The 57,671-nt window shown below is 69.4% G+C and carries 40 protein-coding genes, 1 tRNA gene and 1 pseudogene (2 of these 42 only partly in view); 18 read left to right on the forward strand and 24 right to left on the reverse strand.

Features of this window, described 5'->3' with window-relative positions:
• The 3 genes from NR810_RS19105 to NR810_RS19115 all read right to left on the reverse strand — a co-directional run.
• Positions 1 to 650: the 5' portion of a serine hydrolase domain-containing protein gene (locus tag NR810_RS19105; RefSeq protein ID WP_257454285.1), read on the reverse strand. The gene continues 526 nt to the left of window position 1, outside the view; only the first 650 of its 1,176 coding nucleotides appear in the window; the start codon lies at positions 648 to 650; its stop codon lies off the left edge, out of view.
• Positions 647 to 1,558 (reverse strand): S66 peptidase family protein, encoded by a 912-nt coding sequence (locus NR810_RS19110; protein WP_257454286.1) that lies wholly within the window; start codon positions 1,556 to 1,558, stop codon positions 647 to 649. The genes NR810_RS19105 and NR810_RS19110 overlap by 4 nt, the downstream gene beginning before the upstream one ends.
• Positions 1,559 to 1,677: 119 nt before the next feature.
• Entirely contained in the window at positions 1,678 to 2,817 is a 1,140-nt protein-coding gene (locus NR810_RS19115) for an RsmB/NOP family class I SAM-dependent RNA methyltransferase (RefSeq protein WP_407653799.1), read from the reverse strand.
• A 198-nt stretch (positions 2,818 to 3,015) separates the two neighbouring features.
• Between NR810_RS19115 and NR810_RS19120 the strand changes: the two genes are divergently transcribed.
• Together NR810_RS19120 and NR810_RS52605 are read left to right on the forward strand one after the other, a co-directional pair.
• A tRNA-Asn gene (locus NR810_RS19120) sits at positions 3,016 to 3,088 on the forward strand.
• 104 nt (positions 3,089 to 3,192) lie between these two features.
• Positions 3,193 to 3,834 carry a site-specific integrase gene (locus tag NR810_RS52605; RefSeq protein WP_257454288.1) on the forward strand — a complete coding sequence of 214 codons (642 nt, stop codon included), beginning with the start codon at positions 3,193 to 3,195 and terminating at the stop codon, positions 3,832 to 3,834.
• Here the strand turns inward: NR810_RS52605 and NR810_RS19130 are convergent.
• The 3 genes from NR810_RS19130 to NR810_RS19135 form a co-directional block, all read right to left on the reverse strand.
• Entirely contained in the window at positions 3,831 to 4,565 is a 735-nt protein-coding gene (locus tag NR810_RS19130) for a GNAT family N-acetyltransferase (RefSeq protein ID WP_257454289.1), read from the reverse strand. The genes NR810_RS52605 and NR810_RS19130 overlap by 4 nt on opposite strands.
• A 253-nt stretch (positions 4,566 to 4,818) precedes the next feature.
• On the reverse strand, positions 4,819 to 4,938 hold the full coding sequence (locus NR810_RS52820) for a DUF2283 domain-containing protein (protein ID WP_407653803.1): 120 nt from the start codon (positions 4,936 to 4,938) through the stop codon (positions 4,819 to 4,821).
• Positions 4,939 to 5,065: 127 nt separating this feature from the next.
• On the reverse strand, positions 5,066 to 5,266 hold the full coding sequence (locus tag NR810_RS19135; protein WP_257454291.1) for a hypothetical protein: 201 nt from the start codon (positions 5,264 to 5,266) through the stop codon (positions 5,066 to 5,068).
• A gap of 26 nt (positions 5,267 to 5,292) precedes the next feature.
• Here NR810_RS19135 and NR810_RS19140 point away from each other — a divergent pair.
• Positions 5,293 to 5,838 (forward strand): annotated as a pseudogene (locus NR810_RS19140) (IS3 family transposase); the annotation flags it as partial.
• 120 nt (positions 5,839 to 5,958) lie between these two features.
• Here NR810_RS19140 and NR810_RS19145 read toward each other — a convergent pair.
• Both NR810_RS19145 and NR810_RS19150 read right to left on the reverse strand, forming a co-directional pair.
• Positions 5,959 to 6,900, reverse strand: a complete 942-nt coding sequence (locus NR810_RS19145) for a hypothetical protein (RefSeq protein ID WP_257454293.1) — start codon at positions 6,898 to 6,900, stop codon at positions 5,959 to 5,961.
• Between the two features lie 499 nt (positions 6,901 to 7,399).
• Positions 7,400 to 8,329 carry a Ppx/GppA phosphatase family protein gene (locus NR810_RS19150; RefSeq protein ID WP_257454711.1) on the reverse strand — a complete coding sequence of 310 codons (930 nt, stop codon included), beginning with the start codon at positions 8,327 to 8,329 and terminating at the stop codon, positions 7,400 to 7,402.
• Between the two features lie 101 nt (positions 8,330 to 8,430).
• On the opposite strand from NR810_RS19150, the gene NR810_RS19155 reads away from it, so the two are divergent.
• The 3 genes from NR810_RS19155 (at position 8,431) to NR810_RS19165 (ending at position 11,072) form a co-directional block, all read left to right on the forward strand.
• On the forward strand, positions 8,431 to 8,976 hold the full coding sequence (locus NR810_RS19155; RefSeq protein ID WP_257454296.1) for an RNA polymerase sigma factor: 546 nt from the start codon (positions 8,431 to 8,433) through the stop codon (positions 8,974 to 8,976).
• Between the two features lie 184 nt (positions 8,977 to 9,160).
• On the forward strand, positions 9,161 to 10,123 hold the full coding sequence (locus NR810_RS19160; protein WP_257454298.1) for a cation diffusion facilitator family transporter: 963 nt from the start codon (positions 9,161 to 9,163) through the stop codon (positions 10,121 to 10,123).
• A 100-nt stretch (positions 10,124 to 10,223) separates the two neighbouring features.
• On the forward strand, positions 10,224 to 11,072 hold the full coding sequence (locus tag NR810_RS19165) for a peptidoglycan recognition protein family protein (RefSeq protein ID WP_257454300.1): 849 nt from the start codon (positions 10,224 to 10,226) through the stop codon (positions 11,070 to 11,072).
• Positions 11,073 to 11,376: 304 nt separating this feature from the next.
• On the opposite strand, the gene NR810_RS19170 is transcribed toward NR810_RS19165, so the two are convergent.
• From NR810_RS19170 to NR810_RS19185, 4 genes are all read right to left on the reverse strand, one after another.
• The gene (locus NR810_RS19170; protein WP_257454301.1) at positions 11,377 to 11,727 is read right to left on the reverse strand and encodes a DUF2019 domain-containing protein; all 351 of its coding nucleotides are present in this window, start codon (positions 11,725 to 11,727) and stop codon (positions 11,377 to 11,379) included.
• The gene (sitA5, locus tag NR810_RS19175) at positions 11,727 to 13,022 is read right to left on the reverse strand and encodes a SitA5 family polymorphic toxin (protein ID WP_257454303.1); all 1,296 of its coding nucleotides are present in this window, start codon (positions 13,020 to 13,022) and stop codon (positions 11,727 to 11,729) included. The genes NR810_RS19170 and sitA5 overlap by 1 nt, the downstream gene beginning before the upstream one ends.
• A gap of 246 nt (positions 13,023 to 13,268) precedes the next feature.
• Positions 13,269 to 13,493: a DUF2283 domain-containing protein gene (locus NR810_RS19180; protein ID WP_257454305.1), complete on the reverse strand. Its 225-nt coding sequence runs from the start codon at positions 13,491 to 13,493 to the stop codon at positions 13,269 to 13,271.
• 20 nt (positions 13,494 to 13,513) lie between these two features.
• Complete coding sequence (locus NR810_RS19185; protein ID WP_257454307.1) at positions 13,514 to 13,948, reverse strand: tetratricopeptide repeat protein; 435 nt, start codon at positions 13,946 to 13,948, stop codon at positions 13,514 to 13,516.
• Positions 13,949 to 14,140: 192 nt separating this feature from the next.
• On the opposite strand from NR810_RS19185, the gene NR810_RS19190 reads away from it, so the two are divergent.
• On the forward strand, positions 14,141 to 14,458 hold the full coding sequence (locus tag NR810_RS19190; RefSeq protein ID WP_257454308.1) for a hypothetical protein: 318 nt from the start codon (positions 14,141 to 14,143) through the stop codon (positions 14,456 to 14,458).
• A gap of 115 nt (positions 14,459 to 14,573) precedes the next feature.
• Here the strand turns inward: NR810_RS19190 and NR810_RS19195 are convergent, their stop codons facing one another.
• Positions 14,574 to 15,497, reverse strand: coding sequence for a DUF2381 family protein (locus NR810_RS19195; protein ID WP_257454309.1), 924 nt, complete (start codon positions 15,495 to 15,497; stop codon positions 14,574 to 14,576).
• A 119-nt stretch (positions 15,498 to 15,616) separates the two neighbouring features.
• Positions 15,617 to 17,506, reverse strand: coding sequence for a serine/threonine protein kinase (locus NR810_RS19200; RefSeq protein ID WP_257454311.1), 1,890 nt, complete (start codon positions 17,504 to 17,506; stop codon positions 15,617 to 15,619).
• A 346-nt stretch (positions 17,507 to 17,852) separates the two neighbouring features.
• Here NR810_RS19200 and NR810_RS19205 point away from each other — a divergent pair, with 346 nt between their 5' ends.
• Positions 17,853 to 17,975 carry a hypothetical protein gene (locus NR810_RS19205; RefSeq protein WP_257454312.1) on the forward strand — a complete coding sequence of 41 codons (123 nt, stop codon included), beginning with the start codon at positions 17,853 to 17,855 and terminating at the stop codon, positions 17,973 to 17,975.
• Between the two features lie 30 nt (positions 17,976 to 18,005).
• On the opposite strand, the gene NR810_RS19210 is transcribed toward NR810_RS19205, so the two are convergent.
• Together NR810_RS19210 and NR810_RS19215 are read right to left on the reverse strand one after the other, a co-directional pair.
• A complete protein-coding gene (locus tag NR810_RS19210) occupies positions 18,006 to 18,380 on the reverse strand; it encodes a hypothetical protein (protein ID WP_257454315.1) in 375 nt (124 codons plus the stop codon).
• 32 nt (positions 18,381 to 18,412) lie between these two features.
• On the reverse strand, positions 18,413 to 19,021 hold the full coding sequence (locus NR810_RS19215; RefSeq protein ID WP_257454316.1) for a hypothetical protein: 609 nt from the start codon (positions 19,019 to 19,021) through the stop codon (positions 18,413 to 18,415).
• A gap of 862 nt (positions 19,022 to 19,883) precedes the next feature.
• On the opposite strand from NR810_RS19215, the gene NR810_RS19220 reads away from it, so the two are divergent.
• Positions 19,884 to 21,089, forward strand: a complete 1,206-nt coding sequence (locus tag NR810_RS19220) for a DUF3500 domain-containing protein (RefSeq protein WP_257454318.1) — start codon at positions 19,884 to 19,886, stop codon at positions 21,087 to 21,089.
• A gap of 20 nt (positions 21,090 to 21,109) precedes the next feature.
• Positions 21,110 to 22,366 carry a HupE/UreJ family protein gene (locus tag NR810_RS19225; protein WP_257454321.1) on the forward strand — a complete coding sequence of 419 codons (1,257 nt, stop codon included), beginning with the start codon at positions 21,110 to 21,112 and terminating at the stop codon, positions 22,364 to 22,366.
• 62 nt (positions 22,367 to 22,428) lie between these two features.
• On the opposite strand, the gene NR810_RS19230 is transcribed toward NR810_RS19225, so the two are convergent.
• Positions 22,429 to 23,577 (reverse strand): bestrophin family protein, encoded by a 1,149-nt coding sequence (locus NR810_RS19230; RefSeq protein ID WP_257454323.1) that lies wholly within the window; start codon positions 23,575 to 23,577, stop codon positions 22,429 to 22,431.
• Between the two features lie 181 nt (positions 23,578 to 23,758).
• On the opposite strand from NR810_RS19230, the gene NR810_RS19235 reads away from it, so the two are divergent.
• The gene (locus NR810_RS19235) at positions 23,759 to 25,024 is read left to right on the forward strand and encodes a TCR/Tet family MFS transporter (protein WP_257454325.1); all 1,266 of its coding nucleotides are present in this window, start codon (positions 23,759 to 23,761) and stop codon (positions 25,022 to 25,024) included.
• Positions 25,021 to 26,397 carry a cupin-like domain-containing protein gene (locus tag NR810_RS19240; RefSeq protein WP_257454327.1) on the forward strand — a complete coding sequence of 459 codons (1,377 nt, stop codon included), beginning with the start codon at positions 25,021 to 25,023 and terminating at the stop codon, positions 26,395 to 26,397. The genes NR810_RS19235 and NR810_RS19240 overlap by 4 nt, the downstream gene beginning before the upstream one ends.
• Before the next feature lie 3 nt (positions 26,398 to 26,400).
• Here the strand turns inward: NR810_RS19240 and NR810_RS19245 are convergent, their stop codons facing one another.
• The gene (locus NR810_RS19245) at positions 26,401 to 27,717 is read right to left on the reverse strand and encodes a metallopeptidase TldD-related protein (RefSeq protein ID WP_257454329.1); all 1,317 of its coding nucleotides are present in this window, start codon (positions 27,715 to 27,717) and stop codon (positions 26,401 to 26,403) included.
• Positions 27,718 to 27,853: 136 nt separating this feature from the next.
• On the opposite strand from NR810_RS19245, the gene NR810_RS19250 reads away from it, so the two are divergent.
• The gene (locus tag NR810_RS19250) at positions 27,854 to 29,131 is read left to right on the forward strand and encodes a TldD/PmbA family protein (protein ID WP_257454331.1); all 1,278 of its coding nucleotides are present in this window, start codon (positions 27,854 to 27,856) and stop codon (positions 29,129 to 29,131) included.
• 7 nt (positions 29,132 to 29,138) lie between these two features.
• Here NR810_RS19250 and NR810_RS19255 read toward each other — a convergent pair whose 3' ends face one another.
• From NR810_RS19255 to NR810_RS19270, 4 genes are all read right to left on the reverse strand, one after another.
• On the reverse strand, positions 29,139 to 30,233 hold the full coding sequence (locus NR810_RS19255) for a hypothetical protein (protein WP_257454332.1): 1,095 nt from the start codon (positions 30,231 to 30,233) through the stop codon (positions 29,139 to 29,141).
• 20 nt (positions 30,234 to 30,253) lie between these two features.
• On the reverse strand, positions 30,254 to 32,149 hold the full coding sequence (locus NR810_RS19260; RefSeq protein WP_257454334.1) for a hypothetical protein: 1,896 nt from the start codon (positions 32,147 to 32,149) through the stop codon (positions 30,254 to 30,256).
• Positions 32,150 to 32,298: 149 nt separating this feature from the next.
• Positions 32,299 to 33,306: an aromatic ring-hydroxylating oxygenase subunit alpha gene (locus NR810_RS19265; RefSeq protein WP_257454335.1), complete on the reverse strand. Its 1,008-nt coding sequence runs from the start codon at positions 33,304 to 33,306 to the stop codon at positions 32,299 to 32,301.
• Positions 33,307 to 33,321: 15 nt separating this feature from the next.
• Complete coding sequence (locus tag NR810_RS19270) at positions 33,322 to 33,501, reverse strand: Xan family putative trans-acting RiPP leader peptide (protein WP_257454337.1); 180 nt, start codon at positions 33,499 to 33,501, stop codon at positions 33,322 to 33,324.
• A 129-nt stretch (positions 33,502 to 33,630) separates the two neighbouring features.
• Between NR810_RS19270 and NR810_RS19275 the strand changes: the two genes are divergently transcribed.
• Genes NR810_RS19275 through NR810_RS19295 form a run of 5 tightly spaced genes read left to right on the forward strand, consistent with a single transcriptional unit; the run spans position 33,631 to position 55,576 of the window.
• A complete protein-coding gene (locus tag NR810_RS19275; RefSeq protein WP_257454339.1) occupies positions 33,631 to 34,824 on the forward strand; it encodes a cupin-like domain-containing protein in 1,194 nt (397 codons plus the stop codon).
• 34 nt (positions 34,825 to 34,858) lie between these two features.
• On the forward strand, positions 34,859 to 36,766 hold the full coding sequence (locus tag NR810_RS19280; RefSeq protein WP_257454341.1) for a hypothetical protein: 1,908 nt from the start codon (positions 34,859 to 34,861) through the stop codon (positions 36,764 to 36,766).
• Positions 36,767 to 36,816: 50 nt separating this feature from the next.
• A complete protein-coding gene (locus tag NR810_RS19285) occupies positions 36,817 to 38,127 on the forward strand; it encodes a cupin-like domain-containing protein (protein ID WP_257454342.1) in 1,311 nt (436 codons plus the stop codon).
• Between the two features lie 11 nt (positions 38,128 to 38,138).
• Positions 38,139 to 38,765, forward strand: a complete 627-nt coding sequence (locus NR810_RS19290) for a hypothetical protein (protein WP_257454345.1) — start codon at positions 38,139 to 38,141, stop codon at positions 38,763 to 38,765.
• The gene (locus NR810_RS19295) at positions 38,762 to 55,576 is read left to right on the forward strand and encodes a non-ribosomal peptide synthetase (RefSeq protein ID WP_257454347.1); all 16,815 of its coding nucleotides are present in this window, start codon (positions 38,762 to 38,764) and stop codon (positions 55,574 to 55,576) included. Before NR810_RS19290 ends, NR810_RS19295 begins: the two co-directional genes overlap by 4 nt.
• 19 nt (positions 55,577 to 55,595) lie before the next feature.
• Here the strand turns inward: NR810_RS19295 and NR810_RS19300 are convergent, their stop codons facing one another.
• Positions 55,596 to 56,384 carry an outer membrane lipoprotein-sorting protein gene (locus tag NR810_RS19300; protein ID WP_257454349.1) on the reverse strand — a complete coding sequence of 263 codons (789 nt, stop codon included), beginning with the start codon at positions 56,382 to 56,384 and terminating at the stop codon, positions 55,596 to 55,598.
• Positions 56,384 to 57,671, reverse strand: the 3' portion of a protein-coding gene (locus NR810_RS19305) for an ABC transporter permease (RefSeq protein ID WP_257454351.1). 11 nt of this gene lie beyond the right edge of the window; 1,288 of the gene's 1,299 nt are visible here — the last part of the coding sequence; its start codon lies off the right edge, out of view; its stop codon occupies positions 56,384 to 56,386. The genes NR810_RS19300 and NR810_RS19305 overlap by 1 nt, the downstream gene beginning before the upstream one ends.

The following is a 57,671-nucleotide window of genomic DNA, read 5'->3' on the forward strand; positions in this document are numbered from 1 at the left end:
GGCCGGGTGGCGCCGGTGGGGGCGACGCGGCCATCGGTGGGGAAGTCGGTGAGCCGGTGGAAGCGCGCGGAGAGGCCCAGGGGCTCGGCGACATGGCGCGAGAAGAGGACGTCCAGGGACGCGCCCCCCACCCGGGCGAGGATCTCCCCCAGGAGGATGAAGCCCACGTCGCTGTAGGCGGTCCCGGTGCGGGGAGCGATCGCGAGCGGGGTGCGCGCGGCGGCCTGGATGACCTGCTCGCGGACGCGGGCGCGGGTGGCCGAGGGACACGAGGGCTCGAGGAGCTCGGGGGTGGAGGAGAGCGCCTCGGCGAAGAAGGGCACGAAGGGCGGCAGGCCGGAGCGGTGGTAGAGCAGGTCCGCCACCGTGGCGCCCGAGTCCCCCACGGGCGAGCCCGGGAAGAAGCGGGCCACCGGAGTCTCCGGCCCTACCTTCCCCTCGGTCCAGAAGCGCAGGAAGAGCGAGGTGGTGCAGAGCACCTTGGTGACGGAGGCCAGGTCGAAGCGGGTATCACCGGTGACGTTGCCGGCCACGCCGCCGAAGACCTGGACGCCCCGGTGCATCACCACGGCCTGGGCGGCCGGGAAGATGCCGAGCGTGACGGCCTCCTCGAGGGCGCTCTGGAGATTGGCGATGGGGTGACTGCTCATGCCTGCACCGCTCCTTCGAGGAAGGTGAGGCGCGCGGCGCCGGCATCCAACCGCACCTGGGTGCCGAGCGCGATGGGGTAGTTGGGGATGTCGTGGCCGACGGGGAAACCGGCGGCACAGGGCAGGCCCGTCTCCTCGGCGAGCGAGCGGAGCACGTCGGCGCTGCCGTAGGGGGCGGACTTCTCGTCGCAATCGGTGAAGTCGCCGAGCACGATGCCGCGCACCCGCGAGAAGACGCCCGCGAGCCGCAGGTGCGTCCACATGCGGTCGAGCCGGTAGGGGCGCTCGCCCACGTCCTCGAGGAAGAGGACGGCCCCATCGAGCGAGGGCATGTAGGGCGTCCCCAGCAGACGGGAGAGCACGGAGAGGTTGCCACCGAGGAGCGGGCCCTCGACGACACCGGGCACGTAGGAAGCCTTGCCCTCGAGGGGCGGCGGGGGCTCGGGGGATTCGAGGAGCCGGAAGAGATACTCCTGGACCTCGGGAGGCTGCTTGCCCAGGTGGGTGAGGACGGGCCCGTGGATGGTGACGCGGCCGAGCCCCTGGAGCGGCAGGTGGACGGCGGTGATGTCCGAGAACCCCACGAGCGCGGTGGGCGCGGTGTCCGCGAGCGGGAGCGACGGCAGGAGGCGCATGGCCCCATAACCGCCACGAGCACAGAAGACGGCGCGGGCGTCACGATCGGTGAGGGCGTGGGCCAGCTCCTCGGCACGACGGACATCGGAGCCGGCGAGATAGCGCCAGGCCTCGAAGAGATCGGGCCGATGGACAGGCGAATAACGCTGTCCGATGACACCGAGGCCGACCTCGAAGCTGGGACGATCGAAGGGCCCAGCGGGGGCGACGACATGAACGGTGTCGCCAGGACGAAGCGGGAGGGGCTTGAGCCAACGCACGGGCGCCTTCATAGCACCCGGGGAGCGGGTGTCCGCGTGCTTCGAGCAGGACGTGTCCGAGTGACAACCTCCCCTCTCCCCCCGGGAGAGGGCCAGGGTGAGGGTGCCTGCCCCCTTGGGTTCCAACCCCCCTACCCGTCCCCGCGCTCCAACACGGCGGCGAAGAACCCATCGGTCCCGTGCAGATGGGGCGCACAGAACAAAAATCCATCCCGGACACACGAGGGGTCCAACCAGCCGGCCCCGGGAGGCACGAGGCGGAACTCGGGGGCCTCGCGGAGGAACCCAAGAACCACCGCCTCGTTCTCCGCGCGATTGACGGTGCAGGTCGCGTAGACCAACCGTCCCCCGGGGCGCACGAGCCGGCGCGCGCGCAGGAGGATGTCATGTTGCTCCCGAGGCAACACGGACAGGGACGAGGGCTCGAGACGGAACCGCAGATCCGGCCCGCGACGCAGGGAGCCCAGCTCCGAGCACGGGGCATCCACGAGCACCCGGTCGGCGAGCACCCCCTCTGGAGGGGCCCGGAGCACCTGGACGATCGACAGACCCGCCCGGGCGGAGCGTTGCAGGAGCCGATCGAGCCGCTCGGCATCCGGGTCATACGCGAGGAGCCGGCCGCGGTTCTCCATGTCAGCACCGAGCTGAAGCGTCTTGCCCCCGGCCCCGGCGCACAGGTCGAGCACGGTCTCCCCGGGCCGGGCCTCGACGAGGAGGCCGAGGAGCTGACTGCCCTCGTCCTGCACTTCGAAGAGACCCTCGCGCAGGGAAGTGAGCCCGTAGAGGTTGGGCCTGGGGCCCACGACGTGGAGCGCGAGGGAGCTGAGCGAACCGGGCCGGGTCTCGACACCCTCGGAGCGCAGCCGGTGCTCCAGGGCTTCACGATTGGTCCGGAATCGATTCACCCGGAGCGTGATGGGGCCTGGGACATTGAGGTGGGCGCAGAAGTCCCCGGCGGAGGAGCCGAGCTCCCGGGAGAAGTGCTCGGCGAGCCAGTCCGGCAGCGAGTACCGAAGGGCGAGCGACGGAGGCTCCTCTGAGACGAGGTCCAGGGGCGCCGGGACTCCGGCGAGCCGGGCGGCCTCTCCGGCCGAGACACCGGCGAGCCCATGCAGGAAGGCGAAGAGGAGAGCGGGAGCGGGAGCGTCCGGGTTGCCCAGGAGGAAACCGAGCCGACGCCGCCACAGGCCGACGTTGAAGACGACCTCGGCAAGGGCCTGACGCTGCTCGCGGGAGAGGTTCCGGTGGGCGCGGAGGGTGCGATCGAGCACGCGCTCCGCGGCGGCGCCCGAGAGGACCTGGGAGAGGGCCTCGGTGGCGATGGGGGCCAGTGCGTCGAGCGCCGACCAGGGAACCGAGCGAAGTCGTGAGAGCGGGTCAAAACGGGATGTTGACAGGACAGGCTCCGTTCTTTAGAAAGCACCTCGTTGTCGCGGCGGGCACCAACAGCCGACGCGCAGCGGACATATTCCCCGATAGCTCAGCCGGTAGAGCGGGTGACTGTTAATCACTAGGTCCGAGGTTCGAGTCCTCGTCGGGGAGCTGAAGAAGGGCGTCAGGTGAAAACTTGGCGCCCTTTTTCTTTTGCCCTCCCCTGTCTCTGGGCACAACGCGGGCAGCCTTCGAAACCGACCCGGACCACCTGGGTGACGAAGCAGCGGGATCGGCTCGTGTTCCTCAAGCGCGTCTACTCCTGGTTGTGCAAGGTGAAGCACATCCTCTCGGTGGCCGAGGATCCGACCTTCGGGCGGCTCACCGTGCCCCAGGCCAGGCCCGAGCAGTGGAAGCGGACCAAGGTGATTCCTCGGGAGCACTACCTCCTCGCCCGCGAGCACCTCGCGCCTCACTGGCGTGACGGGATGAACGTGCAGGCGGGCACCGGCTGGCACGTCTCCGAGCTGGTGCGCTTCGCCAAGATGGGCAGCGTGGAGCCGTACCGGGGAGAGGCCGAGGGCATCGCGGGCGTGCTGGTGTGTCCGCAGACCAAGAGCGGCGAGCCCTTGCGCACCGCCGTGTCCGCCGAGGTGCTGGAGGCCGGGAAGCGGCTGTTGGCGCGGGGCTCGTTCAGCTTCGAGAAGTACACCCTGGCCATCAAGGGGGCCTGCACGGCGGCGGGCATCCCGCCCTTCACCCCGGGACGGTTTCGGCACTCCGTCGCCACCTGGGCCATCGAGAAGGGAGCGGACCCAGCCTCCGTGGCAGCCTTCCTCAACCACAAGAGCCCGAGCACCACGCGACGCTTCTACGCGACACATGCCGTCCCGACGAAGATTCCCACTCTCGCCTAAGTAGCGGGCAAGAACAGGCTGTCGATGCTGAAGGCGAAGGAATCGCCTTTGACGCCTAAAGCCTCGGCCTCGTCGTATTTCGCCTTGTCCCGGTAGACGAGCGCACCTTCGACCTCGATTTCGACCACGGGATCGCCGACGGATGCGCCCCGCCATCCGCGATTGAAGAACGTTACGCGCTCGGCAAGCGCGATCTTCCCGCCGTGCAGGCGGACAGCTCGGGGCGAAACCTCCATGAGCGGCTCGACGCCATCTTCCCAATTCGTCCGCTCGGGAAAGAACCGGATGGTGACAGCAATTTCTTGAGCGTCACCCGGCAGATCGAACGTCTTCTCGATGACCTTGAATGCGTAATTATCGGCGTAGAGCTCGAAGCCCATGGCCTGCCAGAAGCGGATGGATGTCCTCGGCGCGCATTCAATCTCCAGTACGCAGAGATCACACCGCTTGGCTTCCTCCAGCCAGAACTCCGCGAGCTGCCGCCCCACACCGTGCCGTCGCCACTCCTCCCGAACAGCCAGGATGTCAGGGCCGCGTGTGCCGCCCAGGATGAAGGCCACCGCCTTGTCCTCGGATGGCTCTACAGCCACGTAGAGTTCGCCGTTCTGATGGGCGCCGCTCACAATGTTGCGGTTGCAGTGGAAGCAGCCATCCACACCTCTCGCATCTTCGTCGCTGAGCCAGCGCAGGATTTCCGAAAGGTCCGCATCCGTCGATTCCCTGATTCGCATCCACGCTCCAATCAAGCTTCGGTTACATACCCGTCGGCAGCATGCCATCGACTGGGCGGAACATGCTCGCCTGTTCCCATTGTCGGCATCGACACCAGTAGGCCCTCCTGCTGCACTTAGATTCACAGGAGAATCCACCGATGTCGCAGCATCCTGACCTTTGCGCTACACGCGTCCCATGAACGAGAAGCTGCAACGTGCCCTCTGGGGGTCGCTGCCCGGGCTGCACGACTGCGGTTGGGGGCGTAGGGCATCACGCCAGGATCTCGATTCCGACCAGGACTCCATCCTGGTCGAAGTCGAGCACCACATCGGGGGGCTCGTATAGGAACCCATGAGTTCGGCCAGCCTGATCGACTTCGACATCTTGCAGGTCTCACCGGGGTGACTCGGGAGGCGCAAATAGGCCACGTCCTGATCGTCTTCGGAGACTCGTAGCTCGAAGCGCCCGAGCTTCTTCTTGGAATCCGTCTGCCCCATTACGGCCTCCAGGCCAGGAACTACGGCGTTTCCCCCAGCTCACGAAGCTTGCCGCGTGCAATCTCGTTCAGCGGCTGCTTCTGGAGGATGCGGCGGTAGAGCCGCACCTTCTCGGCCGACTCACGTGCCAGCGCCGCCTCCAAGGTGAGAACCTGCACGTGCTCCGGGTCCAACGCCTGGGCCATGCCGAGCTGCCGACTCGCCTCGCCGTCTTCTCCCATCAGGAAATAGATGAATCCGAATTCAACCCGTGGCTCCCAACATCCTCGAGCGCAACTTCTCCCCCGGCCAGCCCAACAGCACTTGGGCCACGGACATTACCTACGTGGGGACCAGGCAGGGCTGGCTGTACCTGGCCGTCGTCATGGACCTCTTCTCGCGCAAGGTGGTGGGCTGGTCCATGAGCGAGCACATCGACCGGCACCTGGTGCTCAACGCGCTGGACATGGCGCTCGAGGGACGCCAGCCACCGCGAGGGCTGCTGCACCACTCGGACCGGGGTAGCCAATACACCAGCGAGGACTACCAGAAGGCGCTGACCGCTCGCGGGATTCAATGCAGCATGTCTCGCAAGGGCAACTGCTGGGACAATGCCGTGGTGGAGAGCTTCTTCAGCAGCTTGAAGCAGGAGTTCGTCTACACCACCGACTTCGCCACGCACGAGCAGGCTCGTACGGCACTCTTCGAGTACATCGAGGTCTTCTACAACCGCCAGAGGCGGCACTCGCCGCTGGGCTATGTCAGCCCAGTGGATTTTGAGCTTGCGGCCTTACCGCAAAAGTTGGCATCTTAATCCTACTGTCCACGTAACCGGGGCAAGCCCACTCCAGGTCTCGCCCGGCTCCGAGGACGGCCACGTCCAGGCCCTCGGAGTTGCCCGGGGCGGAGATCCGCAAGTTGAGGTTCTAGCCCCTCACTCCTTCTTTAGAAGAGGCTCAAGCTCCGCAAAGAGTTCTTCGATCATCTTCATCGAATAAACTTTGGCCCCCCACTGCTTATCTAGTCGCCGCCGCACAATTCGCTCACGCATGCGCGCATCTGCGACAACGAATTGAGCTACGGGCAGTGCAACCGAGAGCATGTCAATGTCCATGACATCGCCCATTTGCACAGGCTCACTTCCGGTTACAAGGTCAGACCACAAGTGCCCCCGGATCAGCGGTGTTGGTAGGCACTGACAGTGAGCGGAGCCGTAAAATGTACGCAGGCCTTCAAATCCTGGGGGACGCCCACCTGCTCGGTCCCAGAAGGCGCGATGAGCACCGTAGATCCGCAGCAGGTTTAGCTGAGCTTCAGGTTGGCCCTGCGCTTCGCGTACCTGCGCAATACGGTATTCAAGAACCTGAAGTTCAGTCTGAATCTCCTCAACAAGTTGCTGCTCGAAGGTCCTTCCCTCCCGTACCAACTGCTGGCGGAGTTTCTCTGTGTCAGAAACCGTTGCCGACTTGGCAGCCGCTCGCCCCCTCGTCAGCTCCGCTGGGCTTTTCTGAAAGGCGTATACAAAAAGCCCGCGATCAATAGCCGCCTGAAGCTTGGCCACCGGATCTCGGTCAAAAAAGGTGGCTTGCGGCAGCTCGATCTCGCCACGCCCCTCGATAAAGGCCAGCATGGCGTGCTGCATCTGGCTATTGACCACCTCGTAACGATGGCAAAACCTGATTCCAAAGGAGAGTTGCGCAAACTTCTTGGCTATCAGATTAGCCACCTTGGCATTTTCATACTCTTCCCACTGGTCTGCTTGCGGACAAAGCAGCCGCCCCTGACGACCAAGTTCGAGGACAAGGCTCTGAAGTTGCTGGAGGCGGCGAACCTCCTTTTCTGTCCGCGAAACACCTCCGTCGAGAAGTTTGGCCATCGAACTCACCACCGAGGTGTCCAGCCAAAGTACGGGTAACCGAGGTCTTTCAACACGAACAGTGGGCATAGATAGAAGGATGCTCGCTCCTTGGCGGGCAGGTGCGAAATATGAGTGGTTCACGGCTCAGAGAACCATCGGTAGAAGACACGCCGTGGGCAAATTACGGGCAACCACATCGTCCGTTTTCGACCGCTCCAACCCCCTCTCCAGGGGAGGAATGGCCGTGCGCCCGTCATTTTCACGACTGTTAATCACTAGGTCCGAGGTTCGAGTCCTCGTCGGGGAGCTGAAGAAGGGCGTCAGGTGAAAACCTGGCGCCCTTTTTCTTTTGCCCTCCCCTGCCTCCGGGCACAACGCGGGCAGTTCAAGGGCAGGGACCTGCGGAAGCTCACTCAGCTTCGAGAAGTACGGCGGCTGCTGATCGCATCTTGGCCCATGGCAGGACCTCAATCGGTTCTTCGGCTCGGCCTTGCCGGTGCCACGGTGGCGGAAGCGCTCATGAGTGGGTGGCTCCGAAATGGTGCGCGAGCAGGCCCCAACACAGGCCCCGGTCGCTCACGAGGCAGCGGTCGAGCCCGAGTGCCCGAAGACCATCGAGCAGGATGAGGGCACCGGCGGGAATCACGTCCTCGCGCTTGGGCTGGAGGCCGGGCAGCTTCTGGCGCTCGGCGAGCGACAACCCGCACAACTTGTCCGCCAACGCCTCCAATTGGACGAGCAGGAGGGTGCCGCCGTGCACGCGCTCGGAGTCGTACGGGTCGATGGAGTGCTGCACGGCGAAGAGCGTCGTCACCGTGCCGGACATGCCCACGAGCCGGGCGCCCGGCGGGCAGGGAGGCAGGGCGGAGAACGTCTCGCGCAGGTGGGCCTCCACGCGGGCCCGGTCCTCGGCGGTCAGCGGATCCGACGTCACGTAGCGCTCGGTCATGCGCACCGAGCCCACATCGAAGCTGTGGCAGAAGGACACGCGGCCCTGGGTGTCGCCATAGATGAACTCGGTGGAGCCGCCACCGGTATCCATCACCACGAGGGGCCCCGAGGCGTCACGCCCGAAGTCCGCGTAGGCCGAGGTGAAGCACAGCTGCGCCTCCCATTCGCCGGAGATGATGTCCACGGTGACGCCAGCGCGCTGTCTGGCGGCGGAGAGGAACCCGGCACCGTTCTCCGCGTCGCGCGCGGCGCTGGTGGCGGACACGGCGATGGCCTCCGCGCCGAGGCTCCGGGCCTCGGAGGCGAAATCGGAGAGCACCTGGAGGGTGTCCTCCATGCCCTCGGGCGAGAGGCGGCGGCTCTTGTCCACGCCCCGGCCCAGGCGGGTGATTTCAGCGCGCTCTCGAACGGCCTGGAAGCGGCCATCGGGCTGTCGGTCGGCGACGAGCAGGAGGACCGCGTTGGTCCCCACGTCGATGGTGGCGTACCGAGGCATTCGCCGGAGCTTATCCGACATCTTGCAGGTCTCACCGGGGTGACTCGGATGCGTCCTTGACCCCCTGGCGTGGCGGGAGGAAAGAGAGGCACAGGTACACCATGAGCCTGAGTCCCGAAGTGGTGGAGGTGCTCGTCGAGCACCACCGGAAGTTCCTGGACTTCCTCGTCCCCCGTGTCGGTACGCCCGAGGCGGCCGAGGAGCTCCTCCAGGCCGCCTTCGTCAAGGGCATGGAGAGCGGCAGCTCCCCGCGGGAGGAGGATCGCGCGGTGGCCTGGTTCTACCGGCTGCTGCGCAACGCGCTGGTGGACGCCCACCGCCGCAAGCAACGGGAGCTCCGGGCACTGGAGGCCCAGGCCGCGGAGTCCCCCCTCTCCACCGAGGAGGTGGAAGACCTCGAGCAAACGGTCTGCGGCTGCGTCACGGAGCTGGCCGACACGCTCAAGCCCGAGTACGCCGCCATCCTCCAGCGCGTGGACCTGGCGGGCGTCTCCCTCTCCACCTTCGCCGCGGAAGCGGGCATCACCCCCAACAACGCGGCGGTGCGGCTGCACCGGGCCCGCCAGGCACTGGGCCGACGCCTCGTGGACCTCTGTGGGACGTGTTGTACGCACGGGTGCGTGGACTGCACCTGCACCCCCCGGTAAGCACAGCCCGTCTGGAAGCACTGAGGAAGCGTGAGGCAGCTTCCAGCGTGTCATTTGTGAAGGGGGCACACCGGCCGCTGTAATCCACGCGGAAACCGGGCGTCAGCACGGGTGAGGGACAGGAGCCCCGGTGCCCATGAGGGCCGGGCCCCCTCCCCTGCACCCGGTTTTCAGGAGGGCTGGCATGTCAGGCCACCACCAACACTCCCACTCCACCCCGTCTCCCGGACGGGCCTTCGCCGTCGGCGTGGCGCTCAACGTGGGCTTCGTCGCCGTCGAGGCCACCTTCGGCATCCTCTCCAACTCCCTCGCGCTGCTCGCCGACGCCGGGCACAACCTGAGCGACGTCCTCGGCCTCTTGCTGGCCTGGGGGGCAACCCTCCTGGCCCAGCAGCGCCCGACCCCACGGCGCACCTACGGGCTGCGCGGTTCATCCATCCTGGCGGCCCTCTTCAACGCCCTCTTCCTGCTCGTCGCGGTGGGCGGCATCGCCTGGGAAGCCATCCAGCGCCTGGGGAAGCCCGCTCCCGTCGCCAGCACCACCGTCATGCTCGTGGCCGGCGTGGGCATCGTCATCAACACCGCCACGGCGTTGCTCTTCTGGAAGGGCCGCGAGCGCGACGCCAACATCCGCGGCGCATTCCTCCACATGGCCGCCGACGCCGGCGTCTCGCTGGGCGTCGTCCTGGCGGGTGCCCTCATCCACTTCACCGGTTGGGCGTGGATGGACCCGGTGGTGACGCTCGCCATCGCCGCCCTCATCGTCCTCGGCACCTGGGGGCTGCTGAAGGAGGCGGTGGACCTGGCGCTCCACGCTGTCCCCCGGGGCATCAACCTGGCGGCCGTGGAGGCGCGGCTCGCCCAGGCCCCCGGAGTCACCCGGGTGCATGACCTGCACGTCTGGGGAATGAGCACCACCGAGACGGCCCTCACGGCCCACCTCGTCATGCCCCGGGCTCCTGACGGCGACGGCTTCCTCGCGGGTCTGAAGCAGCAGCTCCATGACGAGTTCGGCATCGAGCACGTCACCCTCCAAATCGAGCAGGGCGCACTCACCCACTGCTGCTCTCTCCAGGAGCCCACGCAGAGCCGGCCCACCGCCCACGCCGGGTGCGGAGGCCACCATGTAGTCGATGGCGCGCGGTAGCGAGCTGGCGTGCTGCCTTTTCGGAGGCAGCGCGCAACTCGCCGGGCCCTCTCACCGAAAATCGAGGCAGGTTTTCGATCCCCCCCTTCAGAGGCCCTCCATGAACGTCCAGCGTCCGCCCTCACCTGCTACTGCCCGGCTCACCGCCACCCGCACGGCCAGTGCTGCCGCGTTGCCCGTGCCCCCTCCCGGGCTGCGCGAGGGTGACAAGGGCCCGAAGGTGCAGCAGCTCCAGAATGCGCTGGTGAAGCTCGGCTACATGACGAAGGCGCAGGTGACCACCGGCCCCGGCATCTTCGGTCCCAAGACGGAAGCCGCGGTGAAGAAGTTCCAGGCGGACAAGAAGCTGCCCACCACCGGCTACTACGGCGAGCTGACGCACGCGGCCCTCAAGAAAGCCCTGGGCGGCTCGTCCAAGCCCCCGGTGGAGGGCCCCTCCAAGCCGGGCTCGAAGCCGGGCACCTTCACCAAGCCGCCCGTCATCAGCGCCCCCTCCCCCAACTACAACGAGCGCGGCGGCAAGGACATCGACACCATCGTCCTGCACCACACGGCCTCCAACGATGGCAAGGGCGACCTGGCCTGGATGCGCAACCCGAAGAGCCAGGTGTCCGCGCACTACATGGTGGACCGCGACGGCAAAATCTACCAGCTCGTCGGTGACAGCAAGCGCGCCTGGCACGCGGGCCAGGGCGCGCTGCATGGCGTGCCCACCGACGTCAACGGGCGCTCCATCGGCATTGAGATCGTCAACGACGGCAGCGGCAAGACGCCCTTCACCGACGCTCAGTACAAGGCCCTCACCCAGCTCACCGGCTACCTCAAGCAGGAGTACAAGGTGCCGATGAACAACATCGTCGGGCACAAGGACGTCGCCGTCCCCAAGGGCCGCAAGAACGACCCGGCCGCCAACTTCGATTGGAACCGGCTGCGCAAGGGCATCTCCTGAGGTCGTAGGAGAGGCTTCAATCACCTCGGGGCCTCTCTCATCCCCGGTGTGGACCGGCACTCGCCACCCCCCTCAGGATGGCAGAGGCCCGTCGGCGTGCTTCTCGCCGAGGCCGGGCGTGAGGCGCACCCACGGGCTGCGGCAGGGCCCTTCCTCACAGGTGCCTTTCACCCTCCTCCTCGCCGGCCACTTCCACCTGGATGGTGAGACGGATGTGAATGACTCCGGGGGTGACGCTTGGATCGGCTTGCTCCGGAATCGGTGATCGCGATGGTCCGGCGCACGCATTGGAGCTCTCGCAGGGTCATGCCGGATCCAAGGCCCAGGTACCTTCCTCCCACCGCTTCAATGCCTGCTGCGCCTCGAAGGGGACCAACCCCTTGCCTTTCGCGGCATCTTCCAGCACCGCCTTGGCCTCCTCCGTGCGGTGGCGGAGCAGGAACGCCGCCGCTGCAACGCGGACATCCATGCGGGGATGTTTGAAAAGAGCGGCAAGCGCATCGCGTCCTGTATCTCCAAGGGCGCGGAGTTCGTCGAAAACCGCGAGGTACTCATCGACATGCCTGTTCGCGGCTTTAGCGTCTCCTTGCCAGCCAGCCTCTGTCTCTGCTTGCACATGCTGGGCGAACTGCTCAACCAATTCTTCGATCTTCATCACCAGACTCCGTTCTTGATGTTCTCGATGGCCTGCAACCCGAATGCGCGCTGGGCCTCGTAAGACTGCGTGCTCAGCCATTGTCTCACGGTGAGATCTCGCGAGCCGGTGATCCTCAGGATCTTCCGTGAATAGAAAGCGCTCACCTGGGTGTGCAGCCCTTCTTCCAGAGGAATGACGTTTTCGGTGTTGTGCAGGGCATGAGGCCCGAATCGCTCCACATTGCCCGGTGTCTGCTCGACGATGTGGTGCCAGTTTTTGCCTGGTCCCGCCGAGCCCAAGGCACTCTTGAGGCCACTGAACGAACCCCAGGACCTGAAACCAGCAGGACTGACTCCCGCTGCGGTTCCTCGTGAGCCTTGGGCCGCAATGGCAACCGCCGTGGCAGGCAGGGAGATGACGACGGTGCTTCCTTCAACGGTTACCGCACTCACCTGTCCCACGTTCGCCAGGTGGAGGCCTACCCGTGAGGCCCCGGCCGCCGCAGCCTCCGTGAAACCGGGCAGCATCGACAGGCGTGAGGCCAGCCACGCGGCGCCCCCGACCATGCCATGACTCACCACCACGGTGACCGCGAGGACGAAGACGCGCGCCACCTCCGGTCCTACTCGGTTGGCGAAGCGATGGCCGGCCTGTTCCAGTTCAACCCACGTCGTGGCCCGGTCGGTGGCCCGCTTCAGTTCCCGGCTTGCGTCCACCACCTCCAGGAAGGTCTCCACTCCCAGGTAGATGAGTAGGACCGCTGAGACGATGGCCGCTGCCTTGGTGAACACCGGCTCGGGATTGGCCGCCAGGACGGCCCAGGTGATGATGCCCGTGGCGATGATGGTGTAGAAGAGCTGGGGCGCCAGGGTCTTCTCCACCGCCCGGGCGATGCTCTCCTTGAGGGGCTCCAGCGACAGGCCCAGAGCAACGCCCAGCTTGTCCCACTCTTCCAGGCCCATCCCGTCGTCGAGCAGGGAGATGCAGTGGTCCCTGCGCTGGCCCGGCCCGCAGAGGCCGCCAAAGCTCTTGCGCATCAGGCGCTGCCATCGGGTGTCAGCACTGTTCCCCGGATGGGAGGCGCGCACCAGCCCGCCTTGCTGAGGAGCACGGAGCGTCAGGGGCACATCCAGCACCAGCCGTGCCAGCGCATCCTCGAATGCTTCCGCGTCCACCTTCATGGACTTGTTCGAGGAGGACGGCCTGTACTCCAGGGACGAGCCCTGCCCTGTGTCGAGGCGAATGACACGTGGCGTGGCGCACGCATTGAGCAGGGCGAGGAGCAGGACCGTGACGCCTAGACGAGTTGCCATGAGACGCTTTCCGGTGCGAGGAGGGCTCCAGTCTACGGAAAGGTCGCCCCAGAGAAGATGACGTTCCGGCCGTCATCTTCATCGTAAGACCTCGCCGCGCCCCGTGGAGGCGAAGGTTGACGCCACGCGCAAGGCGTGAACGTGACGATACAGGCCAGTTGCGGCGTCCAGATGAAATCGGAAGTGGAGTGCACCGCGACGACTCAGCCGGCTGCGGCGTTCACGAGTTGGTGCTGACCCAGCCCATCACGCCAGGATCTCGATTCCGACCAGGACTCCATCCTGGTCGAAGTCGAGCACCACATCGGGGCCCGTGTAGGAGCCCATGAGTTCGGCCAGCCTGATCGACTTCGACATCTCGCAGGCCTCACCGGGGTGACTCGGGAGGCGCAAATAGGCCACGTCCTGATCGTCTTCGGAGACTCGTAGCTCGAAGCGCCCGAGCTTCTTCTTGGAATCCGTCTGCCCCATTACGGCCTCCAGGCCAGGAACTACGGCGTTTCCCCCAGCTCACGGAGCTTGCCGCGTGCAATGTCGTTCAGGGGCTCCTTCTGGAGGATGCGGCGGTAGAGCCGCACCTTCTCGGCCGACTCACGTGCCAGCGCCGCCTCCAAGGAGAGAACCTGCACGTGCTCCGGGTCCAACGCCTGGGCCATGCCGAGCTGCCGACTCGCCTCGCCGTCTTCTCCCATCAGGAAATAGATGAATCCGAATTCAACCCGTGCGAGCAGATCCTCGGGCAACAGCTCCAGGAGTCGTTCATAGGTGGGCACCGATACCTCGGGCTCAGCGTAGAACCTTCCTGCAAGCATCCGGAGTACAGCGGGGTCGGAAACGTGACGGAGCGCATCGCGGAAGGCCCGCTCTGCCTCTGCGCCTCCTGTCTCCAGCACTCGCTTCGCCAGATATTCGAGATGGTCCGTCATGGGGGAATGAAGGCGGTGTTGATGATGATTCGACGTCCGTGTACTTGAACCAGCGAATGAATTCCCAGTTGAAGGCGCCACCGAGGGTGTGATTCGCTATGTCAAGAACGGCCGGTATATTGATCTCGCGTCAGATGGGCGAATCTTGCCTTTCGGGTCTCTCGGTAAGACAAACAAGAAGGGAGGAATCAGATGGATTGGAGGGCAATCGATCTGCATGGTGCCGCGAGCATTTCGCGGGTGGTCAGCATCTTCGAGATTCGCGACATGCGCGGTATTCCATGGACCAAATACAAGATCAAGGTTCTCGAAGAAGGCGCCGGGAGCTTCCTCGCGGTTGCCAATGTGCGTGTAAAAAATGCCAATGGCACTCCCGATGGGGAGGCAGGACTCGGACGGACAGAAGTAGAGGCCCTCCAGGATCTCATCACGAGACTGGGTGAAAGATTGAACTCTCGCACAGACTGGCGAGATGAAGACTTTGATTGGACCGAACCACAGGACTTCTGAGGGACGGGAAGCAACAGCGAACCCCGTGCATGAACATAGACACCCCAGCCTGGCAGCGCCTCCAAAGCCTCCGCTCCTCCAACCGGGAGGGGTGGAGTTCCTACCAGTCCACCATCTACGGGAACGTCACGCCGTCGAGGTTCACGCCCCCAGCTCCAGCTTCTCCCGTCCACAGCTTGAGCGTGTAGGTTCCCCTGGCCTCGCTCTCCTCGGCGTCCAGCTCCACCACGATGCGTTTCGACTTTCCCGGCGGGATGGGCTCCAGGGACCGCACCGTCAGCCCCGTCAGCTCCTCGCGCTTGGAGCCCACCAGGGCCGCCCCCGTGGGCGTCCACGTCACCGTTCCCCCATTGAACAGCTCAAGCTCCACGGCCACCCGGCCCTTTTTGGGTCCAACGGCCCGGTAGCTGATGACGTCCCGTACTTCGAGGGGCTCCCCCGGACGTGAGGTGACGCCCTTGAGCCTCCGGGCAACAACACCCTTTTCGCCGAGCCATCCGTTCTCGATGAGGCCCGTGAGCCCACTCTGGCCGCTGCACTCGGCCTGGAGACGTGCTTTCTCCTCCCGGCACTGCTGGGCCTCGGCTCGGGCCTGCTGCTCTCCCTGTCGGTAGGACGCCAGCGTACGCTCGTGCCGGGACACCTCCACCTGCCGCTCCGCCTGGGACGGGTGGACCACCAGCATGAAGGTGGCACTCGTCGGCGCCCCGTCGTCCTGGAAGTAGACCGTCACCGGCACGCGCTCCGCGTCGTGTAGTGCGTCCGAGGCCACGAGCGTCAGGGATGCCGCTGCCAGCTCCACCCTGCGGAACCGCTCCCGCCCCCCCACTTCCACACGCGCCAGCTTCGCGTCGAAGAGCAAAGTGAGGGACAGCTCCGGCCGGATGCACACCTCCGGTGTTTTGCGGGGGGCGCTCGCGTCCAGCTCGATGTGGCGCGTGCCCGTCTCACAGGTGGGGAGTGGAGCCCGCTCGGTAGCCTCGGCTGGGGCAGCGAGCAGGGCCAGTCCGAGCAGTGCGGTGGAGGACAAGGCGAACACGGAGCGGGAACCTCCACGAAGGCGAGGAAGAGACCGGAGACGTGGGCCTCTAACACACCTTCCTGCCCGGTCATGCGCGAGCCGCGTGGGCTGTCAGCCCGCCAAGCCCCGGCATGGTGCTACTCGAAGCGGTCCACCGCCCTCACGTCCGCGATGGGGTGGACCTTGACGGCTCCTCCGTCAGGCTCGATCTCGATACCGCGCTCTCCGCTGTATTCCCACAGCTCCATGCAGACGGTGAACGTGTCTCCAGCGGGCGTGACGGCCTGGGTGATGCGTCCATAGACGCGCTTCTCCCCGATGCAGAGCTGCCCGGAGAGCCGCGTGCCATTCGGCAGTGCCGTTCGCCCACCCCGGCCCCTGGCATCGGTTCCCACGTCCCAGTCACCTACCAGCACCAAGGAGATGGGGCCGTCCTTCACGGGCACGGGCTCGTTATTGCGGTACTTCTTGCCGGGAAGGTCGACGCTTCCCCTATCCCCCAGGTCCATGCCGAGCTGGCGGGTCATGGTCTCGACAGCACCGGCCGGGCACGCCTGGGGCGCGGGCTCCTTGCGCACCTGCGCACCGGGACACGCCATGTTGGCGGCGGCGGCCACCGCGACCAGCACGTTGGCCCCGTTGGAGCCGTTGCCCTTCTTCTCCTTCTCCGCCTGTGAGCCGGGGGCCTTCTTCTTCATGCGAGTCGTTCCCGAGCTGAGCGTCATGGTGGTGACGGGCGCAGGGGTATCCGCCTTCGAGGGCATTGCGCCTGCGTCAGCTTCGGGCGGCTTCCACGGTGGCGCTACTTCATGGACGTGCGTGGCCCAGGGCATCGGGCCATCGAGGGAGAATTCCGCGGGTAGGGGAAGCGTAGGCGCCGGCTGGACTGGGGTCGGTGTGGACGGCGGCGGGCGAAGCTGGCCGAGGACCTGGCCCACGCCCACCGTGAGTCCCACCACTGCCACGAGGACCGGAAAGGCCCATCGCACTCGGGGGCGAAGAGGAGAGGGAGGAGCGGGTGGCCTGCCCCGCTTGGGCTTCTGCCGGATCCACCTGCGCAGCCACGCCTGGGGGTCCTTGCCCACCAGCTCCGGCGCATCCTCGGTGGTACGTCCGTCCACCGTCCAGCCGTAGCACAGGGGCACCGCCCAGCGCGGGTCCGCCTTCGCCTCCTCCAACAGCTTCTCCAGCGCATCGCACAACGCCTCCGCGTTCGGCACGCGGGCGTGGGGCTCCCTGGCCAACAGGCACAGGCACAGCTCACTCAAGGCCCGGGGCACGCGGGAGTTGCGCACGCTCGGGGGCTTGGGATTGCCCTCGAGAATCTCCCCCAGCAGCTCATTGTCCGGGCCGTTGAAGGGGTACACGTCGGTGGCGAGCACGTAGAGGATGACGCCCAGCGCGTACAGCTCGTCCCTCACCGAGTAGTCGTAGCTCTCCCCCCGCTTGCGGTCCTCGCGCAGGAAGAAGGCCACGGCCTCGGGGCTGCGGTAGCGGAGGTTGGCGGGGGCCAGGGCTCCGGTGACGCGAGGGGCGTTGGGCATGGTGCCCGCGCCGAAGTCCACCAGCACCGGCGCTCCGTCCGTCTCGCGCACCAGCACGTTGTCGCCCTTCAAGTCCCGGTGCTTCACCTCCTGGGCGTGAACCGCCTTCAACGCCCGGGCGAGCGGCAGCAGCTTCTCCACCAGCTCGCGAGCGCACGGGTTGTTGTCCCGGGCCCACTGATAGAGCGTCACTCCCGGCACGTACTCCATGACGAGCACCAGGTACTCGGGTTTCTCCTCGGGCCATTTGAAGTGACTGAGCAGCTTTACCACGTGGGGGAACTCGTGGCGGAGCATGATGAACAGCTCGCGCCAGCCCCACTCCCCCACGCTCTCCAGATGGATGAACTTGAGGGCGCACGGGCCACCGTCGCGCCACGCGAGGAACACCTTGCCGAAACCACCAGCTCCCAGCTTCTTCTCGATGCGGTAGCCGCTCACCACCGAGCCCGGCCGCACCACGTCCTCCAGCGTGGGCTTCATGGTGCCCCTCCAGCGGCACCCGCCAGTAACTGTGGAAGTCCGGTCATGCGCTCAACCTCGGAAGTGGTGAGGCTACCAGAACCCGGGGCCTCCCAGGCTCGGGGATGGACCCGGTGGAAGCGCGACGTGCCCGGCTGGTCCGTGAGCCCGGCTTCATTGCGTAGGGTGAGCACCCCAAGACGGGGCCTCGCCCCTCTCCGAGTGCGAGCGCCTCGGTCTGGCGTTTCTGCCCTACTTCCCGCCGGCGAACGGATTGCTCACGGGCAAGTACCGGAAAGGGCAGCCGCCGCCCAGCCGGGAGGCACATCTCGGAGAGTGGGTACTTCGCGAAGTTCCTCAACGAGCCGTGGCGTCCGTGATCGCGGGAGCGACCTCGCCCGCGCAGGTGAAGTCCAACGCCGCCGCCGCGGGCTGGAAGCTCACGGCAGAGGAGCTCGCCGAAGTCGACCGGCTCCTGTCTCCTCCGTAGTGGGCTCCCGCCACTGCGGTCAGCGAAGCGTTACTCGAGCGTCTCCAGGCCCGTCCATTCGCCCTCGTCGTCCGACTCCCAACCGCGTCGACTCCATTGACCGTCACGCCACTCCATTGCCAGATGACATTTGCCCTGTTCTGCGACGCGTCGTTTATCGACGAAGAAGAATACGAGCGCCCAAACTGCCACGTCACCATCATCCTTCCGGGTCGTCAGTAGCTTCACGACGAGTTCGATGATGATTCCCGGGTGCGGCGGCCCGACGACTCCCTCGAGCGTCGCGGACGCAGCGTCGACCTCGAGGCTCTCGCTCCCTTCGACGAGCCGCAGTTGGCAGCCGAGGAACACCGATAGGGAGCGGATCCATTCGACGTGCTCCGACCAGACGTCGGCAGTCTTCATCGTTCGAAAGCTCCCTTCAGGTCAGCCATGACTCACCGCAGCCTCTCATAGGGACCACCATTGGGCACCGGATTGGCCGGCTTCCCCGTTCCGCGTTGGATTGGACGGCCTTTATTGTCCTTCGTCGCAAGTTTACCAAACGCGGTGATCACACGCGCCGGATCGCCTGGTTCAGTGATGACCGTCGTCCCGTCGCGGTGGTAGCGGTCGACTGGGCGCCCGTTGGCATTGAGCCCGCGGTGCACCGTGGTCTTCGGATCATTGATGATGTCCGCTTGATCTTGCCGGCTCACGCCGTGGGCGTCAGGATGCCCGGGACGACCATCGGGACCGTGTGGTCGGGTGCCCTTGATGTCCTTGGCATCGACCTTCGCTCCATCCGGTGCGGCGCGAACCCGCGTTGAAGGAGGCCCTGAGCGCTGCGAATTGGCTACGGCCAACATGGCCTGCCGCGCCCTTGGCACGTTGCCCCTGGCTTCATGGAGTGCCGCCGCCCCGGCCTCACCCCACTCTGCAACGAGGAGTCCAGCCTCCCTCTGTGCCTGAAGGTACCGGGTCAAGTCGTGAAGCGCATTGACCCCGAGCCGCTCCCCCAGCCGATCCACTACCGCCTTCAGTCCCTCCACGTCGAGCGCGGGCACTCGAGGTCGCCGCACTCCACCCCACCCGGCTGCCTTGGCCTCGGAGAGGTAGCGCACTCCCTTGCCGCCCGCGTACAGGCCCACCATCAGCGCCGAGGGCGCCAGTTCCCGCGCGGCCTGCTCGTAGCACCTCCGCGGCCCGGGCATCCATCGGCCCCAGCGCGCCGAGCCTCACGGCATTCCAGTCGTCTAACGCCTCCACCAGCCGGGGCATGTCCACCCGGCGCTGCAACGCGAGGAACTCCGCGGGCGAGGAACACCTGAAAAAGGGAGCCAGCAGTTCTTCATCCCACCACGAGGAGTAGGCCGGCCAGCCGTCCGGCACGGCCTGCCCCCCGCATGAGGGCGGGCCTCGAGGGGAAGGCTGCACGCCAGCCGCCTGGCGCAGGGCCATCTCCTCCGCGCTCACCATGGCTACGTCCGTGCCCACCACGGGCGCGCTGTGGCGGCGCCGCAGCCGCACCCGCGGTCTCTTCTCCCACGTCGTGGCACCGGAGTGTGTCTGGGCCGAGTGGGCCCCTGTCGCCGACTCCTCTCGCAACACCTCGGCAGAGCCGTGAGGAGCGCGCGCCCTGGGCAGCGGAGGCAGCGTGGCGCAGCCCGTGGAGAAGAGGACTGCGGCCATCCACAACACCACCCACCTGGACCTCCGCGCTTCACCGCGCATCGTCCACCCCCAAGTCCAAGGAAGCGAAGGCCTCCGGCCAGGAACTACGGCGTTTCCCCCAGCTCACGATGGGGGAATTCTGGCACCCCAATATCGCACATCCCACACCCGGCGCGGCCCGGTCCCCCAGATTCAGAATCTCTTAAGAACTCACCGCTACAACCCCCCTGAGAGAGTTCGCTCAAGGGGTAGTGAATGCGACGATTCGCCGTCAAATGGCTGTGTCTCGGTGTGAGTTGCTCCATCCTGGCGCTCGGCGCCTGCAACGGAGACTCGGGCACCGGCACGGATGATGGAGGGACCACCACGACGGACTGCTCGACCGCCACGACGCACATCGAGCAGGTGGTCTGCGCGTCCAATGCCTTCCTCGCCACGCTGACGGAGGAGCAGAAAGCCTCGGTCGTCTACGCCTGGACGAACCAGGTGGCGAAGACGTACTGGTCCAACCTGCCCGGCGTCACGCGCAATGGCCTGAAGTGGGGCACGCTGAGCGCCGAGAGCAAGGAGGCCGCGCTGAAGCTCGCCGCCCTGGTCCTCACCCCCGAGGGTTACGCGGACATGACGGGCGTGTTCGCGGCGGATGACTATCTCGACACGCAGGGCGGTGGCACCGGCGGCGATGGTGGCTTCGGCGGCCCTCCTCCCGGGAGCGATGGTGGCTTCGGCGGCCCTCCGCCTGGCCGTGACGGCGGCATGGGCGGCGTCGTGCTCGACTACTCGTCGGACAATTACATCATCGCGTTCATCGGGACGCCGTCCACGACGGGCAGCTGGATGCTCCAGATTGGCGGCCACCACATGGCCTACAACGTGACGTACCTCAACGGCACGGGCTACCCGACGCCCAACCACCTCGGCGCCGAGCCCAAGGCGCCCTTCACCCTCAACGGCGAAACCTACGCGCCGGTCGCGGACGAGGGCGACGCGCTGGTGGCCCTCTACAACTCCCTGAGCGCCGAGCAGCTCGACGCCGCCTACCTGCCGGGGACCTTCTCCGACGTCGTGCTCGGGCCCGTGGAGTTCGGGACGGGCAGCTATTCGAAGGTCGTCTTCCCGGCCCAGGCCGGCGTGCTCGTCTCCACCCTCTCCGAGAGCCAGCAGGCGCTGGTGACGGCGGCCATCAAGAAGTGGGTGAGCGACTTCGCGCCCGCGGTCTCCGACCCGCTCGTGGCGGCGTACACCTCGCCGGACGCCTACGCCCACACCTACGTGGCCTGGGGCGGCACGAAGTCCGCGGGCGTCAACGTGGACGTCAGCGGCACGTACATGCGCATCGACGGGCCCCGCGTCTGGATCGAGGTGGCGTGCCAACAGGGCGCCGTCATCAGGAACCAGACGCACTACCACACCATCTACCGTGACAAGCAGACGGACTACGGGAACCAGCTGACGCCATGAGCACCGCCCCCGCCAGGAGAATGAAGAAGGGTTGGGCATGGACGCTGGGCCTCGCCGTGCTCCTGGCGGGGGAGTCCGCCCGCGCGCACCTCGCACGCAACACGGCCGTGCTCCTCGACATCGGGGAGCGCTCCGTGGAGGCCGAGGTCCAGATGCCCCTGGACCAGCTCGCGCTCGCGCTGACGCAGTCGTTCGACGCGGTGCCCGCCGACGTCATCCGCGAGCGGGCCGCGGAGCTTCCGGCCTACGTCCGGGAGCACCTGAAGGCGAGCACGCCCAATGGCCGGCCCTTCGAGGTCGAGGTCGGCACCGTGGGCGTGCAGCGCGTGGAGGATGGGGACTGCCTCGTGGCGCACGTCACGCTGCGGGCGCCCCCGGGAGCCTCGGCGCGCGCCTTCACGCTCACCGACACACTGGTGCTGCACCAGGTGATGAACCACCGGGCCCTCGTGTCGGTGCGGCGCGACTTCCACACCGGCCTCTTTGGCGAGGACCTGGAGATGGTGGGCGCGGCGAGCGCGCAGACGCCATCGCTCCTCATCGACCGGATGCACGGTTCGTTGTGGACGGGCTTCCGGGCCGTCTTCCACCTCGGCCTGCGCCACATCGCCGAGGGGACGGACCATCTGCTGTTCCTGCTCGTGCTGCTGCTGCCCGCGCCGCTGCTCGCGCGCGGGGGCCGGTGGCGGGAGCCGGACCAGTTGGGCGCGAGTCTCAAGCGTGTCCTCGGCGTGGTGACGGCCTTCACCGTGGGCCACTCACTCACGCTGGCCGCCGCCGCCGTGGGGGCGCTGCGCCCGCCGAGCCAGCCCGTGGAGGTGCTCATCGCGGTGAGCATCCTCGTGTCCGCCGTGCACGCGGTGCGCCCGCTCTTCCCGGGCCGGGAGCACCTCGTGGCGGCCGGGTTCGGGCTCGTGCACGGGCTCGCGTTCGCCACGGTGCTCGCGGGCATGGGGTTCGACTCGGGCGCGCTGGCGATGAGCATCCTGGGCTTCAACCTGGGCATCGAGGCCATGCAGGCCGCGGTGGTACTGCTCGTCCTGCCCTGGCTCCTGCTGTGGAGCCATGCGTCCGGCTTCACCGTGCTGCGCATCGGCGGCGCGGCCGTGGGCGGCGCCGCCGCGTGCGGCTGGGTGCTCGAACGGGCGCTGGGCGTGAGCACGCCACTCGGGCCGTGGGTCGAGGCCGCTTCGGGGCATGCCTGGGTGGGGCTCGTCGTCCTCGCGGCCGTGGCGCTGGCGATGTCCAGGCGCAGCCGGAGGGCGGCCCTCGGGTAGCGGAAAAAGCCATTCGCGGCGGTCCGCCCCTCTCATGCGCGAGGAGCGGATATCTTCACTCCTCAATAGAGCAACCCGTCCACTGGTTGCAGGGGGGAGGGCAGCTCGGTCTCCCCGAGCATCTGTCTCAGGTTGATCTCGATGGTGCGGCAGAGCGCCGTCATGGGCGTGTCGCTGACCCCATCCTCGAAGGGGGTCTCCACGTCGCGCCCCACCGAGTCCATGGCGATGAAGAGGAAGGCGATGATGGCGGTGACGAACGGGGTGAGCCAGGCCAGGTCCGCCACCACTCCGAGCGGGAGGATGGCCAGGTAGGCGCGCACCATGGCGCGCGGCAGGACGTCGTACTGGAGCGGAATGGGAGTGTTCTTGATGCGCTCGCACGCCCCGAGGATGTTCGTCAGCTCCGTGAGGGTCCGGTCGAGCACCACCAGGCGGAACACGTCGTCCGAGCCCTGGTGCTGGCCGTAGACGCGGCGCAGCCGGGTGGCCACCCAGATGAGGATGGCCGAGGGCACGTTCTTCTCCTCCCGCAGCGCCTCCAGCACGTTGGCGCGGAAGAAGGGGGTGATCTCCGGAAAGGGATCCTGCCGGCGCAGATGGCAGCGCAAGGCGTTCACGAAGCCTATCTGGGCGTACACCAGCTCGCGCTCGTCCTCGGTGATGGACTGGCCAGGGCCCTTGTACCGGCCCTGGTTCTCGCGCGCCGTCTGCTGCGTCTCGAGCGTGGCCACCAGAGCCCGCCGCTCGGGGCTCCCCCTGTTGAGTGCCTTTCCGTAGCGGTCCCGCACGGCGCCATCGTTGGCCACGAGCTCGGCGATGCCCCGCACCGTCGCCGCCGGCGCCACCGCGGTGCGCAGCAACGGCGACGAGGCGCTCTGCATCAAGGAGGGCTCCTCGGCGCCCGTCACCTCCGTCCGGGGCAGGAAGGTGAGCACCTGACGGGCGAAGGAGCGCGACATGTTCACCAGCGAGCCCCAGAGCGTGCGCGCCTCCCACCAGCGGTCGTAGGCGGAGTTGTTGCGGAAGGCGAGCAGCACGCCGATGGCCGCGGCGAGCACCGTCACGGGCAGCGCGGGCACCGCCATCCACCAAGCGCCGAGCAACTGGTGGGCGACGACGACGCCGAAGGCGAGCACCACGTGTATCAACACCGGCCGGCCCGTGTATTTGAGGACGATGTTCCAGGACAGCTTACCACCGACGATCATCGCGAGGCGATCCTCCCACCTCGTCACGTACTGGAGCGCTGTCCAGGGCGCGATGGAGATTGCGTCGTTCCGCGGACGGCTGTCAGGGAGCGGACGTGGGAGAGCCATCGGGGGCACGGCCTGATAGGCTGCCTCCTACCGCACCGCCGATGCGGTCCGTCCCCCCCGAGACCCGGCCCTCATGACCGAATCGACTCCGAACGCGCCTCCGCGCCGCGCCGCGCTGGCCTTCATCTTCATCACCGTCATGCTCGACATCCTGGCCATGGGGATGATCACCCCCGTGTTGCCGAAGCTGATCGTCGGCCTGCAGGGCAATGACACCGCGCGCGCGGCCGCGATCTTCGGCCTGTTCTCCACCGTCTGGGAGCTGATGCAGTTCCTCTTCTCGCCGATGCTCGGCGTGCTCTCGGATCGCTACGGCCGCCGGCCCGTCATCCTCCTGTCCAACCTCGGGTTGGGGCTCGACTACATCCTCATGGCGCTCGCGCCCAACCTGGGCTGGCTGTTCGTGGGCCGCGTCATCTCGGGCGTCACCTCGGCGAGCATCGCCACCGCCAATGCCTACATCGCGGACGTGACGCCTCCGGAGAAGCGCGCCGCCAGCTTCGGCCTGCTCGGGGCCGCGTTCGGCGTCGGCTTCGTGATCGGCCCCGCCGTCGGCGGTGTGTTGAGCGACGTGGATCCCCACCTGCCCTTCTGGGTCGCGGCGGGGTTGAGTCTCGCCAACGCCCTGTACGGGCTCTTCGTCCTCCCCGAGTCCCTGCCCCCCGAGGCCCGCATGGGCTTCCAGTGGCAGCGCGCCAATCCCGTGGGCTCCATGGGGCTGCTGCGCTCGCACCCCGAGCTGTTCGGGCTCTCCCTCGTCAACTTCCTCTACAACCTCGCCCATGTCTCCCTGCCCAGCGTGTTCGTGCTGTACGCGAGCTACCGCTACGGCTGGAGCGAGCGCACCGTCGGGCTGTCCCTCGCGGGCATCGGCGTGTGCTCCATGATCGTCCAGGCGGGACTGATGCGGCCCATCGTCTCGCGCCTCGGGGAGCGGCGCACCATGCTCCTCGGGCTCTGGTTCGGCGCCGCGGGTTTCGCCATCTACGGCCTGGCTCCGACCGGCTTCGTCTTCTGCCTCGGCATCCCGGTGATCGGTCTCTGGGGTCTCTTCGGCCCGGCCGCCCAGGGCATCATGACCCGCCGCGTGAGCCCCTCCGAGCAGGGCCAGTTCCAGGGCGCGCTCGCCAGTGTCATGGGGATCGCCGGGACGCTCGGCCCCGGGCTCTTCACGTTGCTCTTCGCGCGTGCCATCGACCCCCAGCGGGCCTGGAACCAGCCCGGAGCCCCCTTCCTGCTCGCCTCGGTGCTGTTGGCCTTCGGTCTCGTCCTCGCCTGGCGCGCCACCCGCTCACACCCGGAAGCCGCCACCGCCTCCACCCCGGGAGTTGCTCCATGATCGCCCCCGTTCCCACCCCGCCCTCCTCCGCTCGCGGTGAGCCGTCCCTCGCGCTCCCCCGCTCCTTCTGGAAGGACTTCGCCCGGAAGTATTGGGACCGCGAGCCAACCGTCCTCCAGCACCCCTTCGGGGCCCACTTCCCCACCTCGGGGGAGATCTTCGAGGCGCTCGTGGAGACGGGCGAGCGCATCCGCCGCGGCGAGTTCGCCCAGCCCCTGCGCTTCTACATCGAGCACCCGGATGGCCCCGGCGGGCTGCCGTACTACTCGACGCTCTTCAACCTCTCCCAGCACCTGCCCCGGCGCGAGGACGGAAGCCTCGAGGGCTGGATGGCCCGCCTGGACTCGCTGCTCGGCGGCAAGCGCTTCGGCATCGTGCTCAACCGCGCCCAGTGCTTCCAGTGGAACCACTGGCTGCAGATGAAGAGCTTCCTGTCCGGCTTCCATGAGGCGCTCGGCGTGCCCCTGGGCGGCAGCGACTCGTGCGTCTTCCTCGGCAACTACCTCTACACGCCCTTCGGCATCCACAAGGACGACCTGCACGTCTTCTACTTCGTCATCGAGGGCGAGAAGACCATGAGCCTGTGGCCCTTCGACGCGCTCACCGGCCGCCCCGAGGTCCCCAAGGATGACCCCCAGCTCATCCACAAAACAGGGTTGATCTACCTGGCCGACAAGGAGGACGAGCGGCAACTGCTCTCCCAGGCCCTCACCTTGAAGGGGTCTCCGGGCGACGTCCTGTACTGGCCCGCCTCCTACTGGCACCGCGCCGAGCCCACCCGGGGGCTGATGATCAGCGCGTCACTCGGGGTGAGCTTCCGTCCTCCGCAGTTCGCCAGCATGGCGCCCCCGCACGCCTGGCCCGAGCGTCTGCGCCACACCGAGCTGCCCGGCGGGCCGCGCTGGCAGGTGCCCGCTCCCGTGCGCAACTCCGTCCAGCAGCGCTCCCGGCGCAAGAACCTGCTCGCCGCCGAGAGCGAGAGCACCTCCGAGTGGGTCCGCTTCCTCACCGGTGGAGCCCTGGACGGCCCCCCACCCGAGGCGAAGGAGCAACCCCTCTCGCCCGGGGATTGGATTCGCGCCACGCCCGAGCGGCCCATCGTCGGCGTCCCGTTGCCAGACGGGCGGCTGCTGGTGTCCGCCAACGGCCGCTCCACCACGCTCCCCCCCGCGCCCGCGGTGCGCCGCCGCCTCGAGAAGCTCCTGATGTCCCTCAACGGAGCCAAGCCCCAACAGGTGGAGGCGCTCGAGGACGCCTTCTTCACCCGGCTGACGGCACGCGCCTTCAACAAGCGCGCCTTCCGCTCGCTGCTCGATGACCTCGTGCGCTGGCGTGCGCTCCAGCGCTGCGAGCCGCCCAGGAGCCGCCGCTGAGCCTCATCCCCCCAGCAGCGGGGGAAAGAAGAGGGTCGGAGTGCCGCACCCTTCCGCGGTGGGGAAGAACGTCAGGTCCGACCCGACGCCCCGCAGCGCGCGGAACGTCTCCAGCACGGGCAGGCTCAGGTCCACCGGAGCCACCCGGCGCACGCGCTGGCCCGCACGCACCTCCCAGCCCCCGGCCAACAGCGTCACCGTCCCCGGGCGCGGCATCGTGGTGAACGTCTCCACGCGCGCCACCAGCTCCGTGTAGTGCTCGGGGAGCGCATCGCCCCGCGGCACCACGAAGAGGTTGACCGCAGAGGGAGCCGGAGGCGCGTCCTCGAAGCGCAGGCCCCGGCCGTTCGACTCCACCCCGAGCCGTGCCGCGCTCGCCGCCGAGTGGAGGAACCCCTGCAACCGGCCCTCGTCGATGAGCCGCAGCGGGCGCGTGGGCGTGCCCTCGTCGTCCGCGCTCCGCCACCGCGTGCCGAGCGGATGGAGCGGCACGTCCTCGACGCACAGCACCGAGGGAAAGGGCTTCTTCCCCACCGCTCGCGCGAGGGCGGGAAGGGAGGCCGCCACGTCGCCTCGCAACATCCAGCCCAGCGCCGCGACGAGCGGGGCCGCGACGGCGGGCCGCAAGACGAGGGGCAGGGCCGGCTCCACCGCTCCGGCAGGCCCCTCCAGCGCCTCGACGTCCCCGGCGAGCCGGGCCCGGAGGGAAGCCAGGTCCCAGTCGTCTCCTCGCCGGGAAGCAACGGCGTCGACCACGGCCCCACGCGAGGTCTCGCAACGCACGAAGGCTTCCTCCCGCTCGTGGGCCGCCTCCTGGAAGCCCCCCTCGCCGCGCAGGAGCGCGGTCCACGTCTCGGACCGGGCGAGCACCATGGCCTGCACCACGACGCCGGGAGGAACCACCATCCGGGTGAGCCGCGCCGCCTGCTCCCGCATCCGCTCGCTCGACAGCCCGGCGAGCGGAGGTGACGCGGGTCCGGCCAGCTCTCCCACCACCGGCGGAGGCGGGGAGCCGGTGCCCATCCGCCGCACCGCCAGCTCCAGCACGCGCCCGAGGCCCTCGGACCCGCCCAGGGGCAGCACCGCGTGCCCGGAGCGCTCGCCCTCCCACACCCTCGCGGCCACCGACAGGGACTCGCCCTGGCTGATGGTGGAGGAACCGGTGCCCACCTCGTACTCCAGCGACAGCCTACGGCCCGCGGAGAGGAAGAGCTCGGCCGTGATGGAGGGCAACCTCCGCGTGAAGGCTTCCAGCTCCGCCCGGGCCGCATCCGTCAGGGCGCGCGGGTCCATCCCCGCCTCACTGGTGCTCACCCGCATCCTCGCTCTCCAGACCCACCGGGACGGCACCCATCATGCCCCATTCCCCCTGCCCACCGGAGGAGGCGCCGGCCAGGGGGGCTCGTCCCGGAGAGCGCGCACGGAATGATAGAAAGCGGGGAGGAGGCACACCGTCTTGCTGGATTGCTTCGTGGAGCGGCGCGAGGTCACCGAGGTCGTCCATCAACGCTCGGGGTTGCGCGTGCAGGCTCCCACCTGCGAGCGCGGCCATGCCCTCCGCCAGGAGGTGTCCGGAGGCCTCGAGCAGGTGTGGACGGAGGTGGCCGACGGAGCACTCCCGCCCGGAGCCCTCCCCTCGGAGCTGCTGGCCCCGGCGCGCGAACTGCTCACCCCCGAGCCCTCGCCACCGGACGCCACCGGGCTGGTGGAGGTGGTGCGGAGGCTCGTGGACGTGGCCCGGGCGGAGGGCGCGGCGCACCTGGATGTGCTGCTTCGCGAGGTGGATCAACGCACCCTCCTCGCCAACGCGTCCCGCTTGGTCGCGGATCATCGGCACCATGCCCTGATCGAGCTGAAGGTGTACCGCGCCCATGACGGAGGAATGGCGGAGCTCTGGCGCTGCGCGGCCTACGCGGACGGCGCGCGGCTGAGCGCGGCCCTGCCGGAGCTCGAGTCGCTGGTGGGCCGGATGGCACAGCTGCTGCGCGAGGGTACGCCCACCGTGCCATGCCCCACCGGCTCGCTCCCGGTGGTGTTTCCTCCGGGCTCGGCCTCCGCCTGCTTCTTCCACGAGGTCTGCGGCCACCCGCTGGAGGGGGACGTCGTTGCACGAGGAGGCTCGTACATGGCCCGCCGCCTCGGACAACGCGTGGCCGAGCCCTTCGTCACCCTCTCGGACGACCCGACCGACGGGTGCGGAGCGCTCGCGTACACCTGGGACGACGAGGGCCACCCCGCGCAGCCGGTCCACCTGCTCCACGGAGGTGTCGTGGGTTCGCCCCTGCACGACGCGCGGAGCGCGAAGACCCTGGGCCACCTCCCCAACGGCCACGGGCGGCGGGTGGGCTTCAAACACCCTCCCCTTCCCCGCATGGCACATACCCGCGTGGAGCCCCACCTGGGCCACCTGGATGGCCTGCTGGCCGACATCCCCCACGGGTTGCTGATCCGCCACCTGACTCCCCGCCACATGAACCTGCTGTCGGGGGACTTCAGCTTCTACATCGTGGAGGCGCAGGAGATCCGCGAGGGCCGGCCGGGGCGGCTGGTGTCCCCGGGCATCCTCAGCGGCAACGGCCTGGAGGCCCTCGCCAGCATCGACGCGGTCGGCGCGGACTACCAGAACCTCTTCGCCACCCGGGGCTGCCGCAAGCTGGACCACGGCCCGCTGCCCGTGTCCTTCGGGCAGCCGACCCTCCGCTTCCGCCAGCTCCACGTCCGCCCCTGGCGCTGAGGCCCACTCACCGCGGCAGGCACATCCAGCTCGTGTCCGGATCCGGCGCGGGCTCGGAGGTCACATCGTCCGGCGGCGGCGGGCCACCGGGCTGCGCGTGCAGCCGGAGGAACGACACGCCCGGGACGACCGGAATCTCGACGCTCGGGATGCGCCACGGCCGGGGACCCAACTCGTCCTTGGGGTCCTCCTTCGTGTCGACGAAGTTCAACTTCACCGGCCCCGTCGTGCCCTTGGGAATCACCAGCGCGAAGTAGCCCAGCGGGCTGACCGGGGCGGGGATGGCGAAGTAGCCCATGGGCCCCTGGCTCGGGGGAACCTCCGGGGCGCCCGGCGGCGCCCAGCCGACCCCGAACTGGAGGACGTTGTTCGGGGACACCTCCACCGCCGTGATGAAGTCATCCGAGGGGATGTTGAAGATGTCGAGCACCGGGCTGGGGGAATAGACCCAGATGAACACCACGGCGCCCGTCTTGCTCGGATCCGCCAGATCCGCGGGCGTCGTCGGCATGTCCATCATGGTCATCATGTTGGCCACGGCTGCCAGGCCACCGAGATCTCCCAGCATCTCCGCCACCTGCAACTGGCAGGAAGACGCACGGGCAAGGATGGGGCGCAGCGCGGTCGTCGGGTAGTACTTCCCCACGGGGATGGGCGTGAAATCCGGCGGGGAGAAGATATTCGGAGCGCCAATCCCCACGCCCTCCGCCGGGGGCTCGGCCCTGGCCATGTACAGGGTGGTGTCACTGGTGGGCACCCCGAGCACCTGCCAGGCCCCCGTGGGCGGCACGGGGCCGCTGGTGTCGGCGGCGGTGCCGTCACCGACGATGCTCACGTGCGCGCCCATGGGCGCCGCGCGCATGCCGTGGGGATTGCCGTTGAAGAACGCGGGCGGCGGCGCCTGAGTGGGGTCCCCCGGCCAGTTGGCCATGGAGAAGAAGAACGCCTCGGGGTCGTAGACGAGGCCCGACACGGTCGTCTTGCGCTGTGGCAGGTCCGTGTACGAGATGTCCGAGCCGGACGTGGAACCTGGATCCTCCCCCTGGCACCCGGACAGGGCGGCGGACAGCAGGGTGACGGCGACGAAGGATGAAGCCCTCATGGATGATGTCCTCGGGAGAGTCACTGACCAGGGAGGATGTGCAGGTTGGGCGGTTTCACGGCGTGGCACGCGTTGGCGCAGTTGCCGTAGGCGTTGGGCGTGTTCTGCGGCTCCTCGAACTTCAAATCGAAGTATTCCGTGCCGTGAACGGTGACGTGGCAGCTGTTGCACACGGCGAGGCTCGGCCGCAGAGCGCTCTCACGCGTCAGGTGGCACACGCGGCAGTCCGCCTTGTCCTGCTTGTACTTGCGCGAGCCCATGTGCAGCCGGTGCATCAGGTCCGACATGTGGCCGGCCGTCTCGTCGATGTGGCACGTGCTGCACACCTCCACGTTGTCCACGGACAGGCCGTGGTGGAGGTTGTTCAGCGAACTCACGCCGTTGTGGCACACTTGGCAGTTGCCGATGTTGCCCGGGTAGCTCGTCCGCTGCTCCTGGCCCACCTGGAAGAAGAAGGTGTCGAGCCGGTTGAGCCGCTCGCCCATGAAGTAGCGGTGCCCCTTGAGCAGGATGGCGTAGGTGCCCGGCTTCGCGTCCGGCGGCAGCTCCACGCCATAGCGCGTGGCCGGCTGCATGTCCGTGTACCCGGCGATGGCCCGGAGCAGGCCCGGCTCGACGAAGTACTTCGGCTCGCTCGTGCGCGGGAAGGAGAAGTACGGCAGCTCATAGGTGCCGTTGATGGGCCGCAGGTTCTGCAGCGGACCCACCACCTTGAAGCCGGACTCGGAGCTGCTCGTGTCCCGGTAGGTGAGCAGCATCGACTCGTTGAAGTAGGCCAGACCGTTGGAGTTGCCGCCCAGGTAGTCGTTGAAGGAGGGCAGCAGGTCGCGCGAGTGCAGCGCATTGCCGTCACCGTCGTTCAGGGAGATCTGGAAGTCGACCGTCTCGCCCGGAATGAAGAACTTGCCGTTCTTCGGCTTGTTGATGTGCACCTGCTGCGACAGACCGAACCCGCAGGGCACCACCTCCGTGGTGGCGAACCCCTTGTCGTCCAACTTGAAGCAGGTGGCCCCCTTGTCCACCTCCTTGATGAAGGTGACCGGGAAGAGGAAGGGCTCGGCCGGCATCAGGCTCCAGGTGACGCGGATGACACCCTCACCGTAGAGGTCCGGCATGCGGAACGACTTGAAGGGGTTGGTGGAGTTGGCGAACGACACCTTCACCCCCGTCAGGAAGTAGGGCGTCGTGTCGGGCACCAGGTGCATCTCGTTGTCGCCAGCGAACCGCGGGCGGCCCACGCCGAAGACGCCGAAGCTCGCGCGGGTGCGCCCGGTGACGGGGTTCTCCGAGAGGAACTCCTTGCGCTCGTACGTCGTGGAGGCGCGCACGATGCCTCCCGAGTCGACCACCTCGATGAGGAAGGTGTCGTCGTCGGAGATCATCCACGCGGCGTTCTCGAAGAACGTCTCGCGCAGGAAGGACCCCGGACCCTGGCGCCGCCACTCGTCACGGCCCACCGTCAGCCCGGACCAGTCCAGGCTCTTGAAGCGCGACTGCTTGCGGATCCACGCCGCCGGGGTGCGGCGATCGTTGTAGTCCGGGTTGCTCGGGTCCGGCTTGCCGTCCGCGCCCACCTTGTAGACGTTCACCAGCGTGTCCATCACGGTGAACTCGCGCAGGAAGTAGTTCGCTCCCGCGGTGATGGTGAACCGGGCCGTCGGCTCCACGGAGTCGCCCAGGGGCATCCCGCTGTTGAGCGGGGGGCACTTCGCCGGATAGCCGTCCAGCTCGAGCGAACCGCGCGTCACCGGCTCGCCATTGGGAAGGATGGCGCAGCCATTGAAGCCCAGCAGGCTCAGCGAGATGGCACCCGAGGCGGAGCTGGAGTACGGGTCGAACGCCTGTGCGCCACGGCCACGCGTCCCCTCCGCATCCTCGGTCCTGAAGACGTCACAGCTCGAAGCGAGCACTGCCACGCAAAGAAGAAGGGTCTTCTGATGTTTCATGGGCACGAGAGGCCTGCGCGCTCCGCCACAGCGGTATGGCAGGGGGGATCAGCGGTCAGGCGCGAGGAGACTACCAAGCAGATTCATTGAAAGCCAACAGTGAGGCCCGAACCCGGCCCTCACTCCGGAGTGGGGCCCTCGATGGGCCGGCCGGCACGCAGGGAGATCACTCCCCGGCGGTACTCGTTCGGAAGCCGGTCCGCCTTGACGTGGACCTCACCCGCGAAGTCCATCGGGTGGGCCTTGGGCCGCTGTGCCTCGGCGACGAGCCGATCCTGCTCGAGGATGGCCAGCTCGGACTTCACGAAGATGTCCGGGAAGAGCTTCAGGCCCGGGTGGTAGGAGGCGAAGTAGAAGCACTGCATCTTCTCTTCCGACCAGGGTGAAGCAATCGCATACACCCCGTGTTGGAAGAAGAGCGTGGGCTTGAAGGAGAGCCGCACGGCGAACGGGAAGGACACCTCGTAGGTGAGCGTGGTCTTGTCCACCCTGGGTGCGGCCCCACCGATGCCCGGCGCGAGCGCGGGGTAGGAGATCTGCGCCCGGAGCCCGCCCGGGAGCCGCTCGACGTCGTAGGCAGGCACCTCCTGCTGCTCCGGGTTGCCGAAGGTTCCCTCGTGCACCCAGGACAGGTGGGTGACGTCCAGGACGATCTCCATCATGCGGCCCGCGGAGACGTTCCAGTCCAGGCGCGGGAGCGCGACGGTGGCGAGCTTCCCGCTCTCGAGCTCCGGCCACTCCGGCAGAGGGGCCGCGGGCTCCGGAGCCAGACACACCCAGACGAGGCCGTAGCGCTCGACGGCGCGGTACGAGGCGAGCGCGGCCCGGGCCGGGATGGGAACGCCCGGCTGCGACGGCACCCGGACACACCGGCCATCCTGCCCGTACGTCCACCCGTGGAAGCCACAACGGAGCCCCTCGCCGACGACGGTCCCTCCGCACAGATCGGCGCCGCGGTGCGCGCAGTAGCGCTGCGTCACGGAGACCCCGCTCCCCGAGCGCCACACCACGAGCTCCCGCCCCAGCAGGCGAGCGGCTAGCGGACGCTCCTTCAGCTCGTGGGAGAACGCGACGGGGTGCCAGTACGGAGCGAAGGCTTCTTCGTAGGGGCGAACGCCGGAGTCCATGGGGCCAAACCCGGCTCACGCCAGCGCGAGCGGGGCGATCTTGCTCTCGATCTCCTCGAGCAGGAAGTTGATCTCCTCCAGCTCATCGAGCTTCTCCGGGGCCGCCGTGGCCACGGGGGCCTCCGCGGGAGCCGCCTGAACGGGAGCGGGCACTACGAGCTGAGCCGGTACGACCGGAGTCTCTTCCGAAGCCATGGTTGGTGCCTCCTGGGGGGGTCAGGGCAAAGCAAGCGGCACTACGCAATTCCTGATGTTCTCGTAACTTGAGAGCTTCTGTCAACGCACGATAGAATCGATGAGTCTGCCTGTTAGGATGTGGATGCCATGCGCCTGCCGCCGCTGCCCTTCGAAGCCAAGCCCGTCCGTCGAATTGCCCGGATCAGGCCCGAGGAGTTGCTGAACTACGCGTTCGACGAGCCCGTGGTGCTGACGGGGTGCATGGACGAGTGGCGGCTTTATCAGGAACTGAGAGCGGCCACCACGCACGAGCAGAAGATGGCGGTGCTGGGCTCGCTCATCGGCGAGCGGCCGGTGACGTTCCACCGCCTGCCGCGCGAGCACAAGGGACAGTTCCACTTCCAGCCGGACAACCTGGAGCGGCTGACGTTCGGCAAGAGCACGAAGCAGGCGGATGTGCCCTTCGACGCCTTCGCGAGCCAGGCCCTTCAGAGCCTGCGCGGCGCCAGCGGGGACTACGTCTACATGCAGGCGCACTACATCCCGCCGGCGACGCCGCTCTTCGAGGCCCTGGGGCCCAACGTCCTGTCCTTCCTCCGCGAGGATCAGGTCCACGCGACACTCTGGGTGGGCTCCAATGGCCAGGTGGTCAACCTGCACTACGACGACTTCCTGACCTTCATCTGCATGGCGGATGGGGTGAAGCGGGTGACCCTGTTCGCGCCGGATCTGCTCCCCTACATCTACCAGGCGCCCTTCGATCGGATGATCGAGTGCGCCCAGGTGAGCCTCGTGCGGTTGCTGGAGCTGGACCTGAAGCGCTACCCGCTGTTCGCGGAGGCGCTGAAGGATGCCCGGGTCGTGGAGCTGCAACCCGGAGAGGTGCTGCTCGTGCCCCCCATGTGGTGGCACCACGTCGAGTCGTTCGGGCTCAACGTCATGGTCAACAACCGGGTGTTCTTCGCCTCCTTCGAGCACTTCGAGGAGGTGTACGCGAACCTCACGCACGCCGTGCGGCTGTTCGTCCACGTCCCCGCCGAGCAGCGCGCCCGCGCCATGGCGCTCTACCAGCAGACGCTCTTCGCGCCGGGAGGCGTCGTCGAACCCACCTCCTCGCATGCCGCCGCGCTGGCGGAGGAGACGCCGGAGCAGGCGCGGCACCGCGCCACGACGCGGCGGCTGGCCGAGGGTCTCCCGGAGTTCCTGCGCAAGCACCTCGCGCGCTACTACAGCCACTTCGTCTTCCAGGCCTCGGGTGATCCGCACCCCTCCCTGCCCGGCGCCTTCGCCGCCATGGTGGAGCGCAACGCCAACGCCCCGACCTTCTTCCCTCGGGACTGAGTCAGGCGCCAGAGCCCTCCGCCATCCCCCCATCATGATGCCCCCCTTCCCCGCCGCGCTCGTCCGAACAGCCCTCGTGTCGTTGCTGCTCGCCTCGGGCCGCACCGCCACCGCCGCGGAGTGGAACGGGGCCGAACCGGGCATCACCCGGACCCAGGAGCTGCTCCAGCGCTTCGGCAAGCCAGCCAGACGGAGCCAGAAGGGCGGACAGCTCCTGCTCGACTATCGCGGCAGGACGCTGCCCCGCGACACGCGCGGCGTCCGCTTCCACGTCGATCCGGAGCGGGAGCTGCTCCAGCGCATCGAGGTCTTCCCCAGGAAGCCGCCGACACGCGCCGAGCTCGAGGAGACCTTCGGGCCGGCCTGCGTGGACGAGGCCCGCTCGGAAGCCCCCTGCTACCAGGTGCGGGCCACCCCCGACAACCAGCTCTCCTTCCACTACCCCACACTCGGAGTGGAGGTGATCTTCCAACGGGGGCGGGTGCGTACCCTGGTCTACCAGCCCGTGGACGCGCAACCCAGGAGCGTCGAGGCGTCAGCGCCTCCCGCTCCCGAGCCCACCGCCGAACCCGCGCCCGCCGCTCCTGCGGAGCCCCTCCCCACGGCGAGCCCCTCCTCCGAGGACGAGGATCTCGGCTTGAAGCGGCCCACGGTGGTCACGGACGCATCCACCCTCGACACCGGGCTCCCACCGCGGCCCGCCGAGGTCACCCCATCCGCCGAGCCGGAACCGACCGCGCTTCCCGGCCGGGTCACCATCACCGACGTGGAGGCTCCAGCCGCACGCGAGGAACAGGGCTCGCGGCCGCACGACATCCTCAGCCTGGGCGGCATCTACTACCAGCGCGTCGAACTGTCCGGCACCCGCCAGTCCCGGGTGACCACGCTCCAACCCACCCTCCCGTCCCTCGTCGACCTCTTCGTCGACGTCAAGCCCTCGGAGTCCGTGCGCAGCTTCGTCCGGGGACGGCTCCTCTTCGATCCCCTGGACCCGGCCTACTCCAAGCCCCAGGTCCTCCTCGACCAGTTGTGGATCAAGTTCGCCCTGGCCGATCGCGTCTTCATCACCGCCGGGCGCCAGCAGCTCAAGTGGGGCAGCTCCCGGGTCTGGAATCCCACCGACTTCCTGCGCCAACCCAACCCGCTGCCGCTCGACGTGTTCGACCTGCGCACCGGCGTCGACATGCTCAAGGTGAACGTCCCGTGGGAGGCGCTGGCCTCCAACCTCTGGCTCGTCGCCACGGCGGACCTGAATGGTCCGGAGTCACAGCGGCTCCGCTATGGAGGAGCGGTGCGCGCCGAGGTGACGCTCGGCACCAGCGAGCTCAGCGCCACCGCGGCCGTGCAGCAGGGGCGCCGCCCCCGCTACGGCCTGGACTGGAACGTCGGGGTGGGCCTCTTCGACTTCAACGCCGAGGTGGCGCTGGTGCGTGACTCGCCCTTCCAGCGCTGGGAGCGCACCGGGGAGGGCTTCACCCCGCGCCCCGTCGACGGACCCAAGGTGCTCGCCAGCGTGGGGGCCCAGAGCACCTTCCGCTTCGCCCAGGTCTTCCGGGCCGTGCTCCGGCTCGAGGGCTTCTACAACCAGCTCGGCTACGACGATCGCTCGCTGCTCACGTGGCTGCGCTCCACGGGCGACTATCAGGCGCTCTACTTCGGCCGCTACTACCTCATGGGCCAGTTCTCCCTCGAGCGCCGCAGCGCGATCGAACCGGCGATGTTCCTCACCCTGCTCGCCAACGTGCGCGACGCGTCCTTCCTGCCACGCCTGGACGTGGCGCTGCTGCCGCTGCGCGAGGTGTACGTCTCCGCCTTCATCGAGGCGCCCTTCGGCCAGCGAGGGGGCGAGTTCCGCTTCGAGCCAGACCCCTCGGTGGCGGAGCTGCCCATCACGGGCCGCTCCCTGCTGCGCGCCGGGCTGAGCGTCCGCATCCGGATGTGAGCCGCCCGGATTCCTCCTCCAGAAGCAGACACCTATACTTCGAGCCCATCATGAGCTTTCGACCGCCCGAGGGATTCTGGAAGAGCTTCGCGCAGGACGTCTGGGGAAGGCAGCCCCGCGTTTTCAAGAAGGTCTTCGGTGAGCGGCTGCTCGCCCCTCCGGAGGAGCTCTTCCGAATCTCGGTGGAGGAGGCGGAGGAGTTCTCCAAGGTCGCCGGAGCCCGGGTACGGCCGGCCTGCCAGGTCTTCATCGACAGCGGCAACATCGTCTCCGACTCGCTCCGGTACATGCCTCGTAGGGAGGACGGCTCCTTCGAGGGCTGGGCCGCGCGCATGCGGAAGCTGGTGGGCCCGCGCGACTTCTTCTTCCACATGGACTCCATCCAGAGCCGGTCCAGCCAGCTCTTCGAGAGCTACCGCCAGTTCACCGAGGGCATGTTCGAGCAGCTCGGCCTGCCGCCCTGGAAGATCGACTCGGACATGTTCGCCGGGGACTACCGCGAGACGCCCTTCGGCGTGCACAAGGACGTGACGGGGAACTTCGCGTTCATCGCCGTGGGCACCAAGCGCATGCTGCTGTGGCCCTACGAGTCGCTGCTGCACCTGGTGCCCGGCAGGGACGTGCGCGACATCGACTTCGCGCTCCCGCTGCGTACCTTCGCGGAGATCCGCGAGCAGGCCATCGTCCTGGAGGGCGAGCCGGGTGACGTCTTCTACTGGCCGGGCCACTTCTGGCACTCCGCCGAGGGGACCGACTCGGTGTCCGTCACCAACAACCTCGCCGTCTACCTCACCCCCTCGCCGCTGGTGGACACCCTGCCGGGCCTGGTGGCCGAGAAGGTGAATCCCCCCATCGACCAGACGCAGCCCTTCATCCCGTATGACCCGGCGCGCCGCCAGGAGCTGGCGGACGCGATTCCCGAGGGGCTGCGCAGCGCCACCCAGCAGGTGGTGCGGGGATTGAGGGAGCTGGTGGAGGGCGGCCTGGAGCGGGAGATGGAGCTCACGTGGCTGCGGTACGTGAGCGGCGGTGGATTCCTGCAGGGCCCCCGGCCCGCCTCCGGCGCGGTGCTCGACGAGAACCGGAGCGTGAGGCTCGTGCCCCAGGCGGGGCTCGTCTGGCGCAGGCTCGCCAGCGGAGAGCTCGCCTTCGCGGTCAATGGCCAGGCGACGTGCCTGCCGGAGAGCCGCGGGCTGCTGGAGGTGCTCCAGCGCCTGTCCGGAGGCGGAGCGCACCGGGCGCGGGCACTGCTCGACGAAGCCCGGGAGGAGCGGCGCGGCGACACGGTGGTGTGGTCGCGCGAGCGGATGCGCGAGCTGCTCACCACGCTCCTCTCCCAGCACGCGCTCGTCCACGTATGAGCACCCAGGACATGTCTCCCTCCTCCCCGCCCCGCTGGGACGGCCCGGCCACCCTGGTGGGCGGGCTGCTGTGGCTCCTCTCCTACGGCGTGGACCTCGCCGTGGGCATGAGGACCGGGAAGCTCCCCTCCGACCCGAGCGCCTCGCCGCTCGACTGGCTCGGCGCCACCTCGTTCGTCGGCGCGACCCTCGCCCTCGGTGTGGGACTGGTGGGGCTGCGCGTCCGGCTCCAGGGACGCGCGCGGAAGACGGGCCTGGCCGGGCTGGTGTTCGCCTCGCTCACCCTCGGGGCCGCCCTCGTCAATCTGGTGCTGCTCTCCGGCCTCCTCGGGGGCGTCCGGCTCATTCCTCCGCTCGGGGCGGTCGGAGTGCTCAGCTCCTGCATCGGCGTGACGCTGCTCGGCATCGCCACCGTGCGCGCCCGGAGCCTGCCGCGTCCGGGATGCCTGGTGCTGCCCTGGGTCGGCCTCCTGCACGTGGCCCTGCTCTTCGCCTCCAACATCCCCATCGAGGGCGTCCCCCGGTACGTGATGGAGAACACTCCGTTCGCCCTCATCGGCGCCGTGTGGAGCGTCCTCGGCCTCGAGCGGATGCGGACACGCGCTCCGAGCGCCACCCTCTCCTCCCCCCTGTCATGACTTCTCGAAAAGAGCTCGACCAACTCTCGCCGGGCGAAAAGCGCGCACTGCTCAAGCAACTCCTGGAGCGGGGCAAGCCGTCCTCTCCGGCGGGCACCTCGGCCAACGTCGTGGCCGGAACGGGACCGGTGCGGCGCCCCGCCCACGAGCTCCCCCGCCCCTCCTCCGCGCAGGAGCGGATGTGGTTCCTCCACCAGCTGCAACCGGAGTCGGCCGCCTACAACGTGGCCCGCGCGGTGGAGCTGAGTGGCTCCGTCGATGAGCGGCTGCTCGAGGCGGCGCTGCGGCAACTGCTCTCGCGCCACACCGCGCTGCGCTCCGTCTTCTCCTCTTCCGAGGGACAACCGCGACTGGCCTTCCAGGAGGTGCCCTCCCGCGTCCTGGAGAGCGAGGAGCTGTCCTCCGTGGCCGAGGGCGAGCGCGAGGCCGTGCTGTCGCGCCGTCTGCGCGAGGAGTCCTCGCGGCCCTTCTCCCTGGAGCAGGGGCCCCTCTACCGCTTCCGCCTGCTGCGCTTCTCCGCCCAGCGCCACGTCTTCCTGCTGGTGCTGCACCACCTGGTGGTGGACGGCTGGAGCCTCAACGTGCTCATGCGGGAGCTGGGCACCCTCTACTCCGCCCTCGCCCGCGAGCAGGTGCCCCAGCTCGCCCCGCTGCCCCTGGAGTACGCCGACTTCGCCGCCTGGCAGCGCACGCCGGCCGCCACGGCGCTCGAGTCCTCCCATCTGGAGTACTGGAAGCGCCAGCTCGCCGACGCTCCCCCCCTGCTGGAGCTGCCCACCGACAAGCCCCGCCCCACCGTCCGCACGGACCAGGGTGCGCAGACGGAGCCGCTCCCGCTGCCCTCCGGGCTCACCGAGGCCGTGCGCGCCCTCTGCCGCGAGCGACAGGTGACGCCCTTCATGGTGTTCCAGGCGGCGTTTTCAGCGCTGCTGCACCGGTACTCGCAGCAGACGGACCTCTGCGTGGGCACGCCCGTCGCCGGCCGCACGCACCTGACGCTGGAGGGCGTGGTTGGCCTCTTCGTCAACACCGTGGTGCTGCGCAACACCGTCACTCCCGGCACTCCCTTCTCGGAGCTGCTGGCCCGGGCCCGCGAGACGACGCTCGCGGCCTATTCGCACCAGGAGGCCCCCTTCGAGCGCGTCGTCGAGGCGCTCCAGGTGGAGCGCAGCCCCGGCCGCACGCCGCTCTTCCAGGTGATGTTCGACCTGTACCAGGAGGAGCGCTCGCTCACCGAGGCCCTGGCCGGGCTCGGCGCGCGTCCGGTGCACGTGGACACCGGCACCAGCCAGTTCGACTTCGCTCTCACCGTCATCGAGAGCGCCAGCGGCTTCGCGCTCTCCGTGCAGTACAGCACCGAGCTCTTCGAGGACGCCACGGCCTCGCGGATGCTGAGCCACTACGTCCGGCTGCTCGAACACGCGGTGGCCAGGCCCCAGACGACGGTGGGCGAGCTGCCCCTGCTCTCCTCCGCCGAGCGCGAGCAGGTGCTGTACGCGTTCAATGACACCGAGCGGCCCTTCGATTCCGAGGCGACCCTCGTCTCCATCTTCGAGGCCCAGGTGGCTCGTACCCCGGACGCTCCGGCGGTGGTGGCTCCGGAGGGAACGCTCACGTTCCGGGAGCTCGCCACACAGGCCTCGCGCCTCGCCGCGCACCTGGTGGCGGCCGGAGCCCGGCCCGAGACCGTGGTGGGCCTGTGCCTGGCGCGCTCGCTCGACGCCGTGGTGTCCCTGCTCGCCATCTTCATGAGCGGCGCAGGGTGTCTCCCGCTGGAGGCCTCGCACCCGGCGAGCCGCCGCGCCGCGCTGGTGCGCCAGTCCGGTGCACGGCTCGTCGTCACCCGGCCCGCGCTCTTCGCCGGCGTGGAGCTGGACGTGCCCGTGGTGTCGCCGGACGTGCGCGCGCGCGAGGCCGGGCCCTCCGCTCCACCCGTGCCCGCCCGCGCCGAGCACCTCGCCTACCTCCTCTATACCTCCGGCTCCACGGGCGAGCCCAAGGGCGTCGAGCTCACCCACCGCAACGTCGTCCACTGCTTCGCGGCCTTCGACCCGTACTACGAGACGCGAGCCGGTGACTGCTGGGCCTCCTCCGGCAGCCTCTCGTTCGACATCCATCTGGAGGAGCTGCTCTTCAGCATCACCCGCGGCGCCCGGACGATTCTGCGCGAGGTGGGTCCGCTCGGGCTGGGACGCGACATCGTCCGGCACGGGATTACCCACGTCGTCATCATGCCCTCCTCGCTGGCCACGGCGCTCGAGGAGCCCGACGCGCTGGAGGCCTTCCGCTCGCTGAAGGTGCTCGTCACCGGCGGTGAGGTGCTGCCGGAGCCGCTGGTGCGGCAGCTCGCGCTGACGCGGACGAAGCTGGTCAACACCTACGGTCCCACGGAGACGAGCATCAACGTCGTCGCCGGGCGCATGGAGCCGGAGCGGCCGGTGCATCTGGGACGGCCGCTGGACCGGTGCCGCGTGTACGTGCTCGACGCGAGCGGAGAGCCGGTGCCTCTGGGCGTGCCCGGCGAGCTCCACATCGGCGGCACTCCGCTGGGGCGCGGCTACCGCGGCCGCCCGGAGCTGACGGCCGAGCGCTTCGTGCCGGATCCGTTCTCCCGCGAGCCCGGCGCGCGGCTCTACCGCACGGGAGATCGCGTCCGGTGGAACCCGGATGGCACCCTGAGCTTCCTCGGGCGCACCGACTTCCAGGTGAAGGTGCGCGGCGTCCGTGTCGAGTTGGAGGAGATCGAAGCCGCGCTGCTGCGCCAGCCCGGTGTACGCCAGGCCGCCGTGGTGGTGCGCGGCGGTGGCCGGGACACGCGGCTCGATGCCTTCCTCGTCATGGAGGGAGAGACCAGCACCGCGGCGAAGCGGCTGCGCGAGGCGCTGCGTCTCACCCTGCCCGAGGCGATGGTACCCTCCCGCTTCGTCACGCTCCCGGCCCTGCCCTTCACCACCAGTGGCAAGGTGGACCGCAAGGCGCTGGCGGCGCTCCCGCTCCAGGCGCCGGAGCAGACCGCCGAGGGCGAGCCTCCGCGTGGGCCCGTGGAGGAGCTGCTGGCCCAGCTCTTCCGCCAGGTGCTGAACGTGGAGCAGGTGCGGCGCGAGGACGACTTCTTCCAGCTCGGCGGTCACTCGCTGAGCGCCACCCGGCTGGTGGCCCGCGTGCGCCAGTCGTTCGGCATCGAGCTGCCACTGGGTGCCGTCTTCGCCGCGCCCTCCCTGGCCGCGATGGCCCGTGAGCTCTCCCAGCGCCAGGGCAGCGCGGCCAACCTGCCCGGCCCTTCGCCGAGGCCGGCCGGCTCGCCTCCGGTGCTGTCCTTCTCGCAGGAGCGCCTGTGGTTCCTGCAACAGCTCCAGCCCGACTCCAGCGCCTACCACATGGCAGAGGCCGTGGAGCTGGAGGGCGCACTGGACTCCGGTGCGCTGGAGGAGTCGCTGCGGCTGCTGCTGTCCCGCCACTCCGTGCTGCGCACCACCTTCTCCGCACGGGAGGGGCACCCTCTTCCCCTCGTGCGGCCCCTGCCCTCCCAGGTGCTTCAGCACGAGTCCCTGGCCGAGCTGTCCGCGCCCGAGGCCCTCGCCCTCCTCCAGGCCCGGCTGCGCCAGGAGGTCGACAGGCCCTTCCACCTGGAGCACGGCCCCCTCTACCGCTTCTGGCTCTGGCGGCTCGGCCCCCAGCGCCATGTGCTGCTGCTCGCCTTCCACCACCTGCTGGTGGATGTGCTGTCGCTCGACATCCTCATGCGAGAGCTGGGCGAGGCCTACGCCGCCCTCCGTCAGGGCCAGCAGCCCGCGCTGTCCCCCGTGCGCCTGGACTTCTCGGACGTGGCCGAGTGGCAGCGGACCCCGGTCGTCCACGCCCTGGAGGACCGGCAACTGGAGTACTGGCGCGAGCAACTCGCCGGTGCGCCCCGCCTGCTGCAACTGCCCACCGACAGGGCTCGTCCTCCCGTCCTCTCCGACAAGGGAGGCACGGCCGCACGCCACCGCCTGTCGCCCGCCCTCACCCAGGCCCTGGGTGCCCTGTGCCGCCAGCACCAGGTCACCCCCTTCATGGCCCTGTACGCCGCCTTCGCCGCCCTCCTCCACCGCTACTCGGGCCAGGAGGACTTCTGCGTCGGCACTCCCGTGGCCAGCCGCACCCACCCCGCCACCGACGACGTGGTGGGCCTCTTCGTCAACAGCGTGGTGCTGCGCTCCCGCCTGCAGCCCTCGGCTTCCTTCGCCTCCCTGCTCTCCCAGACCCGCTCCACCGCCCTGGAGGCCTTCGCCCACCAGGATGTCCCCTTCGAGAAGGTCGTCTCCCATCTCGGCGTCGAGCGGAGCCTCTCCCACTCCCCGCTCTTCCAGGTGTTCTTCGCCTGGAACCGTGTCGATCATTCCCTGGCAGGAGCGCTGCCGGGGCTCGCCGCCCGCCCGCTGCACCTGCCCGCCTCCGCCGCCAAGTTCGACCTCGCCGTCATGGTCAGCGAGGACGGTCCCCACCTGGACGTGGAAGCCGAATACAGCACCGAGCTCTTCGACGCCTCCACCGTGCAGCGCCTGCTGGGCCACTACCTGCAGCTCCTCGAGCACGCGCTCCGCGCCCCCGACACCCGCCTCGACTCACTCTCCCTCCTCTCCGAGGACGAGCGGCGCTTCGTCCTGCACGCCTGCAACGAGACGCACAGGCCCCTGGAGGCACAGGCCACCGTCGTTTCGCTCCTGAGCGAGCACGCCCGGCGGACGCCGCGAAAGGTGGCGCTCGCCTTCGAGGGCGGCCAGTGGACCTACGCCGGGCTGGAGGCCCACCTCCACCAGGTGGCGCACAGGCTGGTGGCCCAGGGAGTCGGCCCCGAGTCCGTGGTGGCCCTGGTGGGACCGCGCACCGAGGCCACCGTGCGCGCCGTCCTCTCCATCCACAAGGCCGGAGCCGCCTTCCTGCCCCTGGAGGCGCGGCTGCCTCCCGCGCGCATCGCCCAGGTGCTCGAGGAGAGCCGTGCCCCGTTCGCGCTGGCGCTCGGCGGCGCGGACGCCCTGCTGGCCCAGGCGCTCGAGCTGCTGCCCGCGTCGCGGCGCCCGCGCCTGCTCTCCCTGGCGGGCTGGGAGGCCGAGAGTCCCGAGACCCTTGCGCGCCGTGACTCGTCCGACGGCCTCGCCTATGTCCTCTTCACCTCCGGCTCCACCGGCGTACCCAAGGGGGTGATGGTCCATCAGCGCGGCATGCTCAACCACATCCTCGGCATGCAGCAGGCGCTGGGCCTGGGCTCCGAGGACCTCATCGCCCAGACGGCCGCGCTCAGCTTCGACATCTCCGTCTGGCAGATGCTGGCGGCGTTCGCCCTCGGCGCCACCACCTGGCTCCTCGAGGACGAGGTGGTCCGCGAGCCCGTGCGGCTGGCCTCGGCGCTGGAGGCCTCCGGCGTCACCACCGTGCAGCTCGTGCCCTCGGTGTTGCAGGCCATGCTGGAGGACGGTGGCGCGCGCACCCCGCCCTCCTTCGAGCGCTTGAAGCGCATGGTGACCATCGGCGAGGCACTGCCCCCCGAGGTCTGCCGGGCCTGGTTCGCGCGCTACCCGCGCATTCCGCTCCACAACGCCTACGGCCCGGCCGAGTGCTCGGACACCGCCACCCTGCATGCCATGCACACGGCGCCCACGCGCTCCAGCACGCCCATCGGCGTGCCCAAGGCCAACATGCGGGTCTACGTCCTGGACGAAGCCCTGCATCCGGTACCCGCGGGAGTGGTGGGAGAGCTCTACATCGGCGGCGAGGGCGTGGGGCGCGGCTACCTCAACCGTCCGGAGCTCACGGCCGAGCGCTTCTTGCCCGACCCGTACTCCGGCGTGCCCGGCGCCCGGCTCTACCGCACGGGAGACCTGGGGCGGAGGCTGGCGAACGGGCTCCTGGAATTCGTCTCCCGCACCGACTTCCAGGTGAAGGTGCGCGGCATGCGCATCGAGCTGCCGGAGATCGAATCCGCGCTGCGGCGGCTGCCCGCGGTGCGCTCGGCGGTGGTGATGGCGCGCGAGCGGCGGCCAGGAGACAAGTACCTGGCGGCCTTCGTGGTGCCGGCGGAAGCGGGCACGAGCGAGGCCTCGCTGCGGGAGTCCCTGGCCCGCACGCTGCCGGGCTACATGGTGCCCTCACGCATCGCGCTGCTCGAGGCGCTTCCGCTGAGCCCCAATGGCAAGGTGGATCGCAAGGCGCTGGCGGCGCTGCCCCTGGAGGAGGCCGCGCGCGCCCCGGTGGGTGAGCCTCCCCGCGGGCTCGTGGAGGAGCTGCTGGCCCAGCTCTTCTGCCAGGTGCTGGGCCTGGAGAAGGTGCACCGCGAGGACGACTTCTTCCAGCTCGGCGGCCACTCGCTGAGCGCCACCCGGCTGGTGGCCCGCGTGCGGCAGTCCCTGGGCGTGGAGCTGCCGCTGGGTGCCCTGTTCGCCTCGACGACGGTGGCGGGACTGGCTCGCGAGGTGATCCGACGCCAGGACGGCGCGGCCACCCTGCCCGCCCCCACGCCGCTCCCGGCCGGCTCGCCCCTGGTGCTGTCGTCCGCGCAGGAGCGCCTGTGGTTCGAGCAGCAGCTCCAGCCCGGGTCCAGCGCGTACCACACCCCGGAGGCCGTCGAGCTGAAGGGCCCGGTGGACACCGATGCCCTGGAGGACGCGCTGCGCTGGCTGTTGGCCCGCCACACGGTGCTGAGACTGGTCCTCCCCGCCCGGGATGGGAGCCCGGTGCCCTCGCCGCACCCGGTGCCGCCGCGCGCCCTGCGGCACGAGCCGCTCTCTGGCCACCCCGACGACCGGGAGCGGTTGACGCGGCGGCTGCACGAGGAGGTGGACCGGCCCTTCGACCTGGAGCACGGCCCCCTCTACCGCTTCTGGCTGTGGCGGCTCGGCCCCGAGCACCACGTGCTGCTCGTGGTCTTCCACCACCTGCTGGTGGACGGGCTCTCGCTCGACCTCCTCATGCGGGAGCTGGGCGAGGCCTACGCCGCCTTCCGTCAGGGGCAACGGCCCTCGTTGCCCCCGGTACGTCTGGGGTACTCCGACGTGGCCGCCTGGCAGCGCACCGGGCCCGTGCGCGCGCGCGAGGATGCGCAGCTGGAGTATTGGAAGCACCACCTGGCCGGCGTGCCCGGGCTGCTGCAACTGCCCACCGACAAGCCGCGCCCCGCCGTGGCCACCCACCGGGGCGGCATCACCGGCCTGCAACCGCTGCCCCCGGAGCTGGCCCGCGCCCTCCAGTCCTTCTGCCGCCAGCATCAGGTGACGCCGTACATGGTGCTGTACGCGGCCTTCGCCACCCTGCTGCACCGCTACTCGGGCCAGGAGGACTTCTGCATCGGCACCCCCGTGAGCGGCCGCACCCACCCCGCCACCGAGGACGTGGTGGGCCTGCTCGTCAACACGCTGGTGCTGTACACCCGCGTCGAGCCCTCGGACTCCTTCGCCTCGCTCCTCGCCCGGGTGCGCACCACCACCCTGGAGGCCATCGCCCACCAGGACGTCCCCTTCGAGCGGCTCGTCCGGACGCTCGGCGTCGAGCGCAGCACCAGCCACACTCCGCTCTTCCAGGTGATGTTCGACCTCATCCGCGGAGAGCACACGCTGGCCGACGTCTTCCCCGGCCTCCAGGCGCACCCCGTGCTGATGGCCTCTCACGACAGCGCCTTCAACCTCTCGCTCAGCGTCTTCGAGCGCGGTGAGGGCTACTCGCTCGCCATTCGCTACAGCGCCGAGCTGTTCGAGGCCCGCACGGCGCTGCGGATGCTGGGCCACTACCACCAGCTCCTCGCCCAGGCCCTGCGGGCTCCCGACACGCGCGTGGACGCGCTGCCGCTGCTGACGGACGAAGAGCGCCGCCAGCTCCTGGTGGAGTGGAACGACACGCGCGCCGACTTCCCCCGCGACACGAGCCTCCATGCGCTCATCGAGGCGCAGGTGGCGCGAACCCCCGAGGCGCTCGCCGTGGTGTCTGGCGAGGGCCGGTTGACGTACCGGGAGTTGGACGGGCGGGCCAACCAGCTCGCCCGGTACCTGCGGAGGCTGGGAGTCGGCCCCGAGGTGCGGGTGGGCGTGTGCGCCGAGCGCTCCCTGGAGATGGTGGTGGGGCTGCTCGGCGTGCTCAAGGCGGGCGGGGCCTACGTGCCGGTGGAGCCCTCGCTCCCGCGCGAGCGCCTTGCCTTCATGCTGGAGGACTCGGCCGTGCCGGTGCTGCTGCTCCAGGAGCGGCTGCGCGGCGTGCTGCCCGAGCGGACGCCTCGGTGCGTGTCGCTCGACACGGGTTGGGAGGAGATCGCCCGCGAGAGCGACGCCCCCGTCCCGGGTGGAGCCACCGCGGAGAACCTCGCCTACGCCATCTACACCTCGGGCTCCACGGGCCGGCCGAAGCTCGCGCTCAACGGGCACCGGGCCATCGTCAACCGGCTCGTCTGGATGCAGGACACCTACCGGCTCACCGCCGGAGACGTGGTGCTCCAGAAGACGCCGTACAGCTTCGACGTCTCGGTGTGGGAGCTCTTCTGGCCGCTGCTCACGGGCGCCCGGCTGGTCATGGCGCGCCCCGACGGGCACAAGGACCCCGCGTACCTGCGGCGGGTCATCCAGGAGCACGGGGTGACGACGCTGCACTTCGTCCCCTCCATGCTCCAGGCCTTCATCGACGAGCCGGGCCTGGAAGCCTGCACGAGCCCGCGGCGCATCATCTGCAGTGGCGAGGCCCTGCCCCCCGCGCTGAAGGAGCAGGTGCTCGCACGGCTGCAGGTGGAGCTGCACAACCTGTACGGCCCCACCGAGGCCGCCGTCGACGTGAGCGCCTGGGCTTGTGCCCGGGGCGACGGGCTCGACGTGGTGCCCATCGGCCGGCCCATCAGCAACACCCGGCTCCACGTGCTGGATGCGCGAATGCAGCCCGTCCCCGTGGGAGTGCACGGAGAGCTGTACATCGGCGGAGTGGCGGTGGGACGTGGCTACCACGCGAGCCCCGACCTCACCGCCGAACGGTTCGTGCCGGATCCGTTCTCGGCCGAGCCGGGTGCCCGGCTGTACCGGACGGGCGACAGGGTCCGCCACCTCCCGGACGGGAGCATCGACTTCCTGGGCCGCATCGACTTCCAGGTGAAGCTCCGCGGCAACCGCATCGAGCTGGGAGAGATCGAAGCGGTGCTCGGCAGGCACCCGGCGGTGGGCGAGGCGGCGGTGGTGGTCCGCGAGGACTCGCCCGGAGACAAGCGTCTGGTGGCGTTCGTGGTCCCGAGGAACGAGCCCGTCATGGCCGACGAGGTCCGGGCCTGGCTCCAGCGTTCTCTGCCCGAGTACATGGTGCCGGCCGCCCTCGTTTCCCTGGAGCGGATGCCGGTCTCGTCCAACGGCAAGCTGGACCGCAAGACCCTGGCGTCGCTGCCAGTGGACAAGGCGGCGGCACCGGCCGGCGAGCCTCCGCGCGGGCCGGTGGAGGAGTTGCTGGCCCAACTGTTCCGCCAGGTGCTCAACGTGGAGCAGGTGCGGCGCGAGGACAACTTCTTCCACCTGGGTGGCCACTCCCTCAGCGCCACGCGGCTGGTGGCCCGCGTGCGCCAGTCCCTGGGCATCGAGCTGCCACTGAGCACGGTCTTCGGCTCTCCTACCGTGGCTGGGTTGGCGCGCGCGGTTGAAGGGGCACGCGGCAGCGGCCGACAGGAGTTGCCGAGCCCCTCGCCGAGGCCGGCCGGCTCGCCTCCGGTGCTGTCCTTCTCGCAGGAGCGCCTGTGGTTCCTGCAACAGCTCCAGCCCGACTCCAGCGCCTACCACATGACGGAGGCCGCCGAGTTGGAGGGGGCCCTGGACTCCGGTGCGCTGGAGGAGTCGCTGCGGCTGCTGCTGTCCCGCCACTCCGTGCTGCGCACCACCTTCTCCGCACGGGAGGGGCACCCTCTTCCCCTCGTGCGGCCCCTGCCCTCCCAGGTGCTTCAGCACGAGTCCCTGGCCGAGCTGTCCGAGCCCGAGTCCCTCGCCCTCCTCCAGGCCCGGCTGCGCCAGGAGGTCGACAGGCCCTTCCACCTGGAGCACGGCCCCCTCTACCGCTTCTGGCTCTGGCGGCTCGGCCCCCAGCGCCATGTATTGCTGCTGACGTTCCACCACCTGCTCGCGGACGGCCTCTCCCTGGCCATCCTCATGCGCGAGCTGGGCGAGGCCTATGCCGCCCTCCGTCAGGGCCAGCAGCCCGCGCTGTCCCCCGTGCGACTGGATCATGCGGACGTGGCCGCCTGGCAGCGCACGCCCGCCTTCCAGGCCGTGGAGCGCCGGCAACTGGAGTACTGGCGCGAGCAGCTCGCCGATGCGCCCCGCCTGCTGCAGCTGCCCACCGACAGGCCTCGCCCTCCCGTCCTCTCCGACAAGGGAGGCACGGCCGCACGCCACCGCCTGCCGCCCGCCCTCACCCAGGCCCTGGGTGCCCTGTGCCGCCAGCACCAGGTCACCCCCTTCATGGCCCTGTACGCCGCCTTCGCCGCCCTCCTCCACCGCTACTCGGGCCAGGAGGACTTCTGCGTCGGCACTCCCGTGGGCGGCCGCACCCACCCCGCCACCGACGACGTGGTGGGCCTCTTCGTCAACAGCGTGGTGCTGCGCTCCCGCCTGGCGCCCTCGGCGCCCTTCTCCTCCCTGCTCTCCCAGACCCGCTCCACCGCCCTGGAGGCCTTCGCCCACCAGGATGTCCCCTTCGAGAAGGTCGTCTCCCATCTCGGCGTCGAGCGCGGCCCCTCGCACGCTCCGCTCTTCCAGGTGGCCTTCACCTGGAATCGCATCGACGTCTCCCTGGATGGGGCGCTACCGGGCCTCACCTCGCGTCCGGTCTACCTGCCCGTCACCTCCACCAAGGTCGACCTGGCCCTCGTCATTCGCGAGGAAGGTTCCGGCCTGGAGGTGGAGGCCGAGTACAACGCCGGGCTCTTCGACGCCTCCACCGTGCAGCGCCTGCTGGGCCATTACCTCCAGCTCCTCGAGCACGCGCTCCGCGCCCCCGACACCCGCCTGGACTCCCTCTCCTTCCTCTCCGACGAGGAGCGCGAGAGCGTGGTGCGCTCCTTCAACGCCACCCACCGCCCATTCGACACCCGTGCCACCACCGTGTCCCTCTTCGACGCCCAGGTGGCACGCGCGCCAGAGGCCACGGCCCTGGTCGCCCGGGATGGCACGCTGAGCTACCGGGAGCTCGATGAGCGGGCCACCGCCCTCGCCCGGTACCTCGCGGCACGAGGGGCGGGCCCGGAGACCGTCATCGGCGTGTGCCTGGAGCGCACCACCGAGCTGCTCGTCTCGCTGCTGGCCATCCACAAAGCGGGCGCGGCCTACCTCCCCCTGGAGTCCACCCACCCGCTCACGCGCCGCACCGCCCTCCTGCGTCATGCCGGCGCACGCCTGGTGGTGACGAGGCCCGGCTCCTTCCCCGAGGAGCTCCCCGGCCTCACACAGGTGACGCCCGACGACCGGGGCCCCGCCCTCCCGCTCCGCCGGCCCGAGCCGGAGCACCTCGCGCTCGTCCTCTTCACCTCCGGCACCACCGGGGAGCCCAAGGCCGTCGAGGTCATCCACCGCAACCTCGTCCACCTCTTCGAGGCCGCCGACACCTCGTACCCCACGCGCGCCGGAGACACCGTGCTGTCGGCCACCTCCGTGGTCTTCGACGTTCACGTGGTGGAGCAGCTCCATCCGCTGACGCGGGGCGCGACGGTCGTCCTGCGTGAGACGGGGCCGCTGGAGCTGGCCCGGGACATCGTCCGCCACCGGGCGACGCACCTGCTGGCCACCCCCTCCGTCATCACCACCGCGCTCGAGGAGCCTGGCGCCGCCGAGGCCTTCCAGGGGCTCTCGCTCCTCCAGCTCGGCGGCGAGGCGCCTCCCGAGTCGCTCGTGCAGCGGCTCTCGGGAGGCCGGGCCCGGCTGCTCAACGGCTACGGCCCCAGCGAGACGACCTGCATCACCACGCTGCACCCGCTCCAGCCGGGTACGCCCATCCGGCTGGGACGGCCGCTGGATCGGGTACGCCTCTACGTGCTCGACACGCTCGGGCAGCCGACGGCCCCGGGCGTGCCCGGTGAGCTCTACATCGGCGGTGAGGGCGTCTCGCGCGGCTACCGCGGCCGCCCGGAGCTCACGGCCGAGCGCTTCGTGCCCGATCCGTTCTCCGGCGAGCCCGGTGCGCGGCTCTACCGCACGGGAGACCGCGTCCGGTGGAACGCGGATGGCACCCTGAGCTTCCTGGGACGCACGGACCTCCAGGTGAAGGTGCGCGGCGTGCGCATCGAGCTGGAAGAGGTCGAAGCCGCCCTGCTGCGCCAGTCCGGCGTCCGTCAGGCGGCGGTGCTCGCGCGCAAGAACGAGCGGGAGACGCGCCTGGAGGCCTTCATCACCCATGAAGGTGACGCGGCCCACGCCGAGCAGACGCTGCGCGAGTCCCTGGCCGCCGTGCTCCCGGGCGCGATGGTGCCCTCGCGCATCGCCGTGCTCGACACGTTGCCCCTCACGCCCACCGGCAAGGTGGACAGGAAGGCCCTGGCCGCGCTGCCCATGGCCGGCCCGGCGCCACGTCCCGCGGGCGAGCCACCCCGAGGATCCACGGAGGAGCTGGTGGCGGGGCTCTTCCGGCGGCTGCTCGGCACCGAGCACGTGGGGCGGGACGGCCACTTCTTCGAGCTCGGCGGACACTCCCTGAGCGCCGTGCAGCTCGTGGCGCAGCTGCGCCGGGCCTTCGGCGTGGAGCTGCCACTGAGCACCGTGTTCGCCGAGCCCACGGTGGCGGGGCTCGCCGCCCGGCTGGGCACCGCGCCCCGGCGGCAGGTGGAGCCGCGGCCCGCCAGTCCTCGCCCGGAGCGCGTTCCCGCGTCGCTGGTGCAGGAGCGGCTCTGGTATGCGCTGCAGCGCCCCAAGGCACCGCCCTACACGATGGCGCTCGCGCTCGAGCTGGTGGGACCGCTCGACGCGGCGAAGCTGGAGGCGGCCCTCACGGCGGTGTTGGAACGGAACGAGACGCTGCGAAGCACCTTCCTCCAGGAGGGAGAGACGATCTTCGCCCGCACGGGCCCGGTGACCGGCCCGGTGCTCGCGCGGACGGACCTGTCCCACCTTCCGCCCGAGCAGGTGCTGACAGCGGCACGCACCATCGCGACCCGCCACGACCACCAGCCCTTCGACGTGAGCAACGGGCCACTGTACCGCTTCGAGCTGCTCCGGCTGGACACGGCGGGGACGCGGCACGTGCTCGTCGCGGCCGTGAGCCACCTCGTCGTCGACGGCCTGGGACTGCAGGCGCTCATCGAGGAGGTGGCGGCGGCCTACCGCGCGGCGCTCGCGAACGAGCCGGCCCTGCTACCACCGGCGTCCGTGCAGTACGCCGACTTCGCGCTCTGGCAGAGAGAGCCCGAGCACCTGCGCCAGGTGGACGAGAGCCTCGAGTCCTGGAAACAGGCACTGGCGCACGCGCCCGAGGTGCTGGACCTGCCGCTCGACTTCCCGCGCCGGGCCCCGGCCCTCAACGCCAACATGCGGCCGGTGAAGCTCTCCCTGCGAGCCGGGGATGTGGTCACGCTCAGGGCCCTGGCCCGGAGCGAGGGCGTGTCCACCTTCACCGCCGTGCTCGCGCTCATGCAGGCGTGGCTGCACCGGCTGAGCGCCCAGGGACACGTGGTGGTGGCCTCGCCCTTCTCGGGGCGCACCCTGCCCCAGACCGAGCACCTGGTGGGCTACTTCACCAACGTGCTGCCGCTGTGCACGAATGTCTCGGGGGAGCCATCCTTCCGCGAGCTGCTGAAGCGGGCCCATGGCGTCGTGGCCCATGCCACGGCCCACCAGGAGGTGCCCTTCAAGCGCATCGCGGATGCCGTCCAGCCCGACGCGGACCGCACGGCCCCCCCGCTGGCCCAGGCGCTGCTGCTGCTCGACGCCATCCACTTCCCGGCCTTCGAGGGGCTCTCCATCTCGGACCTCGCGGCCGAGGGCGTCATCCCCGCCTATGACGTGGTGCTCCACCTGGTGGAGAAGCCCGGCGGCGTGATGGAGGGCGACCTCGCCACCGACAGCGAGCTCTTCACCCGGACGACCTCGGAGCGCATGGCCCGCGCCTTCGAGCAACTGCTCGCCGAGGCCGTCCGCGAGCCGGACCTGCCGGTGTCGCGCCTGTCCCTCCTGTCGGCGGAGCAGCGCGCCCAGGTGCTGGCGGCGCTCGACGGTGGAACGCAGACCGTGCCCACCGGGGCGTGCGTGCACACGCCCTTCGAGGCCCAGGTGCGCCGGACGCCGGACGCCCCCGCCGTCGCCCATGGCACCACCACCTGGAGCTACGCCGAGCTCAACGCCCGCGCCAACCTCCTGGCCGCCCGGCTCCTCTCCCAGGGCCTGCGGCCCGAGGAGCGGGTGGGCGTGATGATGGAGCCCTCCGCGCAGGGCCTCGCCGTGCTGCTGGGCATCCTCAAGGCCGGTGGCACCTACGTCCCGTTGGACCCGGGCTGGCCCGAGCCACGCAAGCGCACCGTGCTGGAGCGCGCGGGCGTGCGGCGCCTCTGGGTGGACGCGGCGATGATGGAGGCCCACTCCGATTACGCGCCCGTGGTGGAGGTGCCGGAGCAACCGGAGCGCGTGCCGGAAGACCTCGGCCCCGGGCCTCGCACGGTGTCCGACGCGCAGGTTGCCTACATCGTCTTCACCTCCGGCTCCACCGGCGAGCCCAAGGGCGTGATGGTGGAGCACCGCTCGGTGGTGAACCACAACCTCGCCATCGCCGCCCGCTTCGGTCTGCGCGCCGGAGACCGGATGTTGCAGTTCGCGCCGCTCAGCTTCGACGCGGCGGCGGAGGACCTGTACCCACCGCTGGCCGTGGGTGCCACCGTGGTGATGCGCAGCGGGCTGGTGCCAGCGCACACCATGACGCCGTACCTGGAGCAGGAGGACATCACGATCATCAGCCTGCCGCCCACGTACATCGAGGAATGGATTCGCCAGATGGAGGCACTGGGCCAGCGGGTACCGCCAAGATTGCGGCTGCTCGCCCCGGGCGGAGACGTGCTCAAGCGTGAGACGTTCGAGGCCTGGCGGGGCGTGGGCGGCGAGCACGCCCCCTGGGTCAACGTCTACGGCCCCACCGAGTGCACCATCACCTCCGCCACGTGCGCCATCCCCGGCGCGGAGGGCGTGGGCGCCGATGCCACCTTCCCCATCGGACGCCCCATCCCGCGCGTGCGCTTCTACCTGCTCGACGAGCACTTCGAGCCGGTGCTGCCGGGACTACCGGGCCGGGTGTACATCGGCGGCGCGGCGCTCTCGCGCGGGTACCTCGGCGCGCCACACCAGACGGCCGAGCGCTTCCTGCCGGATCCGTTCTCCACCGAGCCCGGCGCGCGCATGTACCACACGGGCGACCTCGCCCGGCTCCAGCCGGATGGCCGCCTGCGCTTCCTCGGACGCTCGGACCACCAGGTGAAGATCCGCGGCTTCCGCATCGAGCTGTCGGAGATCGAAGCCTGTCTGCGGCGCTTCCCCGAGGTGGAGGAGGCGGTGGTGCTCGCTCGCACGGGAGCCACCGGGACGCAGCAGCTCTGCGCCTACGTGCAGGCGCCCGCCTCGGTGAAGGTGGAGGCGCTCCGGGCCCATGTGGCGGCATTGCTTCCCACGTACATGGTGCCGGCGGCGTTCGTCCTCCTGGAGAAGCTGCCCATCAACAACAACGGCAAGGTGGACCGGCACGCCCTGCCGGATCCGGACGCGGTGGCCCCCGCGCCCGAGCCCACGCCCGCCGCCGAGCAGCCCGCGCAGAAGCTGGAGACGCCATTCCGCTCGACGCTGGAGATGCGGCTGCAGCGGCTGTGGAGCGAGGTGCTGCGCCAGCCCTCCATCAAGGCCGAAGACAACTTCTTCGAGCTGGGAGGAGACTCGCTGCTCGCCATGCGGCTGTTGGGTCGCATGGAGGAGGAGTTCGGCCTGCCGGTGCCGCTGGCCACCCTCTTCCAGTACCCGGTGCTGAAGGACACGGCTGACGCGCTGCAGGGCCTGCTGGAGATGGAGCCGGGCCAGTCGAATCTGGTGCGCCTCTGCGGCCCGGAGACTCCGGCCGAGGCCCCGGCCGTCTTCCTCTTCCACCCGGGCGATGGCGAGCTGCACCACTACCGCTACCTGGCGCCGCTGCTGGAGCCGCGCTTCCGCAGCTTCGGCCTCCAGGCGCCCGAGGCCATGTCCGGGCGCACCTTCGCCAGCTTCGACGAGCGCATCGCCGCGTACGTGAAGGACATCCAGACGGTTCAGCCGCACGGGCCGTACCGGCTCATCGGATACTCGTACGGTGGCTACCCGGCCCTTGGAGTCGCGGCGGCGCTCGAGGCGGCGGGAGAGCGGGTGGAGCTGCTGGCCATGCTCGACACGCTCACCTTCGACACCATCGACGCCATCGCGCCCACGCGGGTGGATCCGGCGCTCCTGGTGGCCGAGGAGTTCACCGTGCTCGACGAGGAGCTGAAGCGCGAGCTGGCTCCACTGTCACCCGAGGCGAAGTGGGACCTCGTGGCGGCGCGCGCCCGAGCCAAGGGCACTGCGGCCAGCCACTTCGAGGGGAAGGATCTGGCCCGCCTGTGGCGCATCCTCGGCGAGGTGCTGGTGCCGCAGGTGCGCGGCTGGAAGGTGCCCTCCGTGCGCGCGAAGCTGCTGCTCTTCCGCGCCGAGTCCAGCGCCGCCCAGGACGAGACGCTCGGGTGGGGCAAGCACCTGCCACGCGAGCAGCTCGAGGTGGTGACGCTCCCCGGCGGGCACTTCAGCGCCCTGCAGAAGCCGGGGGTGGACTCCCTGGTGGAGCGGCTGCTCGCCCTGCTGTAGAGGGCGGCGGGGGCGCGGCCTACCGGTTGCGCCCCTCGAGCCAGGCCTTGGTGAAGATGTTGGGGCTGAGCGGCGCGAGCTCCACGTCGTCGTAGTGCACGACGATCTTCGTGCCCTCCTCTTCCTCGAACTCGAGCACTTCCTTGTAGTGGTAGACGAGCTCGCCGCTCGAGGGATCCTTCAGCCGCTGGTAGCTGCGGATGATGTCGGTGCGCAGCACCCGGCCCGAGGGCGAGTACCCGATGCGCTTCACGATGTTGTTGTCGGGGTCCACCCAGATGCGCAGCATCGGAAAGGTGATGTCGACCCCGGGCCGCGCCGTCAGCAGGAGCTTGCGGTAGGACGTGCCGTCGACGGACTCCACGCCATCGTCCTTCGCGGTGTAGTCCTCGTTGAGCCGGGAGCGGTCGAAGTCGCTCTCACAAGTGATGGTGCTGGCGATGTTGGCCCGCCGGGTGCTCCGCTGCCACTGACCGACGAGCGGGTTGTACTCCCACAGGTTCATGTCGACGCGCAGGTACCCGCCACCGGCCATGCTCCGGGGCTGGGTGAGGACGAAGAGCAGATCCTTCGTCTTGTCGCGACGGTAGACGAGCATCTCGAGCGCCCGCTCGACGCCGTCCTTGCGGATCTCCCGCATGCGCACGGTGCCCTTGTAGTCGCTCGTGAAGGACATCCGCTTGTCGATGAGGCCCAGCAACTCCTGGGCGGACACCTTCGCCGCGTCCTTCCCGGCCGCGCCCGCCAGGGCCGGCAGCAGCACGGCGAGCACGAGGGCCCACGACGGCATGATGGAACACGGGTTCATCACAGGGACTCCATGGCGGAACGGGGTGAGAGGGAAGCGGCTCGGGCCGCGGGGATGATGGAAGCGATGCCCGCGCCCAGGGTGATGAGCAACACCGCGAGCACGGCCTCCAGGGGGCGAGGCTCCAACGGGAGCGTCCCGCTGAAGAAGAGGTTGGAGATGGCCTCGGGCAGGGGGAGCGCGTCGCGCAGCAGGACGCACAGCGCCGAGGCCACGCAGGCCCCGGTGGTGGAGGCCGTCAGGCCCAGCAGCAGGCCCTCCAGGACGAACATGCCCACCACGGAGGGCCGCTGCATGCCCAGGGCGCGCAGGGTGCCGATCTCCCGGGTGCGCTCGCGGACGGCGACGTTCAGGGACACGAACAGGCCCACCATGACGATGGCCAACACGATGATCCCCACCAGCGCCGACAGGGCCGCTAGGCCGAGGGTCACGAAGGCGAGGAAGGAGGACTCGTCCTCCCAGGTGCTGACATCGAGCCGCTGGCCCGCCCAGCCCTCGCGCAGCAGAGGCTCCAGCTTGTCGCCGAAGGCCTCGTGCGAGGCCGGGAGGAGCTCGAAGCCGGCCTTGCGCAGCGACTGGCGCAGGGTGTCGCCCAGGGAGTCGACGTCCGTCTCCGCGCCGCAGGTGAGCTGGAGCGACCCGGCCGCCTCGGCGCGGTAGCCGCTCAGCTCCCGCAGGGTGGTGTTGGAGACGAGGATGCCGGAGGACTCACCCAGCAGGCCGGCACGCCCGGTGATGGCCACCACCCGCACGTCCACGGCGTTCTGCTTTCCGCCCACCATCCGCGAGAAGAGGGTGGCGACATCCCCCACCCGGACATGGAGCCGCTCGGCGAGCTGCGTGGACAGGGCCACGGTGCGCGGCTCGTCCAGACGCTCGAGCGCGCCCTCCTTCACCTTGAAGAGGCGGAGCGAGTCGCCCTCCTTCGCGGCATCCAGGCTCACCACGTAGGAGCGCGTCCGGTGCCTGCCCGCGCCCGCGGTGACGCGGCCTCGCCCCCGCTCGCGCAGGTGGCACCCGGCCGGGACGAGCGGCTCGACGAGCGCGCGCACCGGGCGGGCATCCCCGATGACGGGGGAGATGGTGTCGGGGTGCAGCTTGAAGAAGCCACCGACGTTGAGGTCTCCGCTGAGGAAGGTCGTCACGGCCTCGCGCTGCGCCGCGGCGACGCCCGTCCTCAGAGACATCACCCCGACGAGCACCGCGCTGGCTCCGGCGATGACGGTGAACAGCAACAACCCCCGCTCACGCTGGAGGAAGAGGTTGCGCAGGGCGATGCGAAGC

The sequence above is a fragment of the Archangium lipolyticum genome (assembly GCF_024623785.1).
Classification (GTDB): Bacteria; Myxococcota; Myxococcia; order Myxococcales; family Myxococcaceae; genus Archangium; species Archangium lipolyticum.

What these genes read in the sequence shown, in the direction of transcription:
- NR810_RS19110 (WP_257454286.1), bottom strand. Translation starts at nt 1,558, where the DNA reads ATGAAGGCGCCCGTGCGTTGGCTCAAGCCCCTCCCGCTTCGTCCTGGC.
- NR810_RS19130 (WP_257454289.1), bottom strand. Translation starts at nt 4,565, where the DNA reads ATGCGAATCAGGGAATCGACGGATGCGGACCTTTCGGAAATCCTGCGC.
- NR810_RS19135 (WP_257454291.1), bottom strand. Translation starts at nt 5,266, where the DNA reads ATGGGAGAAGACGGCGAGGCGAGTCGGCAGCTCGGCATGGCCCAGGCG.
- NR810_RS19145 (WP_257454293.1), bottom strand. Translation starts at nt 6,900, where the DNA reads ATGGCCAAACTTCTCGACGGAGGTGTTTCGCGGACAGAAAAGGAGGTT.
- NR810_RS19150 (WP_257454711.1), bottom strand. Translation starts at nt 8,329, where the DNA reads ATGCCTCGGTACGCCACCATCGACGTGGGGACCAACGCGGTCCTCCTG.
- NR810_RS19155 (WP_257454296.1), top strand. Translation starts at nt 8,431, where the DNA reads ATGAGCCTGAGTCCCGAAGTGGTGGAGGTGCTCGTCGAGCACCACCGG.
- NR810_RS19160 (WP_257454298.1), top strand. Translation starts at nt 9,161, where the DNA reads ATGTCAGGCCACCACCAACACTCCCACTCCACCCCGTCTCCCGGACGG.
- NR810_RS19165 (WP_257454300.1), top strand. Translation starts at nt 10,224, where the DNA reads ATGAACGTCCAGCGTCCGCCCTCACCTGCTACTGCCCGGCTCACCGCC.
- NR810_RS19170 (WP_257454301.1), bottom strand. Translation starts at nt 11,727, where the DNA reads ATGAAGATCGAAGAATTGGTTGAGCAGTTCGCCCAGCATGTGCAAGCA.
- sitA5 (WP_257454303.1), bottom strand. Translation starts at nt 13,022, where the DNA reads ATGGCAACTCGTCTAGGCGTCACGGTCCTGCTCCTCGCCCTGCTCAAT.
- NR810_RS19180 (WP_257454305.1), bottom strand. Translation starts at nt 13,493, where the DNA reads ATGGGGCAGACGGATTCCAAGAAGAAGCTCGGGCGCTTCGAGCTACGA.
- NR810_RS19185 (WP_257454307.1), bottom strand. Translation starts at nt 13,948, where the DNA reads ATGACGGACCATCTCGAATATCTGGCGAAGCGAGTGCTGGAGACAGGA.
- NR810_RS19190 (WP_257454308.1), top strand. Translation starts at nt 14,141, where the DNA reads ATGGATTGGAGGGCAATCGATCTGCATGGTGCCGCGAGCATTTCGCGG.
- NR810_RS19200 (WP_257454311.1), bottom strand. Translation starts at nt 17,506, where the DNA reads ATGAAGCCCACGCTGGAGGACGTGGTGCGGCCGGGCTCGGTGGTGAGC.
- NR810_RS19210 (WP_257454315.1), bottom strand. Translation starts at nt 18,380, where the DNA reads ATGAAGACTGCCGACGTCTGGTCGGAGCACGTCGAATGGATCCGCTCC.
- NR810_RS19220 (WP_257454318.1), top strand. Translation starts at nt 19,884, where the DNA reads ATGCGACGATTCGCCGTCAAATGGCTGTGTCTCGGTGTGAGTTGCTCC.
- NR810_RS19225 (WP_257454321.1), top strand. Translation starts at nt 21,110, where the DNA reads ATGAAGAAGGGTTGGGCATGGACGCTGGGCCTCGCCGTGCTCCTGGCG.
- NR810_RS19230 (WP_257454323.1), bottom strand. Translation starts at nt 23,577, where the DNA reads ATGATCGTCGGTGGTAAGCTGTCCTGGAACATCGTCCTCAAATACACG.
- NR810_RS19235 (WP_257454325.1), top strand. Translation starts at nt 23,759, where the DNA reads ATGACCGAATCGACTCCGAACGCGCCTCCGCGCCGCGCCGCGCTGGCC.
- NR810_RS19240 (WP_257454327.1), top strand. Translation starts at nt 25,021, where the DNA reads ATGATCGCCCCCGTTCCCACCCCGCCCTCCTCCGCTCGCGGTGAGCCG.
- NR810_RS19245 (WP_257454329.1), bottom strand. Translation starts at nt 27,717, where the DNA reads ATGCGGGTGAGCACCAGTGAGGCGGGGATGGACCCGCGCGCCCTGACG.
- NR810_RS19255 (WP_257454332.1), bottom strand. Translation starts at nt 30,233, where the DNA reads ATGAGGGCTTCATCCTTCGTCGCCGTCACCCTGCTGTCCGCCGCCCTG.
- NR810_RS19265 (WP_257454335.1), bottom strand. Translation starts at nt 33,306, where the DNA reads ATGGACTCCGGCGTTCGCCCCTACGAAGAAGCCTTCGCTCCGTACTGG.
- NR810_RS19270 (WP_257454337.1), bottom strand. Translation starts at nt 33,501, where the DNA reads ATGGCTTCGGAAGAGACTCCGGTCGTACCGGCTCAGCTCGTAGTGCCC.
- NR810_RS19275 (WP_257454339.1), top strand. Translation starts at nt 33,631, where the DNA reads ATGCGCCTGCCGCCGCTGCCCTTCGAAGCCAAGCCCGTCCGTCGAATT.
- NR810_RS19280 (WP_257454341.1), top strand. Translation starts at nt 34,859, where the DNA reads ATGATGCCCCCCTTCCCCGCCGCGCTCGTCCGAACAGCCCTCGTGTCG.
- NR810_RS19285 (WP_257454342.1), top strand. Translation starts at nt 36,817, where the DNA reads ATGAGCTTTCGACCGCCCGAGGGATTCTGGAAGAGCTTCGCGCAGGAC.
- NR810_RS19290 (WP_257454345.1), top strand. Translation starts at nt 38,139, where the DNA reads ATGTCTCCCTCCTCCCCGCCCCGCTGGGACGGCCCGGCCACCCTGGTG.
- NR810_RS19295 (WP_257454347.1), top strand. Translation starts at nt 38,762, where the DNA reads ATGACTTCTCGAAAAGAGCTCGACCAACTCTCGCCGGGCGAAAAGCGC.
- NR810_RS19300 (WP_257454349.1), bottom strand. Translation starts at nt 56,384, where the DNA reads ATGAACCCGTGTTCCATCATGCCGTCGTGGGCCCTCGTGCTCGCCGTG.